At 72.0% G+C, this 56,137-nt stretch carries 51 protein-coding genes (2 of these 51 running past the window's edge); 27 read left to right on the top strand and 24 right to left on the bottom strand.

Annotated features, from left to right (window positions below; all coding sequences use genetic code 11):
* Nucleotides 1–471, top strand: partial view of a hypothetical protein gene (locus AC3ANS_RS05915; RefSeq protein WP_488295240.1) — the 3' portion only. The gene continues 252 nt to the left of window position 1, outside the view; 471 of the gene's 723 nt are visible here — the last part of the coding sequence; the start codon falls outside the window, past its left edge; it ends in the stop codon at nt 469–471.
* 145 nt (nt 472–616) lie between these two features.
* On the opposite strand, the gene AC3ANS_RS05910 is transcribed toward AC3ANS_RS05915, so the two are convergent.
* The 3 genes from AC3ANS_RS05910 to AC3ANS_RS05900 form a co-directional block, all read right to left on the bottom strand.
* Nucleotides 617–1,765 (bottom strand): response regulator transcription factor, encoded by a 1,149-nt coding sequence (locus AC3ANS_RS05910; protein ID WP_488295239.1) that lies wholly within the window; start codon nt 1,763–1,765, stop codon nt 617–619.
* An 86-nt stretch (nt 1,766–1,851) separates the two neighbouring features.
* Nucleotides 1,852–2,856 carry a glycoside hydrolase family 6 protein gene (locus AC3ANS_RS05905; RefSeq protein ID WP_488295238.1) on the bottom strand — a complete coding sequence of 335 codons (1,005 nt, stop codon included), beginning with the start codon at nt 2,854–2,856 and terminating at the stop codon, nt 1,852–1,854.
* Nucleotides 2,857–2,863: 7 nt separating this feature from the next.
* Entirely contained in the window at nt 2,864–4,288 is a 1,425-nt protein-coding gene (locus AC3ANS_RS05900; protein ID WP_488295237.1) for an MFS transporter, read from the bottom strand.
* Between the two features lie 73 nt (nt 4,289–4,361).
* On the opposite strand from AC3ANS_RS05900, the gene AC3ANS_RS05895 reads away from it, so the two are divergent.
* Together AC3ANS_RS05895 and AC3ANS_RS05890 are read left to right on the top strand one after the other, a co-directional pair.
* Nucleotides 4,362–4,955 carry a TetR/AcrR family transcriptional regulator gene (locus tag AC3ANS_RS05895; RefSeq protein WP_488295236.1) on the top strand — a complete coding sequence of 198 codons (594 nt, stop codon included), beginning with the start codon at nt 4,362–4,364 and terminating at the stop codon, nt 4,953–4,955.
* Nucleotides 4,952–5,563 carry a Maf family protein gene (locus tag AC3ANS_RS05890; protein WP_488295235.1) on the top strand — a complete coding sequence of 204 codons (612 nt, stop codon included), beginning with the start codon at nt 4,952–4,954 and terminating at the stop codon, nt 5,561–5,563. Before AC3ANS_RS05895 ends, AC3ANS_RS05890 begins: the two co-directional genes overlap by 4 nt.
* Here the strand turns inward: AC3ANS_RS05890 and AC3ANS_RS05885 are convergent.
* The 3 genes from AC3ANS_RS05885 to AC3ANS_RS05875 form a co-directional block, all read right to left on the bottom strand.
* A complete protein-coding gene (locus AC3ANS_RS05885) occupies nt 5,496–6,095 on the bottom strand; it encodes a GtrA family protein (protein WP_488295234.1) in 600 nt (199 codons plus the stop codon). The genes AC3ANS_RS05890 and AC3ANS_RS05885 overlap by 68 nt on opposite strands.
* A gap of 228 nt (nt 6,096–6,323) precedes the next feature.
* Nucleotides 6,324–7,520: an acyl-CoA dehydrogenase family protein gene (locus tag AC3ANS_RS05880; RefSeq protein ID WP_488295233.1), complete on the bottom strand. Its 1,197-nt coding sequence runs from the start codon at nt 7,518–7,520 to the stop codon at nt 6,324–6,326.
* Nucleotides 7,521–7,572: 52 nt separating this feature from the next.
* A complete protein-coding gene (locus AC3ANS_RS05875; RefSeq protein ID WP_488295232.1) occupies nt 7,573–8,244 on the bottom strand; it encodes an NADPH-dependent F420 reductase in 672 nt (223 codons plus the stop codon).
* Between the two features lie 84 nt (nt 8,245–8,328).
* Between AC3ANS_RS05875 and AC3ANS_RS05870 the strand changes: the two genes are divergently transcribed.
* Entirely contained in the window at nt 8,329–8,544 is a 216-nt protein-coding gene (locus AC3ANS_RS05870; RefSeq protein ID WP_488295231.1) for a hypothetical protein, read from the top strand.
* 9 nt (nt 8,545–8,553) lie between these two features.
* Here AC3ANS_RS05870 and AC3ANS_RS05865 read toward each other — a convergent pair whose 3' ends face one another.
* The 3 genes from AC3ANS_RS05865 to AC3ANS_RS05855 all read right to left on the bottom strand — a co-directional run bounded on the left by AC3ANS_RS05865 (nt 8,554) and on the right by AC3ANS_RS05855 (nt 11,068).
* Nucleotides 8,554–9,912 carry a 4Fe-4S binding protein gene (locus AC3ANS_RS05865; protein ID WP_488295230.1) on the bottom strand — a complete coding sequence of 453 codons (1,359 nt, stop codon included), beginning with the start codon at nt 9,910–9,912 and terminating at the stop codon, nt 8,554–8,556.
* Nucleotides 9,909–10,163, bottom strand: a complete 255-nt coding sequence (locus tag AC3ANS_RS05860; RefSeq protein WP_488295229.1) for a hypothetical protein — start codon at nt 10,161–10,163, stop codon at nt 9,909–9,911. The genes AC3ANS_RS05865 and AC3ANS_RS05860 overlap by 4 nt, the downstream gene beginning before the upstream one ends.
* 302 nt (nt 10,164–10,465) lie before the next feature.
* Nucleotides 10,466–11,068 (bottom strand): TetR/AcrR family transcriptional regulator, encoded by a 603-nt coding sequence (locus tag AC3ANS_RS05855; protein WP_488295228.1) that lies wholly within the window; start codon nt 11,066–11,068, stop codon nt 10,466–10,468.
* Between the two features lie 57 nt (nt 11,069–11,125).
* Between AC3ANS_RS05855 and AC3ANS_RS05850 the strand changes: the two genes are divergently transcribed.
* Nucleotides 11,126–12,328, top strand: a complete 1,203-nt coding sequence (locus AC3ANS_RS05850) for an oxygenase MpaB family protein (RefSeq protein ID WP_488295227.1) — start codon at nt 11,126–11,128, stop codon at nt 12,326–12,328.
* A 73-nt stretch (nt 12,329–12,401) separates the two neighbouring features.
* Entirely contained in the window at nt 12,402–14,174 is a 1,773-nt protein-coding gene (locus AC3ANS_RS05845; protein WP_488295226.1) for an acetyl/propionyl/methylcrotonyl-CoA carboxylase subunit alpha, read from the top strand.
* 204 nt (nt 14,175–14,378) lie between these two features.
* Here the strand turns inward: AC3ANS_RS05845 and AC3ANS_RS05840 are convergent, their stop codons facing one another.
* Entirely contained in the window at nt 14,379–14,729 is a 351-nt protein-coding gene (locus AC3ANS_RS05840) for an ArsR/SmtB family transcription factor (RefSeq protein ID WP_488295225.1), read from the bottom strand.
* A gap of 87 nt (nt 14,730–14,816) precedes the next feature.
* Between AC3ANS_RS05840 and arsM the strand changes: the two genes are divergently transcribed.
* The gene (gene arsM, locus AC3ANS_RS05835) at nt 14,817–15,635 is read left to right on the top strand and encodes an arsenite methyltransferase (RefSeq protein ID WP_488295224.1); all 819 of its coding nucleotides are present in this window, start codon (nt 14,817–14,819) and stop codon (nt 15,633–15,635) included.
* Here the strand turns inward: arsM and AC3ANS_RS05830 are convergent.
* Nucleotides 15,625–16,926, bottom strand: coding sequence for a calcium-binding protein (locus tag AC3ANS_RS05830; protein ID WP_488295223.1), 1,302 nt, complete (start codon nt 16,924–16,926; stop codon nt 15,625–15,627). The genes arsM and AC3ANS_RS05830 overlap by 11 nt on opposite strands.
* 19 nt (nt 16,927–16,945) lie before the next feature.
* Between AC3ANS_RS05830 and AC3ANS_RS05825 the strand changes: the two genes are divergently transcribed.
* The 3 genes from AC3ANS_RS05825 to AC3ANS_RS05815 all read left to right on the top strand — a co-directional run bounded on the left by AC3ANS_RS05825 (nt 16,946) and on the right by AC3ANS_RS05815 (nt 22,390).
* The gene (locus tag AC3ANS_RS05825) at nt 16,946–17,443 is read left to right on the top strand and encodes a PH domain-containing protein (RefSeq protein ID WP_488295222.1); all 498 of its coding nucleotides are present in this window, start codon (nt 16,946–16,948) and stop codon (nt 17,441–17,443) included.
* The gene (locus AC3ANS_RS05820) at nt 17,440–18,933 is read left to right on the top strand and encodes a PH domain-containing protein (RefSeq protein WP_488295221.1); all 1,494 of its coding nucleotides are present in this window, start codon (nt 17,440–17,442) and stop codon (nt 18,931–18,933) included. The genes AC3ANS_RS05825 and AC3ANS_RS05820 overlap by 4 nt, the downstream gene beginning before the upstream one ends.
* Nucleotides 18,934–19,003: 70 nt before the next feature.
* Complete coding sequence (locus AC3ANS_RS05815) at nt 19,004–22,390, top strand: pyruvate carboxylase (protein WP_488295220.1); 3,387 nt, start codon at nt 19,004–19,006, stop codon at nt 22,388–22,390.
* Nucleotides 22,391–22,559: 169 nt separating this feature from the next.
* Here AC3ANS_RS05815 and AC3ANS_RS05810 read toward each other — a convergent pair whose 3' ends face one another.
* Entirely contained in the window at nt 22,560–23,087 is a 528-nt protein-coding gene (locus AC3ANS_RS05810) for a helix-turn-helix domain-containing protein (RefSeq protein ID WP_488295219.1), read from the bottom strand.
* 59 nt (nt 23,088–23,146) lie between these two features.
* Here AC3ANS_RS05810 and AC3ANS_RS05805 point away from each other — a divergent pair, with 59 nt between their 5' ends.
* A complete protein-coding gene (locus AC3ANS_RS05805) occupies nt 23,147–24,325 on the top strand; it encodes a benzoate/H(+) symporter BenE family transporter (protein ID WP_488295218.1) in 1,179 nt (392 codons plus the stop codon).
* Nucleotides 24,326–24,490: 165 nt separating this feature from the next.
* On the opposite strand, the gene AC3ANS_RS05800 is transcribed toward AC3ANS_RS05805, so the two are convergent.
* Entirely contained in the window at nt 24,491–26,062 is a 1,572-nt protein-coding gene (locus tag AC3ANS_RS05800) for an ArnT family glycosyltransferase (RefSeq protein WP_488295217.1), read from the bottom strand.
* Nucleotides 26,059–26,787 carry a polyprenol monophosphomannose synthase gene (locus AC3ANS_RS05795; protein WP_488296435.1) on the bottom strand — a complete coding sequence of 243 codons (729 nt, stop codon included), beginning with the start codon at nt 26,785–26,787 and terminating at the stop codon, nt 26,059–26,061. The genes AC3ANS_RS05800 and AC3ANS_RS05795 overlap by 4 nt, the downstream gene beginning before the upstream one ends.
* Nucleotides 26,788–27,182: 395 nt before the next feature.
* Here AC3ANS_RS05795 and AC3ANS_RS05790 point away from each other — a divergent pair, with 395 nt between their 5' ends.
* Together AC3ANS_RS05790 and AC3ANS_RS05785 are read left to right on the top strand one after the other, a co-directional pair.
* Nucleotides 27,183–28,241 carry a LacI family DNA-binding transcriptional regulator gene (locus AC3ANS_RS05790; RefSeq protein ID WP_488295216.1) on the top strand — a complete coding sequence of 353 codons (1,059 nt, stop codon included), beginning with the start codon at nt 27,183–27,185 and terminating at the stop codon, nt 28,239–28,241.
* A gap of 314 nt (nt 28,242–28,555) precedes the next feature.
* Nucleotides 28,556–30,229: an alpha/beta hydrolase gene (locus tag AC3ANS_RS05785; protein WP_488295215.1), complete on the top strand. Its 1,674-nt coding sequence runs from the start codon at nt 28,556–28,558 to the stop codon at nt 30,227–30,229.
* An 87-nt stretch (nt 30,230–30,316) separates the two neighbouring features.
* On the opposite strand, the gene AC3ANS_RS05780 is transcribed toward AC3ANS_RS05785, so the two are convergent.
* A complete protein-coding gene (locus AC3ANS_RS05780; RefSeq protein WP_488295214.1) occupies nt 30,317–32,146 on the bottom strand; it encodes a helix-turn-helix domain-containing protein in 1,830 nt (609 codons plus the stop codon).
* A 117-nt stretch (nt 32,147–32,263) separates the two neighbouring features.
* Between AC3ANS_RS05780 and AC3ANS_RS05775 the strand changes: the two genes are divergently transcribed.
* From AC3ANS_RS05775 to AC3ANS_RS05745, 7 genes are read left to right on the top strand one after another with little or no spacing between them, the layout of a single operon-like run.
* Nucleotides 32,264–33,343, top strand: coding sequence for a sugar ABC transporter substrate-binding protein (locus tag AC3ANS_RS05775; protein ID WP_488295213.1), 1,080 nt, complete (start codon nt 32,264–32,266; stop codon nt 33,341–33,343).
* Nucleotides 33,340–34,905, top strand: a complete 1,566-nt coding sequence (locus AC3ANS_RS05770; protein ID WP_488295212.1) for a sugar ABC transporter ATP-binding protein — start codon at nt 33,340–33,342, stop codon at nt 34,903–34,905. Before AC3ANS_RS05775 ends, AC3ANS_RS05770 begins: the two co-directional genes overlap by 4 nt.
* Nucleotides 34,902–35,885, top strand: a complete 984-nt coding sequence (locus AC3ANS_RS05765) for an ABC transporter permease (RefSeq protein ID WP_488295211.1) — start codon at nt 34,902–34,904, stop codon at nt 35,883–35,885. Before AC3ANS_RS05770 ends, AC3ANS_RS05765 begins: the two co-directional genes overlap by 4 nt.
* Nucleotides 35,882–36,901 (top strand): ABC transporter permease, encoded by a 1,020-nt coding sequence (locus AC3ANS_RS05760; protein WP_488295210.1) that lies wholly within the window; start codon nt 35,882–35,884, stop codon nt 36,899–36,901. The genes AC3ANS_RS05765 and AC3ANS_RS05760 overlap by 4 nt, the downstream gene beginning before the upstream one ends.
* Entirely contained in the window at nt 36,898–37,746 is an 849-nt protein-coding gene (locus AC3ANS_RS05755; RefSeq protein WP_488295209.1) for an SMP-30/gluconolactonase/LRE family protein, read from the top strand. Before AC3ANS_RS05760 ends, AC3ANS_RS05755 begins: the two co-directional genes overlap by 4 nt.
* Nucleotides 37,743–39,383, top strand: coding sequence for a long-chain fatty acid--CoA ligase (locus AC3ANS_RS05750; RefSeq protein WP_488295208.1), 1,641 nt, complete (start codon nt 37,743–37,745; stop codon nt 39,381–39,383). Before AC3ANS_RS05755 ends, AC3ANS_RS05750 begins: the two co-directional genes overlap by 4 nt.
* Before the next feature lie 17 nt (nt 39,384–39,400).
* Nucleotides 39,401–39,955 (top strand): cupin domain-containing protein, encoded by a 555-nt coding sequence (locus AC3ANS_RS05745; RefSeq protein ID WP_488295207.1) that lies wholly within the window; start codon nt 39,401–39,403, stop codon nt 39,953–39,955.
* A gap of 57 nt (nt 39,956–40,012) precedes the next feature.
* Here AC3ANS_RS05745 and AC3ANS_RS05740 read toward each other — a convergent pair whose 3' ends face one another.
* The 4 genes from AC3ANS_RS05740 to AC3ANS_RS05725 form a co-directional block, all read right to left on the bottom strand.
* The gene (locus AC3ANS_RS05740; RefSeq protein ID WP_488295206.1) at nt 40,013–40,705 is read right to left on the bottom strand and encodes a response regulator transcription factor; all 693 of its coding nucleotides are present in this window, start codon (nt 40,703–40,705) and stop codon (nt 40,013–40,015) included.
* Nucleotides 40,702–41,910, bottom strand: coding sequence for a sensor histidine kinase (locus tag AC3ANS_RS05735; protein ID WP_488295205.1), 1,209 nt, complete (start codon nt 41,908–41,910; stop codon nt 40,702–40,704). The genes AC3ANS_RS05740 and AC3ANS_RS05735 overlap by 4 nt, the downstream gene beginning before the upstream one ends.
* 11 nt (nt 41,911–41,921) lie before the next feature.
* Entirely contained in the window at nt 41,922–44,159 is a 2,238-nt protein-coding gene (locus tag AC3ANS_RS05730) for an MMPL family transporter (RefSeq protein ID WP_488295204.1), read from the bottom strand.
* 156 nt (nt 44,160–44,315) lie between these two features.
* Nucleotides 44,316–44,930, bottom strand: coding sequence for a TetR/AcrR family transcriptional regulator (locus AC3ANS_RS05725; protein ID WP_488295203.1), 615 nt, complete (start codon nt 44,928–44,930; stop codon nt 44,316–44,318).
* Nucleotides 44,931–45,051: 121 nt separating this feature from the next.
* Here AC3ANS_RS05725 and AC3ANS_RS05720 point away from each other — a divergent pair, with 121 nt between their 5' ends.
* The gene (locus AC3ANS_RS05720) at nt 45,052–45,789 is read left to right on the top strand and encodes an SDR family oxidoreductase (RefSeq protein ID WP_488295202.1); all 738 of its coding nucleotides are present in this window, start codon (nt 45,052–45,054) and stop codon (nt 45,787–45,789) included.
* A 10-nt stretch (nt 45,790–45,799) separates the two neighbouring features.
* Here the strand turns inward: AC3ANS_RS05720 and AC3ANS_RS05715 are convergent, their stop codons facing one another.
* The 4 genes from AC3ANS_RS05715 to lpdA form a co-directional block, all read right to left on the bottom strand.
* Nucleotides 45,800–46,996, bottom strand: coding sequence for a SpoIID/LytB domain-containing protein (locus tag AC3ANS_RS05715; RefSeq protein ID WP_488295201.1), 1,197 nt, complete (start codon nt 46,994–46,996; stop codon nt 45,800–45,802).
* Between the two features lie 114 nt (nt 46,997–47,110).
* A complete protein-coding gene (locus AC3ANS_RS05710; RefSeq protein WP_488295200.1) occupies nt 47,111–48,256 on the bottom strand; it encodes a SpoIID/LytB domain-containing protein in 1,146 nt (381 codons plus the stop codon).
* 24 nt (nt 48,257–48,280) lie between these two features.
* On the bottom strand, nt 48,281–49,678 hold the full coding sequence (locus tag AC3ANS_RS05705) for an NAD(P)H-quinone dehydrogenase (protein ID WP_488295199.1): 1,398 nt from the start codon (nt 49,676–49,678) through the stop codon (nt 48,281–48,283).
* A complete protein-coding gene (lpdA, locus tag AC3ANS_RS05700; RefSeq protein WP_488296434.1) occupies nt 49,678–51,075 on the bottom strand; it encodes a dihydrolipoyl dehydrogenase in 1,398 nt (465 codons plus the stop codon). The genes AC3ANS_RS05705 and lpdA overlap by 1 nt, the downstream gene beginning before the upstream one ends.
* 56 nt (nt 51,076–51,131) lie before the next feature.
* On the opposite strand from lpdA, the gene AC3ANS_RS05695 reads away from it, so the two are divergent.
* Nucleotides 51,132–51,584 (top strand): gamma-glutamylcyclotransferase, encoded by a 453-nt coding sequence (locus tag AC3ANS_RS05695; protein ID WP_488295198.1) that lies wholly within the window; start codon nt 51,132–51,134, stop codon nt 51,582–51,584.
* Nucleotides 51,585–51,587: 3 nt separating this feature from the next.
* Here the strand turns inward: AC3ANS_RS05695 and AC3ANS_RS05690 are convergent, their stop codons facing one another.
* Complete coding sequence (locus tag AC3ANS_RS05690) at nt 51,588–51,974, bottom strand: VOC family protein (protein WP_488295197.1); 387 nt, start codon at nt 51,972–51,974, stop codon at nt 51,588–51,590.
* A gap of 56 nt (nt 51,975–52,030) precedes the next feature.
* On the opposite strand from AC3ANS_RS05690, the gene AC3ANS_RS05685 reads away from it, so the two are divergent.
* The 5 genes in view from AC3ANS_RS05685 to AC3ANS_RS05665 are tightly spaced (at most 46 nt apart) and all read left to right on the top strand, a layout consistent with a single transcriptional unit that may run on beyond the window.
* On the top strand, nt 52,031–52,840 hold the full coding sequence (locus tag AC3ANS_RS05685) for a purine-nucleoside phosphorylase (protein WP_488296433.1): 810 nt from the start codon (nt 52,031–52,033) through the stop codon (nt 52,838–52,840).
* A complete protein-coding gene (locus AC3ANS_RS05680; protein WP_488295196.1) occupies nt 52,840–53,463 on the top strand; it encodes a TetR family transcriptional regulator in 624 nt (207 codons plus the stop codon). Before AC3ANS_RS05685 ends, AC3ANS_RS05680 begins: the two co-directional genes overlap by 1 nt.
* 46 nt (nt 53,464–53,509) lie before the next feature.
* The gene (locus AC3ANS_RS05675) at nt 53,510–54,547 is read left to right on the top strand and encodes a quinone oxidoreductase family protein (protein ID WP_488295195.1); all 1,038 of its coding nucleotides are present in this window, start codon (nt 53,510–53,512) and stop codon (nt 54,545–54,547) included.
* The gene (locus AC3ANS_RS05670) at nt 54,544–55,701 is read left to right on the top strand and encodes a sulfotransferase family protein (protein ID WP_488295194.1); all 1,158 of its coding nucleotides are present in this window, start codon (nt 54,544–54,546) and stop codon (nt 55,699–55,701) included. Before AC3ANS_RS05675 ends, AC3ANS_RS05670 begins: the two co-directional genes overlap by 4 nt.
* Before the next feature lie 22 nt (nt 55,702–55,723).
* Nucleotides 55,724–56,137, top strand: the 5' portion of a protein-coding gene (locus AC3ANS_RS05665) for an NAD-dependent epimerase/dehydratase family protein (RefSeq protein WP_488295193.1). It continues 387 nt past the right edge of the window; the window shows 414 of its 801 coding nt (coding positions 1–414); its start codon is at nt 55,724–55,726; its stop codon lies beyond the right edge, outside the window.

Raw genomic sequence — 56,137 nt, 5'->3', positions numbered from 1 at the left:
CGTACCAACGAGTGGTACCCCAAGGGCAACAAGTACTTCTCGTTCACCTTCCAGGCCTACGACCTGGACCGGACCCTGCGCGACAAGTTCGAGACCAAGCGCAAGGTCTACCTCGACCACATCACCGTCACCTCGGAGACCAAGACCAGCGACGGCGGGGCGGTGCAGCACCCCTACGAGCTCGACGCCGTCGCCAAGAACATCACCTTCGACCCCGAGCCGGTCACCACCAAGTACGGGATGATCATCACCTCGCCGAAGGGTGCCTTCGAGCTGCGCAACCAGCGGATCAAGGGCACCTCCTCCGACACCGTCGGCATCAACCTGCTGTTCACCGCCACCGTGTGGGTCCAAGACAGCCCCGGCTCCACGCGGTTCACCAAGAAGGTGATCCGCCAGAAGGTGCCGATCGCGATCTTCAAGAGCGACAAGCCCACCCAGGCCCAGTCCATCCCGGTCGACGCCAACTGACTAGGGCGCCTGAGCCGAGCCTGCGAGGCTCAGGAAGCACGCGCTGGGTCGAGTAGCCGCGCGACCGGCGAAGGAGGTCGCGACCGGCGTATCGAGACCCCAGTCAGCTCAGAGGTCTCGATACGCTCGACCGACGGCCCGGTCCTCAGGCGGACTCGGCGAGCCGGTAGCCGACACCCCGGACGGTCTCGATGTAGCGAGGCGTGGCCGCGTCGTCACCGATCTTGCGACGCAGGTTGGCGATGTGCACCTCGACCGAGCGCTTGTCGGCCTCGTTGACGAAGTACGACGTGACGTACTGCTGTCCGCGCATCGTCAGCACCAGGTCGGCCTTGCTGCGCACCCGGCGCCCCGTGCTCAGGAGCGAGGCGAGCAGGTCGAACTCCGTGCGGGTGAGGTCGACGGCTCCGCCGTTGACCGTGACGACCCGGGTCTCGGCGTTCAACGCGAGGCCGTTGAACCGGACCCAACCGCCCTGCTGGGCGGGCGCACCGTGCGCCTCGGCGACGTGCTGCTGGGGCATCGGAGCCGGCGGCTGCTGGGGGTAGGCCTGCGGCACCGGTGGCTGCACGTACGCCGGCGGGTACTGCTGCGGCGGCTGCTGGTACGTCGGCTCCGGGTACTGCTGCGGCGGATACACCGGCTGCGGGGCCGGCGGGGCGACCGGCTGCTGAGGCGCGGGTGCGGGCTGCTGCGGTGCCGGCTGCTGGACAGGCTGCTGGGGAGCGGGCTGCTGCGGCGCCGGCTGCTGGACCGGCTGCTGCGGTGCGGGCGGCTCCTCGTGGTGCAGCGGCTGCAGGGGCTGGCTGGCGGCGAGGTCGCGGGCCGCGGCGGCCGCCCAGGACTCCTCGTGCGGCTGCTCCTCGACGTGCGGGGGCTCCTCGCCGTCGGCCCAACCGCCAGGCACCTCGAAGCGGGTGCGGGGCCGGCGGAGCATCGAGTCCGCGCGGGCGCGCAGCTCACGGGGGCGGAACGGCTTGACGAGGTAGTCGTCGGCTCCGGCCTCGAAGCCCTGCACGACGTCGATCTCGTCGGCGAGCGCGGTGATCATGATCAGGTAGGTGTTGCTGAACTCGCGCAGCCGCTTGGCCGCCGCGAAGCCGTCCATGCCCGGCATGTTCACGTCGAGCGTGGTGATCAACGGGTTGTGGAGTCGCACCGCCTCGACACCGTCCGGGCCGTTCTCGGTGACCACCGTGCGGAAGCCTGACTGCGTCAGCACTATGTCGATGAGATCGCGAACGTCGGGGTCGTCCTCGATGATGACGGCCACCCATTCGCTGCCCGGCTGCATGGGGCGAATGCTAACAACGGTCGGCGCGTTCCGATCGGCAGACCCGGCGACAGCCACGCGTGGAGTGTCAGATCACGCCTGATCGTTCACCATCCGGACGACACGGACATCGCCAGCGCCCGCGCCGGCCAGAACTGGCCGGCGGGCGGACCGCCGCCACACTCGCCGTCACTCTCCCCCGGCGGCTTGACCCAGACATAGGCGTCGAGGTGCTCCGCGTCCCCGTCCGGCGCCGGCCCGGGGTCGGTGCCGTAGGCACGGTTCGTGGGGTTGCACCAGTTCTCGGTCGATCCGTTCCCGCTGCGGCCGGTGTCGATGATGTAGTGCGCGCCGCCCAGCAACGAGCTGAGCTTCTCGCCGTACGCGCGCTCGTCGTCGTCGGTCTGGTAGTTGGAGACGTTGGTGGCGAAGCCGCGCGCGCGGTCGATGCCCGCCCGCGTCAGCAGTGGCGCGAGCCGGTCGGGCTCGATCCAGTTCGAGTGGCCGCCGTCGATGTACGTCGCCACCCCGGCCGCGGCGAGCCGCGTCACCGCGTCCTTGATCAGCCGCACCCGCTCCTCGCGCCGGTCACACTCGACCGCGGACGCGAGCGCGTCGGGCTCGACCACCGCGACCACCGGCACCGAGACACCGGCCGCGGTGACGGCGTCCGCGATCTCCTGTACCCAGGGGCCGTACTGGTCGGCGGTCAGGCCGCCGCCGGAGAACCCGCCGGTGCAGTCGCGGTCGGGGATCCCGTAGAGCACGAACGTCGGGACCTGGTCGGCCGCCCCGGCCGCCTCGGTGATCTTGGTGACGAACGGCGCCACCGATCCGGGCGGGTACTCCTCAGGCGTCAGCCAGATCCCCTGCGGGGTGTCGGCCAGCCGGGTGAAGACCCGCTCGGCCTCGGCGTCACCCGCGCTCTTCGCCTTGGCGGCGGCCTGCGCCGTGCGGGAGCCGGGGTCGGCGAAGCCCGAGCGCCCGGCGTACGGGTTGGTGGCCTGCGCGTCGGCCGGCCGGTGCGGCTCCCCGCCGCCGTCACTCCCGGAACAGCCCACCAGGCCCAGCAGGGCGACGAGCAGCGGAGCCAGGAGGGAGCGGCGGGGCACCGCGCCATCATGCCTGAGGAGTGGCAGCCTTCCGCCTCCCGGGGGCGAGCAGCGCGGCGAGCGTCGCGACGGCCACCGCAGCGGCTCCGGTCAGCAGCGCGGGGCCGATCGCGCCGTCGTACCCGTGCGGGTCGATGGCGCCGCCGTTGCCGAGGAACACCGCGGTGAGCAGCGCGATGCCGAGGGCGACGCCGAACTCACGGATCGTGGAGTTGGCCGAGCTCGCCATCGCGAAGTCGTCCTCGGGCAGGTCCTCGAGCACGGCGGTCGCCATGGGGGCGAACGTCAGCCCCATGCCGACACCGGCCATCAGCAGCGCGGGGACGAACGACGGGTAGCCCGAACCGGACTCGGTGAGCACCGCGAACCACACCAGCGATCCGGTCTGGAGGACGAGCCCGCTCAGCAGCAGCGCGCGCAGCCCGGTGCGGGGCGCGAGAAGTCCGGCGAGCGGGGCGACCACCATCGGAGCCGCGGTCCAGGGCAGCGTCCGCAGACCGGCCTCGAGCGGGCTGTAGCCCTGCACGACCTGGAGGTACTGCGCGAGCAGGAACACCGTGCCGAACATCCCGATGGTGAAGAACAGCGCGATCACGTTGGCGATCGAGAAGCCGCGGGCCGCGAAGAGCCGCAGCGGGAGCACGGCGTAGGAGCGGCCGCGGGCCCAGGCGACGTACGCCGGGACCAGGAGCGCGGCGGCCACGAGCGGGCCGAGGACGAGCGGGTCCGACCAACCGTCGTCGTTGCCGTGGACGATGCCCCAGATCCCGAGGAACACGGCCCCACCCAGCAGCGCCGCCCCGAACAGGTCCAGCCGCTGCCACGCGCCCCGCGACTCGCGCACCGCCACGAGGAGCAGGGGCGCCGCGACCGCGGCGACCGGCACGTTGAGCCAGAAGATCGCCTGCCAGCTGACCCCCTCGACGACCGCCCCGCCGACGACCGGGCCGAGCGCGACGCCGAGGCCGCTCACACCGCCCCAGATGCCGATCGCCGCCGACCGCATCGCCGGCGGCACGGCGGCCGCCAGCAGCGTCAGCGAGAGCGGCATGATCGCGGCGGCGCCGAGGCCCTGGACCGCCCGTGCCGCGATCAGCGCCTCGGAGGTGGTGCTGAGCGCGGATGCGATCGAGGCGAGGGTGAACACGGTCAGCCCGGCGACCATCATCCGGCGCCGGCCCAGCCGGTCGCCCAGCGTCGCCGCCGGCAGCATGAACGTGGCGAAGGTGAGCGTGTAGGCGTTCATGAACCACGAGAGCTGACCGACGCTGGAGCCGAGGTCGGTCCGGATCACCGGCAGCGCGCTGGTCATCACGAGGTTGTCGAGCGTGGCCATGAACATCGGGAGGGACGCGGCCACGATCGCGAGCCACACCGGCACGCGACGGGACCGAGTTGCGGCGGGTGCGACCGCCACGTCGAGAGCGGACATCCGAGCTCCTAAGTTGTAATTGAATGATTACTAGGGCTCAGACGGTAAGTAATCGACTGATAACATGTCAAGCATGAGTTCACCGAAGGCCACCCGGATGAGCGGCGACGAACGGCGCGAGGCGATCCTCACCGCTGCCACGCGTGCCTTCGCCCGGGGCGGCTACCACGGCACCAGCACCGACGCGGTCGCCCGCGAGGCCGGCGTCTCCCAGCCGTACGTCGTGCGTATGTTCGGGACCAAGCTCGACCTGTTCCTCGAGGTCTTCCAGCGCTCCGCCGACCAGATCAGGTCGGCGTTCGAGAAGGTCCTCGACGCGGGCCCGTTCGACCCCGCGAGCGAGGACGACAAGGCCCGGATGGGCCTCGCCTACGCCGCACTGCTCCACGACCGCCAGTTCTTGCAGGTCCAGATGCACGGGTTCTCCAACGGCGGGGTGCCCGAGATCGCGGCCGCCGCCCGCCGGTGCATGGGCGAGGTGTTCGAGACGATCCAGCGCACGGGGTGGACCGACGACCAGTGCCGCGACTTCGTCGCCTACGGGATGCTGCTCAACGTGATGATCTCGATGGGCGCCCCGGAGCACGTCTCCCCCGGCGACCCGCTCGCGACACTCACCACCTGCTCGTTCGGCGACGACCTCGAGATGCTTCAATCGCCCGGGTGACCACCCTCGTCCTGGCCTCGGCCTCCCCCGCCCGCCTGGCCACCCTGCGCAACGCGGGCCTCGAGCCCACGGTCATCGTCTCGGGCGTCGACGAGTCACAGCTCGACGGCCTGCCGCCGGCGGAGCTGGCGCTGCAGCTGGCCGAGCTGAAGTCAGCCGCCGTCGCCGGGCGCGACGACCTGCCGGCGGGCGCACTCGTGCTGGGCTGCGACTCCGTGCTCGAGCTCGACGGCGCCGCGCTGGGCAAGCCGGCCGATGCCGAGGAGGCCACCGAGCGCTGGCGGGCGATGCGCGGCCGCGCCGGCGTCCTGCTGACCGGCCACTGCCTGACCGACACCGCATCGGGGCGCGTGGCGGCCGCCACGGCCGCGACCACGGTGCGCTTCGCGGAGGTCACCGACGAGGAGATCACGGCGTACGTCGCCACCGGCGAGCCACTGGCCGTAGCCGGGGCCTTCACCGTCGACGGCCTGGGCGGCGCGTTCGTCACCAGCATCGAGGGCGACCACCACAACGTGGTCGGCGTGAGCCTGCCGCTGCTCAGGGAGCTGGTCGCCGAGCTGGGTCACTCCTGGACGGCTCTGTGGAGCGCTCCGGCCGCTCGCTGAGGATGTCGACGCCCTCGGCGTCCACGACCTCCACCGGGAGCTCGCTGAGCTCGAAGACCTGCAACGGGTTGTGCATCAGGTCCGGCAGGTGCACCGGGTTCCTGAAGACCAGCCGGCGGAACAGGTAGAAGCGGGCAACCAGGCCCAGGAACAGGCCGATCACGTTGGCCGAGACGTTGTCCGACCACGGATCGTCCAGGCCGAATGCGTTGCGGCTCAGCCACAGGCAGGCGATCGGGATCGCCATCGTCACGACGTTGATCGCGATGAACGCCGTACGCCCGCCGTCGGCCGACCGTGGCGGGCGGTGCTTGAACACCCAGGTCTTGCTGCCCCGGTAGCTCACGAGCATGCCGACGGTGTTGGCGATGACGTAGCCGAGGTACGGGTGCCCGTCGAGCAGCGCCTTGTGCTCGGTGTTGAACCCGTGCACGAGGAAGTTGAAGATCACGAACGCGACCGCGGTCGCGAGCCCCCCGACCGCGAGGAAGCGGTACGCCTCGGTGAAGAGGCGATGCCACCGGTTCCCCATGGTGACCAGGCTAACCGGTCGATCTGCGCGAAGCGGAAAGGCCGGCACCCGCGCGCCGACCGTAACCCCACCGTCGAACGACCACCCCGAAGAACGATCCCGCGGCCCGCGTGGCGGCGGAGCCGACGCGCGAGACGCGGCCTCGGCCCGCGTGGCGGCGAAGGCGACGCGCGAGACGCGGCCTCGGCCCGCGTGGCGGCGAAGCCGACGCGCGAGACGCGGGCTCGGCTACTCGACCGGCAGGCCCAGCCCCCGGGCGATCAGCATCCGCTGGACCTCCGAGGTCCCCTCCCCGATCTCGAGCACCTTGGCGTCGCGGTAGAACCGCGCCACCGGATACTCCTCCATGAAGCCGTAGCCACCGAAGACCTGCGTGGCGATCCGGGTCGCGGTCACGGCCGACTCGGTGGCGTAGAGCTTCGCGACGGCCGCGGCCTGCTTGAAGTCCTTCATCGAGGCGCCGGCGCCGTCGCGCTGGCTGTCCTTCATCGCGGCGGCGCGGTAGGTGAGCAGCCGGCTCGCGTGCAGCATCACCTCGAGGTCGGCTATCTGGAACGCCACCCCCTGCTTGCGCCCGATCGGGCCGCCGAACGTCTGCCGGTCACCCGCGTACTGCAGGCTCAGGTCGAGGCAGGCCTGGATGCACCCGACCGCGAGGGCCGCGATCGCGACCCGGCCGTCGTCGAGGGTCGCCAGGAACTGCGCATAGCCGCGGCCCCGGTCGCCGAGCAGGTTGGCCTCGGGGACGCGGACGTCCTGGAGGGACAGCGGGTGGGTGTCGGAGGCGTGCCAGCCGAGCTTGTCGTAGGCCTTCTCCGCGACGAATCCGGGAGTGCCGCTCGGCACGATGATCGCGCTGATCTCCGCCGAGCCGTTCTCGCGGGTGCCGGTGCGCGCCGTCACCGTGACCACGCTGGTGAGCTCGGAGCCGGAGTTGGTGATGAACTGCTTGGCGCCGTTGACCACCCACTCCCCGTTCTCGAGGACCGCACGGGTCTTGGTGGCGCCCGCGTCGGAGCCGGCGCCTGGCTCGGTGAGGCCGAAGCCCGCGAGCCGCGCGCCGGAGACCAGGTCGGGCAGCCATTCCTGGCGCTGCTCGTCGCTGCCGTAGGTCAGGATCGGGTTGATGCCGAGCCCGACCGCGGCCTCGAGCGTGATGCCCAGGGACTGGTCGACGCGCCCGACCTCCTCGATCGCGACGCAGAGGCTGGTGAAGTCGCCGTGCTCCCCGGCCCCGCCGTACTCCTCGGGCGCGGTGAGCCCGAACAGGCCGAGCGCACCCATCTTGCGCACGACGTCGACCGGGAAGTGGTGGTCGCGGTCCCACTGCGCCGCGTGCGGCCCGATCTCGGCCTCCGCGAACTCGCGGACGCTGCGGCGGAACTCCTCGTGCTCACGGGACAGCTCGTAGGTCGGCTCGCTCATGGCGGTCACCCTAACCCGATCGGTTAGCGGTTGTTAACCACCTGAGCGGTGATCAGCGGACGACGTGGAAGTTGAAGGCGTTGGTGCCGAGGTGCAGCCGCAGGCCGATCCAGAGCGGCAGCACCATCTCGGCGCCGCGAGCGGTCGACAGGCCCCCGAGGTCGATCACGTCGGTGTGACCCATGGCGAGCAGGAGGCCCGTCACCAGCTGCTTGGCCTCGGTGTCGTCGCCCGACACGAAGACCGACGTGGGCCCGGGGAGCTCGGCGGGCCGCACCATCACGTCGGCGTTCATCGTGTTGAGCGACTTCACGACCCGTGCGGCCGGGAACGCCCGCTGGATCGTCTCGGCCAGGGAGTCGGAGTCCTTGACGAACAGCCGCGGCGGGAAGCCGTGGGAGTGGTCGAGCGGGTTGGCGACGTCGAGCAGCACCTTGCCGGCCAGGTGGTCGGCGCCCGCCAGGGTCAGCACGTCGATGCTCACGTCGCCGCCGGTCGCGTTGACGACGAGCTCGGCGCCGGCGGCCGCCTCGGCGAACGTCTGCAAGGCGACGCGCGGGTGGCGCGAGGACCACTCGACGTACGCCGCGCGCCCCTCGTCGTCGGTGCGTCCGCGCGTGGCCTCCGGGTCGCGGGTGCCGATCGTGACGGTGTGGCCGAGCTCGTCGAACCGGCCGGCGAGCGCGCGACCGACCGAGCCGGTGCCGAGGACTGCGATCAACATGGGGGCTCCTTCGCCGAGCGGCCTGTGCTCGCAACCTACTCCGAGGGAGGCGTGCGATCGGGGCTGCCGGGATACGGGGAGGGCATGAGTCCTGACGAGAGCACCGACAAGAGCGCGACCGACGACGGCCAGGTATCGGAGGTCTCGGCGATGGGTGATGCTCCCGACCCGATCTCGCCCGAGGACGCGACGGCCGGCTACCCGACGAGCGAGAGCGGTGACCCGGACGAGGGCACCGCGGGGCCGGCCGCCCCGCCGCGCCACAACCCGCCCGAGGACAGCAACGAGTCGTCGAGGTAGCCCTCGGCGCTACATCCGGTGGGCCATCGGCAGCGCGAACAGCACCGCGTTGACCAGGGTGAACAGCAACACGATCGACACGAAGGGGGCCGCCACCTCACGGGCGCGCCGGTTCTCACCGTACCGGGCGAGCGCGATCCGGCGGGCCGTGTAGATCGAGACGGCAGCACCGGCGGCCAGCAGCAGGTACTGCAGTACCTGGATCGTGCCGGTGCCGACGATCGCCGGCGAGCCCTCACCCGAGCCGCCGAAGACCCGGCCCACCGTGAACAGCACCGACTTGCCCTCGGCGAGCAGGTGGAACAGGTTGTGTGCGACGTGCGCCGCGACGTCGAGCGGGATGAGGGCGTACCCGAAGCGCGCGAAGTTCTGCCGGACGCTCTCCCGGCTGGCCGGGGCCGCGGCCCAGGAGGCAGCGGCGAGCAGGGCGACCGGCGCTCCGACCGCCACCACGAACGCGAGCGTGAAGATGACCGGGTAGCTCGAGATCCCGGTGTGGACCTCGATCCAGTCCAGCAGGTCCTGCCAGACCCCGAGCATCGTGATGTTCTGGATGAGGACGATGCCCATGATCGCCATCGCGAGGAACGACTCCTCGACCCGGGCCCGGCCGATCAGCCACAGCTCCTTGGCCGGCGGACGCACGGTGAGCTGGATCGCGTCGTTGGGGCAGGACTTCACGCAGCTCAGGCACAGGTTGCAGCTGGCCATGCTGTCCATGGTCCGCGGGAAGCTGAACAGCGGGCACGGCGCGGTGGTCTCGGTGCCGTTGAAGCAGGCCGCCTTGGAGGTGCAGGTCGCGCAGACGTCCGCATCCGCGCGCAGCTGCACCATCCCGGCCCGGGCGTAGTTGCCGGACAGCCCGCCGAGGAAGCACAGGTAGCGGCAGAACGTACGCCGTTGGAAGAACGCCCCGCTGACGACGACGGCCGTGGTCAGCAGGAGCAGCAGCATCCCCGAGCCCCAGGGCGACTCGACGATGCCCCAGACGTGGTCGGCCCACGTGATGGCGATGAAGAACGCGTCGATCAGCCAGATGCCGTAGGCCTTGAGGAACCGCGGCGCGGGCCGGTTGACACCGACCAGCCGCTGCACGAGGTCGGAGAGGGTCGCGAACGGGCAGACCGCGCACCAGAAGCGGCCCAGGAGCAGGAACGTGATCGGCACGAGCGGCCACCACAGCACCCACATCAGCGCCGTGCCGGCGTTGTCGTGCGCGGTCGTCGGCCCGGTGAGCAGCTCGAAGGCCACGAACCCGAACACCGCGGCGACCGGCACCTGGAACACGCCCGGGTACCACCGGCTGCGCACGAACGCCGCGAACAGTCGGTTGTCGAGCAGGTTGCGCTCCTGCACCGGGGTGCTCACCGCACGAGCCGTCCGGCCCGCGCGCCGTGCCGCGGATGGCGCCGGTCATGGCGGCGCAGCAACACCGCGCCGCCGAGCACGCCGGCGTTGACCGCGGCGAAACCGCCGAGGACCGCCGTACGGGTGCCGGAGGAGACGGTGTCGCCGGTGGAGCCGTGCTCCTGGTGGTCGCCGTGCTGGCCGGCGTCGTCCATCTGGTCCATCTCCTCGTCGGTCATGCCCGGCATGTCCATGCCTGGCATGTCGGACATGTCGTGACTTGGGTGGCCGGAGTGGTTGGGGGTGGGCGGCTGTGGGTCCGCGGCCGAGGCCGCACCCGAGCTGCCCCACACCACCGCGAACGCGGCCACGGCCGCCCCGACTGCGCGTCTCATCCGACTGCCTTCCTGTGCGTCATCGGCAGTCTGTGGGCCGCCGACCGGCCACCGGATGCGCCGATCTCCCCGCGGCCGCGGGCCCTTCGTCCCGGCCGCGGCCGGGCCCGTCAGCCCGGGATGAGGACTGGGTCAGCACCGGGTGAAGATTCGGTCAAGATCTCCCGGTGCGAGGGTCCTCAGGGCAGCACGAGCCCGGTGTGCAGGAGGTCCGCGGTCAGGTCGAGAAGCCGCTCCTCGGCGATCCCGGGTGGGGGCTCGAGCGCGATCCGCAGGCAGGTGCTCAGCGCGACGCCGAGGGCCAGGTAGATGCGCGCCTCCGCCTCGGCCGGGGACAGGTGTGGGGCATGGACGGCCACGAACATGCGGGTGAACTGGCCCAGCTGTTGCTCGACCTCGGGCAGCACGTTGCTCTGGGCGCCGAGCGGGACCTCGTTCAGCAGTGCCGAGGTCAGGGCGCGGTGGCGCTGGAGCGCAGCGACCAGCGTGGCGAGCACGTGCCGGATCGCATCCCGGGTCGCGAGCGTGACGGCGCCCGTCATCGCCGCGGTGAGGTCGCGCAGGATGTCGTCGGTGCTGCGCGACCGCAGCTCGCGCACGAGGTCGTCCTTGTCGCCGAAGTAGCGGTAGAGCGAGCCGACGCTGACCCCGGCGGCTGCGGCGACCCGGTTGGTGCTCAGCCCGGCGTACCCACGCTCGGCGAGCACGCGCGTGGCCGCCTCGAGGAGGCGGTCCACCATCGCCCGGGAGCGCTCCTGCACCGGGCTGCGCCGGTCGGCCATCACCGCCCCGCAGAACGCGAGTGGAACATGAGCATTTGCTCACTTTAACGTGACGCCATGGCTGACGTCCTCCCCACGCCCACCCGCTTCGGCGCCGACCCCGACTGGTCCCGCCGCATCGCTCGGCCGCTGCGCCTGGTCACCAGCGGAGACCCGGAGCCGACCCCCGCCGAGCTGGCCCGGCTGCGCGCCGGGCTGCTCCGCCGCGACGAGCCTGCGCACGACCTGGTGCGTGCCGTGCGCGAGGCGCACAGCGTGACCATGCCGCAGTTCCGCCAGGCCCTCGAGCAGGGGATCGACGCCGTGCCGGACGCTCCCGCCGCACTGCGCCGGTTCTTCGACCTCGTCGAGGCCCGGCCGGACTGGGTCGATGAGTCGCTGCTGGACCGCGGCGCCCGGGCGATGCAGAAGCTCGGGTGGGACGGCTTCGACCTGCTCACCTGGGGCTCACTGCTCGGCGGCTACCGCTCGGCCGCGGCCCTCGATCCGCTGGTGCGCTCGGGCCGGCTGCTGGGCGCCGGCGCCGCCCGGCGTACGTCGGAGACGAGCCGGTGGTTCCTCGCCTGCATCGAGGACGGTGGGCTGCGCCGGGAGTCGGAGGGCTGGCGGCTGTCGGTGCACGTGCGGGTGATGCACGCGTTCGTGAACTACCAGCTCGAGCACGATCCCACCTGGGACTGGAAGCTGCGTGGGACGCCGATCAACCAGTACGACCAGGCGAGCACCCTCGCCGTCTTCAGCACCACTCCCCTGCTGCAGGCACGGCTGCTCGGCCTGCGGATCAGCCGCCGCGACTCCGCGGGCGTCATGCACCTGTGGAGCTACATCGGATGGCTGATGGGGGTCGACGACCACTGGCTGCCGCGCACCGAGAAGGCCGGGCGCCGGATCATCTACCACCTCCTCTCCTACGATCCCGGCCCCGACGAGAACAGTCGGCGGCTCGCCCGCGCGCTCGTCGACAGCCAGGCCGACGCCCCCGGGCCGCGGTGGCGCGGCACGCTGGCGCGGGAGGTGGGCCTGAGCTCCGCGACCTTCCTCAACGGCCGACGCGGCATGCACGAGCTCGGCCTGCCGGCCCGACTGCCGTGGTATCCCGCCCTGCGGATCCCGGCCAACGTGTTCTGGACCCACCTGGTCGGGCGGCTGCCGGGCGGCGAGGAGCTCGTCGTACGCCGCGGCCGTCGCGGGCGAGACCGGCGAGTCCGGCTGCAGCACGGCGAGCTCGCCGAGGTCGCGACGGTGACATCGGCCACATGAGACCTCGGGAGTCATCCGGGCCCGCGACGGGTAGCCTGCCCCGCGAGACGACGCCGGAGACCCAGGAGAGCCAGTGCCGGACACCAAGCCGCTGCGACGAGTCCTCATCGCCAACCGCGGAGAGATCGCGGTGCGTGTCATCCGCGCCTGCAAGGACGCCGGCATCGGCTCCGTCGCGGTGTACGCCGAGCCCGACCGGGACGCGCTGTTCGTGCGGCTCGCCGACGAGGCGTACTCGCTGGGCGGGGCGACGCCCGCGGACTCCTACCTCGACATCGCGAAGATCATCGCGGTCGCCGAGCAGTCAGGTGCCGACTCGGTGCACCCCGGCTACGGCTTCCTCGCGGAGAACGCGGAGTTCGCGCAGGCCGTGATCGATGCCGGCCTGACCTGGATCGGCCCGCCCCCGGCGGCGATCGAGGCGCTCGGCGACAAGGCGAAGGCCAAGCACATCGCGGAGCGTGCGAACGCACCGCTGGCACCGGGGACCAAGGACCCGGTCGCCGACGCCGACGAGGTGGTCGAGTTCGCCAAGGCCAACGGCCTGCCCGTCGCGATCAAGGCCGTCTTCGGTGGCGGTGGCCGCGGACTGAAGGTCGCCCGCACGCTCGAGGAGATCCCCGACGCCTACGAGTCCGCGGTCCGCGAGGCGGTCACGGCGTTCGGCCGCGGCGAGTGCCTGGTCGAGAAGTTCCTCGACAAGCCGCGCCACGTCGAGACCCAGTGCCTGGCCGACCAGCACGGGAACGTCGTGGTGGTCTCCACCCGCGACTGCTCCCTGCAGCGGCGCAACCAGAAGCTGGTCGAGGAGGCCCCCGCGCCGTACCTCACCGATGCGCAGCTCACCGAGCTCTACGAGTCCTCCAAGCGAATCCTCAAGGAGGCCGGCTACTACGGCGCCGGCACGTGTGAGTTCCTGGTCGCCCAGGACGGCTCGATCTCGTTCCTCGAGGTCAACACCCGCCTCCAGGTCGAGCACTGCGTGTCCGAGGAGGTCACCGGTCTCGACCTGGTGCGCGAGATGTTCCGGATCGCGGCCGGCGAGGAGCTCGGCTACGACGACCCGGAGATCCGCGGCCACTCGATCGAGTTCCGCATCAACGCCGAGGACGGTGGCCGCAACTTCATGCCCGCACCGGGCACGCTGTCGGCCTGGAGCCCGCCGAGCGGGCCGGGCGTGCGCCTCGACGGCGGGTACGAGAACGGCGAGACCATCCCCGGCTCGTTCGACTCCCTGATCGCCAAGCTCATCGTCACCGGCCGCGATCGCACCCAGGCCCTCGAGCGCTCGCGCCGCGCGCTGGACGAGTTCGTCGTCGAGGGGATGCCGACGGTGATCCCGTTCCACCGCGCGGTCGTCTCCGACCCGGCGTTCGTCGGCGACGGCGAGAAGTTCGACGTCTACACCCAGTGGATCGAGACCGACTTCGACAACCAGATCACGCCGTACGCCGGCGACGTGGCCGAGGGCGCCGAGCCCGACGAGAAGCAGCGCGTCGTGGTCGAGGTCGGCGGCAAGCGCGTCGAGGTGGTCCTGCCCGGCGGTCTCGGCGGCATTGCCGTCGGTGGCGGCGGATCCGCCAAGAAGCCCGCGCGCTCGACCGCCAAGAAGAGCGGCGCCGCGGCGAGCGGCGACGCGGTCACCAGCCCGATGCAGGGCACGATCGTCAAGGTCGTGGTCGAAGAGGGTCAGCAGGTGGCCGAGGGCGACACCGTCGTGGTCATCGAGGCCATGAAGATGGAGCAGCCCCTCAAGGCCCACAAGGCCGGCACCGTCACCGGCCTCGAGGCCGAGGTCGGTCAGACCGTCGGCAACGGCGCGGTCATCTGCGAGCTCAAGGACTGACTCCCCGCCTGCTCAGGGCCGAGTCGGCGCAACTGCACGCTGAGCAGGGCCGAGTCGGCGCAACTGCACGCTGAGCAGGGCCGAGTCGGCGCAACTGCACGAGTCTCGCCGCAGCTGCCCGTGCAGACGCGCCGACTCGACGCCCCAGCGCGTGCAGACGCGCCGACTCGACGCCCCAGCGCGTGCAGACGCGCCGACTCGACCTCAGGGGCGCAGGGCGCTGCTTAGCGCCGTGAGCGCGTCACCGGCGACGCGGTAGTAGGCCCACCGGCCGCGCTGCTCGCGGGTGACCAGGCCGGCGTCGACCAGCTGCTTCATGTGGTGGGAGACCGTCGGCTGGGACAGGCCGACCGGCGCGATGAGGTCGCACACGCACGCCTCCTGGTCCGGGTGCGCGGCGATCATCGACAGCAGCCGCACCCGGGTCGGGTCGCCGAGTGCCTTGAAGATCCGGGCCAGGCGTTCGGCCTCCTCGGGTTCGAGCGCGCCCCGGGTGAGCGGCGCGCAGCAGACACCGTTGACGACCGGGTCGACGACGGGCAGCGAGGTGGCCATGACGCCATGGTGCCACATGCATTGACAGACATCGATAGATCGACCATCATCGATCTATCGATGTCCGTCAATGTGAAGGAGTCCGACATGTCCACCACCGAGGAGCTGCGCGAGCAGGTCCGCGTCCGCTACGCCCAGGCCGCCACCGCCGTCCGCGCCGGCGCCACCAACGTCGAGGTCAACGACAAGCTGCAGACCCAGCTGCCGATCGCGGACGACGCGTGCGGCTCGGACTCCTGCTGCGGGGGGACGACGGGCACCGTCGACGACACCTTCGGCGCCGGCCTGTACGACGCGGCGCAGCAGGGTGACCTCCCGGCCGAGGCCCTCGCCGCGAGCCTGGGCTGCGGCAACCCGACCGCCGTCGCGGCCCTGCGCGCCGGCGAGCGGGTCCTCGACCTCGGCTCCGGCGGCGGGATCGACGTCCTGCTCTCCGCGCGCCGGGTCGGCGAGACCGGGTTCGCCTACGGCGTCGACATGACCGACGAGATGCTGGAGCTGGCCCGGGCCAACGCGGCCAAGGCGGGCGCCACCAACGTGGAGTTCCTCAAGGGCACCATCGAGGACGTCCCGCTCCCCGACGGCTCCGTCGACGTCGTGATCTCCAACTGCGTCATCAACCTGTCCGTCGACAAGCCGAAGGTGCTCGCCGAGATGTACCGCGTGCTGACCCCGGGCGGCCGGATCGGCATCTCCGACGTCGTCGCCGAGGACCACCTCACCGCCGCGGACCGCGCCGAGCGCGGCTCCTACGTCGGCTGCATCGCCGGCGCGCTGTCACGCTCGGAGTACGTCGAGGGCCTCGCCGCGGTCGGGTTCGTCGACACGGAGGTGGAGTTCACCCACGCCGCGGCCGACGGGATGCACTCCGCGATCATCCGGGCGACCAAGCCGGTCACGGGCTGAGGACCTCGCAGCTCCCGGTGACCTCGGCGTTCAGGCAGGTATCGCGGCCCTCGCGGCCGTCGACGGTGTCCTGCCCGTCGCCGGCATCGATCCGGTCGGCCTTCCCGCTGCCGGTGATCTCGTCGTCGCCGCCGAAGGTCTCGGCCCGCAGCGGCCAGTAGTAGCCGCCCGTGAGGACGTCACGCTCGTCGGTCCCGAGGTAGTGCCACCGCAGGTGGTCGTCGAGCGTGACCTCCTCGAGGCCCGCGACGGTGCCGAGCACCCGGCCGTCCCGGCTCACGGTGCCCTCGCCCATCTGGACCACGAACAGCGACCCGGGCTCCGTGCCGCGATCGCGGCCGGGACGGGCGAGGTACGCCGTGTCGTGGCCCTCGCCGCCGTCGAGCACGAACCCGGGCCGGGTGACCGTCGTGAACACGTCGTCGTCGCCCGGCCCGCCGGCCACCTGCGCGGCGACGCGCGCGAAGCTCCCGACCTGGTCGTCGCCCTCGCCGCCGTCGAGCCGGTCGTGGCCGTGCCAGGCGATCAGCCGGTCGTCCCCGGTGCCCCCGTCGACGACGTCCGTGTCCGACTGAGCGGGGCGGTCGAGCCCCTCGGGGTCGAGCTCGTCGTCGCCACCCCGGCCGTCGACGTGGTCGTCACCCCAGCCCGCGACGAGGTCGTCGGGACCCGCGCTGCCCAGCAGCGTGTCGTCGTACGCCGAGCCCTCGACGACCATGCCGAAGCAGGGTGCCGCCTCGCAGTGCCCCGCAGGGACGACCACGATCCGGTCGTGCCCCACACCGGTGGCGGTGCCGATCCCGTCCTCGGCACCCAGGTCGACCCGTACCCCGCGACGTGCGGACGCGTAGCTCACGACGCCGAACGCGGAGTCCTGGGACACCCGGCGCCGGTCTGCGCCGACGTCGAGGAGGTCGTCGCCGGCCCCGCCGTCGAGCACGTCGGGCGCGAGGTAGGTGCCTCCGCGGTCGAGCTCGACCGCGTCGCGCTGGCCGAAGAGCTGGTCGTCGCCCGGGCCGCCCAGGATCCGGTCGGCACCGTCGCCACCGCAGATGACGTCGTCGCCCCCGAGGCCCCGGACGACGTCGTCGCCCGCCCGCGCCACGATCACGTCGGGACCGGAGGTGCCGCGCACCACGTCGTCGCCGGCGGTGCCCACGATCGTCGCGGGCAACCCGTGGCAGGCGGGCGGTGCGAGCGCGGCTCCGGCCGGCCCGGCGTCGGGGATCGCCCCGATCGCGAGCACGAGCGCTGCGAGGATGCCGAGTCCACTCACGAGTCGTGTACGCATGACCGCTAGTTTCGGCTGCATGAGCGTCCCGATCCAGCCCACGCTGCGCGAGCCCAGCCAGCGGGTCAGCCCGCGGGCGCGGCTGATGTGGGGCGTCGCGGCCGGGCTCGAGGCGCTCGTGCTGCTCACGATCCTGGTGGTCGCCGGACCGGTGGCCGGGTGGGCACCGGTGCCGTGGTGGGCCATCGTGCTGGTCGCGATCGCCGGTGCGGCGTACGTCGTCGTGGTGCCGCAGTGGCGCTACACGGTGCACCGGTGGGAGGTGACCGGCACCGCGGTCTACACCCAGACCGGGTGGTGGGCCCGCGAGCGCCGGATCGCGCCGATGTCACGGATCCAGACCGTCGACCATGCCGAGGGCGCGATCGCCCGGCTCTTCGGGCTCGCGACCGTGACGGTCACGACGGCGTCGGCGGCCGGGGCACTCGAGATCGCCGGTCTGGAGCGGCAGCGCGCGCTCGCGCTGGTCGACGAGCTCACGCTGATGGCCGAGACGCTGCCCGGCGACGCGACGTGACCACGGACCTCATGCCCCCGGCTGAGGAGGGGTGGCAGCGGCTCGATCCCCGGATGCTGCTCGTCTACCCCGTCAAGGAGCTGGCCCGGTTCCTGCCGGTGCTGGTGGGCGTGTTCGTCGCCGGTACGGCGTCGGGGGGTGCCGCGGAGTGGTGGCAGCTCGCCGGCGTCTCGGTGCCGGTGGGCCTGGGCGTGCTGCGGTACGTGACGACGGCGTACCGGATCGCGCACGGCCGCGTCGAGCTGCGCCGCGGCCTGCTGAACCGGCACGTGCTCTCCACCCCGGTGGACCGGGTGCGGACCGTGGACATCACCGCTCCCCCGGTGCACCGACTGCTGGGCCTGACCTCGGTGCGGATCGGCACCGGCACCGCCTCCTCCGACGACGACGACCGCCTCGACCTCGACGGCCTGCCGGCGGAGCGGGCCCGCCTGCTGCGCGCCGAGCTGCTGCTGGACCGACCCGTCGGCACCGACGCGCCCGATCTCGTGCCCCCGCCCGTGCTCGAGCTCGACCCGGCCTGGGTGCGCTTCGCACCGTTCACCAGCTCGGGGCTGGTGATCGCGGCCGGCGTGGTCGGCCTGGTGAGCCAGGTCATCAGCACGCTGGGCGGTTTCGACGTCGACACCGAGCGCCTCAGCGACGACGCGGGCGCCTGGTCGCTGTGGGCCGTCGTACCCGTCGTCGTGCTGGCACTGGCCGCGGCCGTGACCCTGCTCTCCATCGGCGGGTACGTCGTGACGAACTGGGGCTTCCGGCTCACGCACACCGGCCCGGTCCGGGGCGGGGCGTGGCACCTGCGCCGGGGGCTGCTCACCACCCGAGAGACCACCCTGGACGACGAGCGCCTGCGTGGCGTGGTGGTCGGCGAGCCGATCGGCCTCCGCCTGGCCGGCGGGGCCCGGGCCTCCGCGATCGTGACCGGTCTCGACCGGGGCCAGACCGGTAGCGCGGTGCTGGTGCCGCCCGCTCCGCGTGCTGTCGTCGGCCGGGTGGCCGGCGAGGTGCTGCGCACCGGTACGCCGTTCTCGGCGCCGCTCACCGGTCACGGGCCGCGGGCCCGCGCCCGGCGCTACAGCCGCGCCCTGGTGCCCGCGGTGGTCCTGGTCGGCGCCGCCGTCGCGGCGGACCTGCTGGCCGACCTCCCGCTGTGGGTGCCCGTGCTGGCGGCGGTGGCCCTGCCGGTCGCCGTCCTCCTCGCCGCCGATCGCGCCACCGCCCTCGGGCACACGCTGGTCGACGGGTTCTTCGTGGTGCGCTCGGGCAGCATCGACCGCCGGCGTGAGGCCCTGGAGCTCGACGGCGTGATCGGCTGGAACCTGCGGTCCACGTGGTTCCAGCGGCGAGCCCGACTGAACTCCCTGACCGCCACCACGGCCGGCGGCCGGCAGGCCGTCACCGCGATCGATGTGCCCGAGGCGGCCGCCGTCGGCGTCGCGCTCGCGGCCGCACCGGACCTGCTCGCACCGTTCGTGGTGACCGGCGAGTAGCCTTCCGGCGCTCTGTCTCGCGGGGCGTGGGCCCGGTCGAGACGCTGGCGCCGACTTATAGGTTGTGCGCATGTTCTCCAAGGTGCTGGTCGCCAACCGCGGCGAGATCGCGATCCGAGCGTTCCGGGCTGCGTACGAGGTCGGTGCACGCACGGTCGCGGTCTTCCCGTTCGAGGACCGGTGGTCCGAGCACCGCCTCAAGGCGGACGAGGCCTACGAGATCGGCGAGCGCGGGCACCCGGTGCGCGCCTACCTCGACCCCGAGGCGATCGTGGCGGTCGCGCTCCGTTCGGGCGCCGACGCGGTCTACCCCGGCTACGGCTTCCTCTCCGAGAACCCTGCCCTGGCCGAGGCCTGTGCGAACGCCGGCATCACGTTCATCGGCCCGACCGCCGAGGTGCTGACGCTCACCGGCAACAAGGCGCGCGCGATCGCCGCGGCCAAGGCCGCCGGCGTACCGACGCTGGCGAGCATCGAGCCGTCCACGGACGCCGACCACCTCGTCGAGTCCGCGTCGGCGCTCCCCTACCCGCTGTTCGTGAAGGCCGTCGCCGGTGGCGGCGGGCGCGGGATGCGGCGCGTCGACCGTCCCGAGGACCTGCGCGAGGCCGTCGAGACGTGCATGCGCGAGGCCGAGGGCGCGTTCGGCGACCCGACGGTGTTCATCGAGCAGGCCGTCGTCGACCCGCGCCACATCGAGGTCCAGATCCTCGCCGACGCCGAGGGCAACGTCATGCACCTCTTCGAGCGCGACTGCTCGGTGCAGCGCCGCCACCAGAAGGTCATCGAGATCGCGCCCGCGCCCAACCTCGACCCCGAGATCCGGGACCGGATGTGTGCCGACGCGGTGCGCTTCGCTCGCGAGATCGGCTACCGCAACGCCGGCACCGTGGAGTTCCTGCTCGACCCGCAGGGCAACTACGTGTTCATCGAGATGAACCCGCGCATCCAGGTCGAGCACACGGTGACCGAGGAGGTCACCGACGTCGACCTCGTCCAGTCCCAGCTGCGGATCGCGGCGGGAGAGACCCTGGCGGACCTCGGGCTCTCCCAGGAATCCGTGACCCTGCGCGGGGCCGCGCTGCAGTGCCGGATCACCACCGAGGACCCGGCCAACAACTTCCGGCCCGACACCGGCGTGATCACGACCTATCGCTCCCCGGGCGGCGGCGGCGTGCGCCTCGACGGCGGCACCGTCTACACCGGCGCCGAGGTCTCCGCGCACTTCGACTCGATGCTCGCCAAGCTGACCTGCCGGGGCCGCACGTTCGACAAGGCCGTCGAGAAGGCCCGCCGCGCGGTCGCGGAGTTCCGCATCCGCGGTGTCTCCACGAACATCCCCTTCCTCCAGGCGGTGCTCGCCGACCCGGACTTCGCCTCGGGGCACGTCACCACCTCCTTCATCGAGACCCACCCGCAGCTCATGCGGGCCCGTGGCACGGGCGATCGCGGCAGCAAGCTGCTCAGCTATCTCGCCGACGTCACCGTCAACCAGCCGTACGGCGCGGCCCCGGTCAGCATCGACCCGGCGACCAAGTTGCCGGAGGTCAACCTCGAGGTGCCCGCGCCCGACGGCAGCCGGCAGCTGCTGCTCGAGGTCGGCCCCGAGGAGTTCGCCCGACGGCTCCGGGCGCAGGACCAGGTCGCGGTCACCGACACGACGTTCCGCGACGCCCACCAGAGCCTGCTGGCCACCCGGGTCCGCACCCGCGACCTGTTGGCGGTGGCCGGCCACGTCGCGCGCACCACGCCGCAGCTGTGGTCGGTCGAGGCCTGGGGCGGCGCGACGTACGACGTCGCCCTGCGCTTCCTGGCCGAGGACCCGTGGGAGCGGCTGGCCGCGCTCCGGCAGGCGGTGCCGAACATCTGCCTGCAGATGCTGCTCCGGGGGCGCAACACCGTCGGCTACACGCCGTACCCCGCCGAGGTGACGCAGGCGTTCGTCGAGGAGGCCGCGGCGACCGGCATCGACGTGTTCCGCATCTTCGACGCGCTCAACGACGTCGAGCAGATGCGGCCCGCGATCGAGGCCGTCCGCTCCACCGGCACGGCCGTCGCCGAGGTGGCGCTCTGCTACACCGGCGACCTCTCGGACCCCGACGAGTCGCTGTACACGCTCGACTACTACCTCCAGCTCGCCGACCGGATCGTCGACGCCGGCGCCCACGTGCTCGCGATCAAGGACATGGCCGGCCTGCTGCGCGTGCCCGCGGCGCGCACGCTGGTGACCGCGCTCCGCGACCGCTTCGACCTGCCCGTGCACCTGCACACCCACGACACCCCCGGCGGCCAGCTCGCGACGCTGCTCGCGGCGATCGACGCGGGTGTCGACGCGGTCGACGCGGCCACCGCCTCGATGGCCGGCACCACCTCGCAGCCGCCGCTGTCGGCACTGGTCTCGGCCACCGACCACGGCCCCCGCGAGACCGGGCTGTCGCTCGCCGCGGTCTGCGCGCTCGAGCCCTACTGGGAGGCGACGCGTCGCGTCTACGCGCCGTTCGAGTCCGGACTGCCGTCGCCCACCGGGCGGGTCTACCGCCACGAGATCCCGGGCGGGCAGCTCTCCAACCTCCGCCAGCAGGCGATCGCGCTCGGCCTCGGCGAGAAGTTCGAGCAGATCGAGGACATGTACGCCGCGGCCAACGACATCCTCGGCAACATCGTCAAGGTCACCCCGTCCTCCAAGGTCGTCGGCGACCTCGCGCTGCACCTCGTCGCGGTGGGTGCCGACCCGCAGGAGTTCGCCGAGGACCCGGGCAAGTTCGACATCCCCGACTCGGTGATCGGCTTCCTCAGCGGCGAGCTCGGCGACCCGCCGGGCGGCTGGCCCGAGCCGTTCCGCACCAAGGCGCTGGCCGGCCGGTCCCACAAGCCGCCGGTCGAGGAGCTCACCGCCGAGCAGGCCGAGGCCCTCGCCGGCTCGAGCGACACGCGCCGCCGTACGCTCAACACGCTGCTGTTCCCCGGCCCGACCAAGGAGTTCACCGAGTCCCGCAACCGGTACGGCGACACCTCGGTGCTGCCGACGCTCGACTACCTCTACGGCCTGCGGCGCGGTGAGGAGCACGAGGTCGAGATCGACGAGGGCAAGACGCTGATCCTCGGGGTGCAGGCGATCACCGACCCCGACGAGCGCGGCTTCCGCACCGTGTTGACCACGATCAACGGTCAGCTCCGGCCGGTGAGCGTGCGCGACCGCAGCGTCGCGGCCGAGGTGGCCGCGGCCGAGAAGGCCGACACGTCCAAGCCGGGCCACGTCGCCGCGCCGTTCCAGGGCGTGGTCACGATCGTCGTCGAGGAGGGCCAGCAGATCGCGGCCGGCGACACCGTGGCCACGATCGAGGCGATGAAGATGGAGGCCTCGATCACCGCACCGGTCGCCGGCACCGTCGAGCGGCTGGCACTGGCGGGCACCCAGGCCGTCGAGGGCGGCGACCTGGTGCTCGTGCTGGCCTGAGGTCATCGACTCCTGGACCGCCGGCCACCCCTGGGCCGGCGGTGTCCCATCCACCTCCCACCAGGCACGCGGCGTGGACCAGACACCGCCCACCCGGATCACCCCTGGGCCAGCGGTGTCCCATCCACCGCCCACCCGGATCACCCCCGAGGCCGGGACCGGGCCGGTCTCACCCGACCGGCGTGACGATCACGTTGACGGCCCGTAGCGGGCCGGCTCCGGTGGCGGTGTACCGGTGCGGTACGTCGGCCGGCCAGGCGGCATGTCTCCCGGCCTCGAGGTCGAGCCGCTGGTCGGCGTACTCGACCCGGCAGCTGCCGGAGAGCACCACCAGCTGCTCGACGGCACCCGCCGCGTGGGCCGGTGAGTCCCGGGTGACGCCGGCGGCGACCCGGAGCAGGTAGACCTCGGAGGTCGAGTGCTCGTCGCGCTCGGTGTGCAGGAGCACGCCCTCGAATCCCTGGTCGGACGCGACCGCCCCCGTGCTGAAGTCGAGCAACGCAGCGAGGGGTACGCCGAGCGGCCCGGCGACGGCGTACAACGTGTCGAGCGTGGGGTTGCGGCGCCCGGACTCCAGCTCGGAGAGCGAGCCCTTGCCGATGCCGGCGGCCTCGGCCAACGCGGTGAGGGTGAGCCCGCGCTCCTGGCGCAACGCCCGGATCCGCGCGCCGGCGGCCGCTCCCGGTTCGCTCGACACCGCCACCTCCGCTACGGTTGCGTTCTATTTACAGAACCCACCGTAGCGGAGTCTGCCCGATGAGCCCCTCGACTCACCATGACAGCACGCCCATCGTCGCCGGGATCGTCACCGCGGTCGTCGGGTCGAGCAGCTCGTTCGTCGTGGTGCTGGCCGGTCTCGCCGCGGTCGGCGCGTCGCCGGCGGAGGCCGCGTCCGGGCTCTTGTCGGTCTTCGTGACCCAGGCGCTGGGCATGATCTGGCTGGCCGTGCGCCACCGCCGGCCGATCACGCTCGCGTGGTCGACACCGGGCGCCGCCCTGCTGGTCTCCACGGGCACGGTCGAGGGCGGCTGGGCCGCCGCAGTGGGAGCGTTCGTGGTGACCGCCGGGCTGATCCTGCTCACCGGCCTGGTCCCCTGGCTCGGCGAGCTGATCTCACACATCCCGACCTCGCTCGCCCGGGCGATGCTCGCCGGGGTGCTGCTGCCGATCTGCCTCGCCCCCGTGACCGGCCTGGCGAACTCGCCGTACCTCGTCGGGCCGGTGGTGCTGGCCTGGTTGCTCATGCACCCGGTCTCGCGGCGCTGGGCCGTGCCGGTGTCACTGCTCGTCGCGCTGGTCGTGGTCGTCGTCGACGCGGGCTCGTCCGTGGCCGCCGCCGACCTGGTCCCGACCCTCGCGTGGACGACGCCCACCTGGACGCTGCCCGCGATGGTGAGCATCGCCGTCCCCCTGTTCATCGTGACGATGGCGTCCCAGAACGTCCCGGGGGTCGCGATCACCGCGAGCTTCGGCTACGAGGTGCCCTGGCGGGAGACGATGACGGTCACCGGGCTGGGGACCCTGGTCGGTGCACCGTTTGGCGGACACGCGATCAACCTGGCCGCGATCACCGCCGCGCTCGCCGCCGGGCCGGCCGCGGGCCCGGACCGGTCCCGCCGCTGGATCGCCTGCGTCAGCGCGTCCTGCACCTACCTGGTGCTCGCGCTGGCCTCCGGCGCACTCGCCGCCCTGGTCTCCGCGGGGCCCGGCGACGTGATCGAGGCCGCCGCCGGGTTGGCGCTCCTCGGCACGCTGGGTGCCGCGCTCTCCGGCGCGCTCGACGACGAGCACGGCCGCGAGGCCGCGGTGGTCTGCTTCCTCGTCGCCGCCTCCGGCATCACGGTGCTCGGCGTCGGCGCGGCGTTCTGGGCACTCGTGGCCGGACTCCTGCTCCGGCCGGTCCTGGGCTGGGCCGGCCGCCGAGGATCGGCCTGACGACGCTGCCACGTCGTCAGGATCGGGATTCCTCGCGGCATTCTCGCGCGCAATCCTGCTGTGCCTGCGTGCATTGCGGAATCAACACGCTCATCGTCGTCGAAGGCGGCCGCGAGAATCACCGACGGGTCGACGTCTCGATTTCCGCAGCTCGACGAAAGAGCGCTATTGCCAGACCGTGAAAGTCGCGTCGCAGTCGAGGTCGACCGCCGGGGTGATGCCTTGCAGGTGGTAGATCGTCACTCCGCAGTCATCCTCGACGACCTCGTAGCGTTGATCGATGACGGCCCGCAGGGAATGGTCCGCGTCGATGTCCCAGGAGTCGATCGAGAGGGGGGCGACGATCCAGGTCGGAGCATCGGGGCCGCCGAGCACTCCTTCGAGCTCGGTGAGATCCGGGTCGAGCGTTCGCATGGGCAGGCTCCAGAGGTACTGGTACGGCGATGCGAGGCCGGACGCGAAGACGACGTCGGCGGATCCGTAGAGGCTGACGATCGTCTCGTCCGGATCGGCGACCTGCCGGATCGCCAGCCCGGCGTTGTAGGGGACGGCACTCACCTCTCCACTCAACCGGCTGTGCGTGAAGTCCCGCAGCGAACTCAGCGACGTCCAGCAGGTCGCCGCGACGAGCCCGACACACACGAGGCGGGGCCATCCGGCGAGAGCTGCTACGAGCCCGAGCGCCAGCGCAGCGTCGAAGACCAGTGGGATGAGGTAGGCGTGCCAGTAGCTGCCCCCGAGCACGATCCCGGCGACGTCGACCGCGAGGAGCGCGAGCAGCGCCGCGACCTCCACCGAGGCTCGGCGTACGAGCCAGGGCACGCACACGAGGTAGGCCGCGATGATCGGAGCGAGCCACGAGGTCGCCGCGAGCACCCAGAGTCCGTGGGCGCGCTGACTGGGCGCGGCGGTGTGCCCGGAGACGAGGACGTGGGAGGCGTCGGCACGGAACCCGATGACCTGGTACCACAGCGAGTCGAGCGAGGCGGGTGTCAGCAAGACCCACGCGACCATGCCGGCCACGGGAACGAGCGCGCCGAGCGCCGCATGCCCTGCGTAGCGGAACGCCTGGCCCGTCCCGATCCGCTCGGCCAGCAGCGAACCGAGCACGACGACCGCGCCGAAAGCGAACCCGCCAAGGAGGCTCTGCTTCATGCACACCGCGAGCATCGCGGTCAGCCCAGCACCGAAGCCGTACAGCCGGACCTGGAGCAGGCCGGCTCCCCGAGCCTGCATCGCCCGCAACGAGCACACCGCGCTGATGGCCACCAGCGCGGTGCCGAAGACCTCGCCCTTGCCCGTCCAGGCACTGAAGCCGGGGTTGGCCAGGAGCGCGACCAGCACCACCGTCGACAGCCGCGCCGCACGGCGACCCGACAGCTCCAGGCCGATCGCGTAGGCGGCCCACACGATGAGGGCGCCGGCGACAGCGGCGAAGACCCGGGCCCCGTAGTCGCCGGCTAGGTCGGCGAACAGCGCGTAGGCGCCCACGAGCACGGGTGATCGATCCACCCAGTAGGTCCCGTAGAGGCTGCCGCCCGTCGGCGCCACGGACCGACCGACCAGGGTGAACCCTGCCTCGTCGGGTGAGAGCGGCCAGATCAGTCCCGGAAAGCGCAGCAGGGTCGACACCGCGATGGCGGTGACCAGGAACCACGGCACGCCGCGCCGGCGGACGGGCGCCGAGACCGGGCTCCGGTCCTGGAGCTTCAGGCCGGCGCCCACGAGCGGGCTCACGCCACCAGGTCCGCGCTCCGGGTCCGTTCGACGACGCGAGATCTGAAGGCCCAGGTGGTGACCCGGCGGAACGACTCGAGCGCGATGCCTGCGCTCATCTTCGACTCGCCGCGAGTCCGGTCGACGAACGTGATCGGGACCTCGCGCACCGGCAGGCCCGCCCGCCAGACCCGCCACGCCATGTCGATCTGGAAGCAGTAGCCGAAGGACTCCACGGACTCGTGGTCGGCCGCCTCGAGGGCCCTCGCCGTGAAGAGCCGATAGCCCCCGGTCGCATCGCGCAACGGGATGCCGAGTGCCAGCCGGGCATACCGATTGCCCCACCTCGAGAGCAGGCGGCGAGACCAGGGCCAGTTGCGGACCTCTCCCCCGGGCACCCAGCGCGATCCCATCGCGAGCTCCGCGCCGTCCTCGATCGCGGCCACGAGGCGCCTCAGCTCCTCGGGCCGATGAGACCCGTCGGCATCCATCTCGCCGACCACGTCGTACCCGCGGGCGAGGGCCGTGGAGAAGCCGTGCACGTACGCCGCTCCCAGACCGGACTTCCCGGGACGATGCAGGACCGACACCCGGCCGTCGCGCTCCGCGATCGCGTCCGCGAGCCGACCGGTCCCGTCCGGCGAGTTGTCGTCGACGATGAAGACATCCACGTCCGGCTCGGCGGCTCGGAGCCGGGACACGAGCGGACCGATGTTCTCGACCTCGTTATAGGTCGGTACGACCATGACAATACGCACTTGGTGACTCCCCCGTGATGCTCACGCCCGAGATGGGACGTGCGACGTAAATCGATCCGAGCAACGACCACAATCAGGGTACAACCGGGAAAAAGTCAGTTGCCGGACGCCGGAATCCTCGCATTTCGGCATGATTCGCCAAACCCTTTGAGGGCGCCAGACAGCGAGGCGTCCGAGGCGACGCGACTCGTCCCGGACGACCGCCCTCGGGCACGCCTCTCGGCTCCGGTCGCGCAACGACCGCACGACACTCACCGGGTCAACGGACAGAGCCACTATCGTTGGCCCGGTCCGGGTCGGCCCGGACGCGCGGACGAGCACCGGCCTCCTCGTGCCGGTGGCTGCCTCGATTCGGAGGACCGGCGAACCCAGGAGGTGCTCCCGTGAGCGCGCACCGAGCCACGATGGCCGACGTCGCCCGACGCGCCGGCGTGTCCCCGAGCACCGTCTCGTTGGTGCTGAGCGGGCGGGGCCGCGAGCTGCGCATCTCCGAGGCTGTCGAGCAGCGAGTCCTCGAGGCTGCGGACGAGCTGAACTACCGCAGGAACATCCTCTCGGTGAGCCTGCGCACCGGCACCACCCGGACCATCGGCTTCGTCTCCGACACGGTCGCGACGTCGCGGCTCGCGGGCGACATGATCAAGGGCGCGCTCGAGGCAGCCCACGACCAGGGCGTGATGCTCTTCATCGGCGAGACCGAGGGCGACGCCGACCTCGAGAGCCAGCTGTTGCAGGCGATGCACGACCGTCAGGTGGACGGCCTGGTCTTCGCCTCGATGTTCACGCGGGCGATCGAGGTCCCGGCGGGGTTGCCGAGCCGACCCGCCGTGCTGCTCAACGCCGTCGCGACCTCCACCACCACGATCCCCTCCGTCCTTCCGGACGAGGTCGAAGCGGGCCGGGCGGTGGCGCGGATCCTGCTCGACGCAGGCCACCACGACGGCATCCACCTCATCGGAGCGGGTCCGCGAGCTCACGACGACCTCTCCGGGGGGCTGGCGGCCACGGAGCGGCTGACCGGCCTGCTCGAGGTGCTCGGGTCCGCCGGGGTCGAGATCGCCAGCGGGGCGATGATCGCCGACTGGCAGCCCGAGGCAGGGTACGACGCCACGTCGGAGCTGCTGGCCCGCGAGCGGCCGCGGGCCCTGGTCTGCCTCAACGACCGGCTGGCGTTCGGCGCTTACCAGGCACTGGCTCACCACGGCCTCACGGTGCCGACCGACGTCTCCGTCGTCTCCTTCGACGACCACCCGGTCGCGACCTGGATGCGTCCTGCGCTGACCACCGTGGCGCTCCCGCACTACGAACTGGGCAGAGCCGCCGTCGACCTCCTCTTCCGAGAGATCGACCGGCATCGCGACGGCGGTGCCCCGGTGGGCGGGATCACTCGGATACCGATGCCCGTTCGGGCCCGGGGCTCCGTCGCCGCGCCCCCGGCCTGAGAGCACTCCTCGCCGCGTCGCACCTCGCGGCGATCTCGGCCCGCGCGACCCTTGACCCACCGTATGGATGTCATTAGTTTACCTAGTGCTAATACGATTTAGCGCCGCCGTTGGCGAAGTCACGCCAGGCGGGCCCGTGCCGATGGCACAACCGCGCTCGCCCGCTGGGCGAGTAGAGGGAGACGGATGAACCGGTCGCGCCCAGAAGGAGCCGGACGGTACGTCGACGCGCGCTCGGCCCCAGGTGCCCGGGAGCCGTCCTTCGTGTGCGGTCCGCCAGAGGCCTCGAAAAGAACACGAAGGAGCATGCCCGAATGAACCAGCCACTGGCAGGACGCAGACTGAGGCGCATCGCGTCGCTGATCGCGTCCTTGTCTCTCGCCGCCGGCGCACTGTTCGCCACGCCGGCCGCGGGTGCTGATGATCCCGCGGTCAAGGAAGGGGCGATCGTCAAGGCCGACTCCGCTTCCCCGACCGGCTACACCGTGACGTTCGTCTACCACAACGAGACCGCCACTCAAGTGCGGCTCGGCGGAGACCTGACCCTGCTCGACCTCAACACCGGCAGCACGAGGTACCAGCCGGAGGCCTGGCAACCCGGCCGGTACCACGCGGGCGGCGTCGAGTTCCTCCGGGACATGACCAAGGACGCGAGCGGCTACTGGTCGGTCTCGATCCCCATGCACGCAGGCGCCCTGAGCTACTGGTACCGCGTCTGGGACCCGACCAAGGGCTGGGAGAACAAGCGCATCTGGGATCCCGCATCGACCGCCCCGCGGCCTCCGGGCGACGCGTCCTTCCGGGTGCGGAACAACGACGTCCTGGGCGCCGCCTACGTGCCCTACTCGGAGAAGCAGAACGACCCCGTCCTCAAGGCCCGCGCCGCCTACGAGCTGCCGGTGGCAGACCCGGCACAGCGGGGCAGCGTCCGCTACATCCCCTACACCAACGTGCTGGGCGGCACCGGCGGCTACCTCGGCGTGTACCTGCCTCCGGGCTACGACCCGCGGCGCACCGAGCCCTACAAGGTCGTCTACCTCGCCCACGGGATCTTCGGTGACGAGACGGACTTCATGGTTCCCGGCAGCGTCCCGAACATCCTGGACAACATGATCGCCAAGGGCGAGATCGAGCCGACCGTCGCGATCACCATGGGGAACCACTTCACGGGCACCGGACTCGGCTTCAGCACCTACAACCAGACCAACGCGGCCACCAACCTGGTGCAGGACATCCTCCCGTTGATCGAGCGGACCTACAACGTGTCGCGCGAGCAGGAAGGCCGGGCGTACGCCGGCTTCTCGTACGGCGGGATGACCGGTGGGGTGGTCATCAAGACCTACCCGAGCGTGTTCGGCTACTACGGTCACTTCTCCGGCAACCCCACCCTGACCGCGGAGGACTTCGACAGCATCGCGGCCGTCAACGGCGAGGACGACCTGTCGGTGTTCCTGGGCAATGGCATGTTCGAGGGGACCCTCGACGCCCAGAACGCCATCGCGGCCAACTACCGCTCGCGGGGCATCCCCGCCGCGACGGCACAGGTGCCCGGTGCCCACGACATGATGACGGGCGGAGAGCTGTTCACGATCTTCGCCCGTGACTACCTGTGGGCCCACAGCGGTTCCGACAACGGTGGCATCACCAGCGCCGGCCAGCTGCGCGACCTCGTGAGTGGCGAGATCCTGTCCGGCACGGCCGAGCTCGTGGGCGGCAGGCTGCAGATGGAGATCGCCTGCCCCGAGATCGCGGCGCCGGAGGCGTGCAAGGTGAGCCTGCAGGGACTCGTCGGGGGCGAGTTCTCGAAGGCGGCCACGGTGCGCCAGGTCGTCTCCCTCGATGCCGGAGAGGCACGCACGGTGGCGATCCGGGTCAAGCAGAAGTACCTGTCCCGCTTCGAGACCGCGAAGCAGGTGTTCGTCAAGACCACCGTCGGCGTCGGCCAGGTGCGGGTGACCGTGCGCGAGCCGATCACCCTCGCGGGTTGATCCGCTAGCTCGGCTCCGGCTCGGAGCACGGCGGCCTCCTCGCTCCGGCGAGGGGGCCGCCGTCTCGTGGGCGGTGACGACCCTCGCTCAGGTCGGCGGCGCCTGCGTCCGCAGGGCGTGCAGGCGCAGGGCGACCTGCAGCTGCAGGGCGGTGTCCGGTGCGCGCCAGTCCTGCCCGAGCACCGTCTCGACCCGGTCGAGACGCTTGAGGAGCGTGTTCATGTGGACGTGGAGGGCCCGGGCGGTGCGCGTCAGGTTGCCGGCGTGCTGGAAGTACGCCGAGAGCGTCTCGACGAGCTGGGTCGATCGCCGCTGGTCGTAGTGCAGCAACGGCTCGATCGTGCCCGCCAGGAACTCGTCGAGGTCATGGGTCCGCTCGGAGTCGAAGAGCAGCACGAACATCGCGTACTGGTCGGCGGTCGCGCCCTGGTCGACGACGCCGAGGGACAGCATCAGGCCACAGCACCTGCTCGCCCGGTCGAACGCACGTCCCCAGCTGTCGTCGTCGACCCGCTCGGCGACGACCCGGACCGGCTCTCCGAGCTCGCGGCGAAGCCGGCCGTGCACGGTCCGTGCCGTGTCCGCGGCGTCCGCGGCACCGACCAGGAGCGTCGCCCGGCCCAGGTGCTCGCCGGCCAGTCCCCCGAGCTCGCTCGCGAGTCCGTGCAGCCTGCGGCCCACCTCGGCCGCGGACCTGGTCGCGGACTCGGCGACCACCAGGACGTCGAGCGCTGAGATGTCGATCCCGCGCGCCAGCGCCCTGGCCCGTTGCGTCGGCCCGACCGGTGGCGCCGACACGAGGAGCTCGGTCAGCAGCTCGCCGCTGACCCGCTCCTCCGCCGCCGCGACCGCGGTCTCCTTGAGCACCAGGAGGCCCATGATCTGGGCGGCGCGCTCGAGCGTGCGGATGTCCACTTGTGTCGGCTCGTGGGTGCGGGTCAGCAGCAACGCTCCCAGGTGGGTGTCGCCCGCCTGGACGGTGGCCGCGCTGTGCCAGAGCCCGGTGCTGTCGGTCGTCGTCGCCCAGCGGCCCGACTGACGCGCCTGCTCGACGGCGTCGGGAGAGGGCCGTCGCGACGGTTGCTCCGGCTCGCCGCCCGGGCTGCTGGTCGCGATCACCGACCCGGTGCGGTCGAACACGGTGACCGCGCCCATCAGGTGCTCGACCAGCAGCCGGGCGATCTCCTGCGCCCCGCCGCCCGTGAGGACCACGTGGGTCAGCGACTCGTGGACCGACTGGGCGCGCTCCATCGCCGCGACCTGCCGCTCGATGGTCTCGTACGCCGTCTGCAGCTGCTTGAGGGCAGAGCGGCTCTCGTCGTACAGACGCGCGTTGTTGAGCGCCACGGCCGCGTGGTCGGCGAACGCGCTGAGCAGCGCGACCTCGTCGTGCTCGAACGGCCGCTCCGTGCGGTCGGCCGCGAACAGCACGCCGACCACCTCCTCGCCGACGAGCAGGGGGACACCGAGCAGCGCCACCATGCCCTCGGGCAGCACGAGGTCGTCGAAGGTCTCGTCGTGCGGGACGTCCTTGGTCTCGAGGTAGTTGCTCACCCACGCGGGCGCACCGGTGGCGATCACGCGGCCGCCCACCCCGGTGCCGGACGGCACGCGCGCGGCACCGAAGGCCGGCGAGATCGTGCCCTCCGAGGCCTTCAGCATCAGCTCGCCGTTCGCCCCGAGCAGGGACAGGTAGGTGAAGTCCGTCCCGATCAGCTCGTGGGCCTGCCGCACGATCGAGTCGAGCACCGCATCGATCTCACCGAGCGCCGTCAGGGAGCGGGCGGTCGCGTACAGCGAGCTCAGCTCGCGCTCCCGCCGGATGCGGTACGACGCGAGGTCGGGGCTGGCGGTGCGGTAGGGGTCGAGCTCGGTCATCGCGGCGCCGATCACGGAGAGGGTAGGAATGATGTCCACGAGTATGGCCGAAACAGTGGAGAGATCTTCTCTCTGCGCTGTGGCCCCCGACACCTAGGTTTCCGGAGGTGAGCATGTGGCACGCGCCACATGGACCCCTCGTCCCAGGAGCTGTCGATGTCAACGTCCCACCTCTCCACCTCGCGCGGAACCTCGGCTCTCCGTCGCTCACCCGGGCGCCGGCGCGCCTCCCTGATCCTCCGGATGGCCGCCGCAACGGTCGGCCTCGCTCTGGCAGCCACCGCCTGCGGGAGCGACGCGTCCTCGGACGGCGGCTCCCCCAGCAGCGGCGGCGGCGGCCTCGACGGCAAGACGGTCGACTTCGTCGGGTACGGCAACGACAACCCCTGGGGCGCCCACTTCAACACGGTCTTCACCGACAAGCTCGAGGGCCAGGGCGTCAAGGTCGTCGACCTCACCACGATGGACCCGGGCACGGCGGTGACGAACTTCAACCAGGCGATCTCCAACAAGCCCGACCTGATCGTGGCCGCCCTCCTCGACACGTCCTCGATGGTCGTGCCGATCGAGAAGGCCAAGCAGGCCGGCATCCCGGTCCTGATCTTCGACGGGCGCCCCGACCCCTCCGTCGACGGCGACGTGATGCAGGTGCTCTCCGACAACGAGGCACTCGGCCTCGCCGCCGCCCAGAACCTGGTCGAGGGTCTCCAGGCGCAGGGCAAGGACTCCGGAAGCGTCATCGTGATCACCGGCACCAAGTCCGGGTTCGCCTCGCAGGACCGGATGAAGTCCTTCGACACGGCGATGGCGGAGCACCCCGAGTACAAGGTGCTCGACGTCCAGGACGGCAACTGGGACCCCGCGCTGACCGGGAAGATCGCGACCCAGCTCTTCGCCAAGTACGGCTGCTCCGGCGTGGACGGCGCGTACGGGATGGCCGACTACCAAGCGCTCGCCATCATCGCCTCGGCCAAGCAGGCCGGTTGCGCGGTGGGCGGCAAGGACGGCCTCGTGGTCACCAGCAGCAACTGCTTCAAGGCCGGCATCGACGCCATCAAGGCCGGCACCCTCTACGGCACCGCCACCGAGGACCCGGGGACGATCGCGGAGCAGACCGCGGACTACGTGGCCCGGTTCTTCAAGGGTGAGGAGCCGCCGCAGAAGGAGACGGTCAAGGAGGAGCGGGTCACCGCGAAGAACGTCGACCAGTTCGCAGCGCAGTGCAGCAACGCATGATCGCGACGGGTCCGGACACGCGGACGGGCGACCAGCTCGTCCGCGTGGACGGGCTCGTCAAGAGCTACGGCAGCACCCGCGCGGTGCGCGGCGCGTCCTTCAGCATCGCGCCCGGCGAGATCCACGCCCTCTGCGGTCACAACGGCGCCGGCAAGAGCACGGTCGTCAAGATGCTGTCCGGGCAGGAGGCACCCGACGCCGGAGCGATCCGCATCGGCGACCGGACCGCCGACCTGCGGACCCGGCAGGTCGCCCAGCGCCACGGGATCGCGCTGGTCGACCAGGAGCTGAGCGTCGTACCCGCACTGACCGTGGCCGAGAACCTGATGCTCGGAGACGTGCGGACGCCGTGGCTCAACCGCCGCCGCGGCTCCGCCGCCCGCTTCCGCGCACTGCTCGACGACGTGGGTCTCGACCACGTCGGCCTCCAGCAGCCGCTCTCCGACCTCGGCATCGGCGAGCGGCAGCTGGTCGAGATCGCGCGGGCGCTGGGCCAGGAGGCGCAGCTGGTGATCCTCGACGAGCCGACCGCCACCCTCAGCGACGTGGAGAGCCGGCACGTGTACGCCTCGGTCCGCAAGGTCGCCGCGGCCGGCCGCGCCGTGCTGTTCGTGTCCCACCGTCTCGGTGAGGTCCTCGACCTGTGCGACAACGTCACCGTGATGCGCGACGGCGAGGTCGTGGCCACCACGCCCGCCGCCGAGCTGACCATCGACACGCTCATCGAGCAGATGCTCGGCGAGGCGCCCCACCGCTCCGCCAGGGACACCGGCAGCGGCGCAGCCGGGCCCGTGGTGCTGTCCGTGCGGGGGCTGTCGGTGGCCGACCGCGTCCACGACTTCTCGATGTCGCTGCAGGCAGGCCGGGTCCACGCCCTCGCCGGGCAGCTCGGATCAGGTACGTCGGAGGTGCTCCGCGCGATCGCCGGCCTGGTCCCGGCAGCCACCTCGAGGCTCGAGGTCGACGGTGTCGCGGTCCGTCCCGGGCACCCGATGTCCGCGGTCCGGGCCGGCATCGCGTTCGTCTCCAACGACCGCAAGGCCGAGGGCCTGTTCCTGGACAAGCCGGTCAGCTGGAACCTGATGGCGACCCGGATGCCCGCGGTGACGCGCTGGGGCGTGCTCAGCGGCAGGCTCTGGACGACCACGCTGGCTCGCCTGGTCGAGCTCTGCGGCCTCGACGCCGACCGGGCCGGCCACGACGTCGGCTCGCTGAGCGGCGGCAACCAGCAGAAGGTCTTCGTCGGCCGGTGCCTCGCACGCGACGACGTGCGGGTGCTCCTGCTCGACGAGCCCACCCGGGGCGTCGACGTCGGCGGCCGGGCGGCGATCCACGCCCTGCTGCGCGACGCGGCGGACAGCGGGATGGCTGTGCTCTTCAGCTCCACGGAGCTCGAGGAGCTGCTGGACCTGGCCGACGAGGTGGTCACCATGCACAAGGGCGTCGTGGTGGAGCGGCATCGCGGCCGGCTGTCGGGGGCGACGCTCCTGCGGGAGATGACCCACGGCGCACCGGACCCGGCACCCGAGGCCCGGTCGGCGTACCAGGGAGCATCGTCGTGAGCGCCGTGACCGCCCCGACCCGGACGGCCGGCCCCCACCGGGCCCGGCCCCCGGCCGGCCCCGACCGGGCCATCGCCGCCCTCGTGGTCCTCGCCGTGCTCGCCGTCGTCGTGGTCGGTCTCTCGACGCACCGCTTCGCGACGCTGGCGAACGCGAAGGCCATCATCACCTCGGCCAGCCTCGTCGGCATCGCGGCCCTCGGGCTGACGCTGATCATGATCGGCGGCGCCGCGGTCTCCCTCGCGATCTCCCAGACCGTCGCGGCGACCGGCATGGTCTTCCTCTCCGCGCAGTCCCTCGGCCTGGCCCCGGCTCTCGTGCTCGCGATCGCCGCCGGAGCCCTGATCACCGGCGCCCAAGGGGTGGTGGTGGGGTACGCCGCCGCCAACCCCGTGGTGCTGACGATCGCGGCGAGCTTCGCCATCGCCGGCGTGGCCACCGGGGTCACCGACGGCGTGTCGGTCTCGCCGTCGGGAACGGCGTACGACCACCTGAACGCGACACCCGGCGGCCTCGCCCTGAGCGTCTACGTCCTGGTGGTGCTGACCCTCGCGGTCGAGTGGGTCCTGCGGCGCACCGGGTTCGGCCGGTCGCTCTACCTGGTCGGCGAGAACCGCACCGCGGCCCGCGCCGCGGGCATGCCCGTGGGCCGCACCACGACCGCGGCCTGGATCGGTGCCGGGGCGCTGTTCGCCACGACCGCGGCCTTCACCGCCGCGTTCAACACCTCCGCGAACGTGAACCTCGGCGGGACCCTCACCTTCGACGCCATCGCGGCGGTCCTCGCCGGGGGCACCCCGATCTCGGGTGGACGCGGCTCCGCGCTGCGCACGCTCGCGGGCGCGCTGCTGATCGCGGCCGTCTCGGACATCCTGCTGCTCCGCGGCTACTCGACCGGCGTCCAGGTGCTGGTGAAGGGGCTCATCGTGCTGGCCGTCGTCGTCCTGGTCCACCTGCGCTCCCGACGGAGGCACCCATGAGAGCCCGCCAGCTCGCACGTCCCGAGGCCCTGCTGCCGCTCACCGCGGCGGGCGTGACCGTCGTCGCGTTCCTGCTCGTGCCGACCTACACCGACACGACGCTGCAGTCCTTCGACGTCTACAACGCGCTGCAGATCTTCGCTCGGCTCGGCCTGATCGCCCTGGCGCTGGGCCTGACGATGATCGCCGGCGAGTTCGACCTGTCGGTGGTCGGGACCTACGCGCTCGGCGGGATGCTCACCGTCCAGGCCGGCCAGGGGCACGCGGCGTACGGCCTGCTCGCCGCCGTCGGCGCGGGCGCCGCGATCGGATTGGCGCAGGGCTGGCTCATCGCAGGCCTGAAGCTCCCCTCCATGCCCGTCACCCTCGCGACCTACATCGCGCTGCTCGGGCTGACCAGCGCCCTGTCCGGAGGGCTGACCAAGACGTACTCGAACGTCGAGGTCACGCTCTGGGTCGACCAGACGGTGCTGACGTACTTCTCTCCGCGGAGCCTGATCACCCTCGGCCTGTTCGTGCTCGCGGCCATCGTGCTGGCAGGCACGCGGTGGGGGCGCGAGCTCCGGGCGGTCGGCGCCGACCGCCGCGCGAGCCGGGTCGCCGGGGTCCGGGTCAACCGGCTCATCGTCGGCACGTTCGTCGCCTCCGGTGCGCTGGCCGCGCTCGGCGGGTCCCTGCTCAGCTTCAGCCTCGGCTCCGCCAACCCCGACCCGGGCGTCCAGCCGCTGATCCTCGCGGCGGCGGCCGCGCTGCTGGGCGGGGTCTCGCTCGCCGGTGGTCGCGGCACCCCGCTCGGCCTGCTCGGGGGCATGATCGCGGTGGCGCTGCTCGCGGAGATCGCGACGGTGGCCGCGCTCCCGACGTACGTCGCCCAGCTGTTCTACGCGCACCTGCTCGCCATCATCGTCGTCGTCGACGCCCCCGACCTGCACAACGCCATCGTCCGACTCCGCACCGGCCTCCGCTCGAGGAGCGTCGGACACCCAGCGGCCCACGCGAGCCAGGAGGCATCGTGACCCACCCCTCCCTGATCTTCTCCGACCTCCGGTTCCCGGAGGGAGCTCGGTGGCACGAGGACCGGCTCTGGTTCTCCGACATGCACACCGGTCAGGTCTTCAGGTCCAACCCTCCGGCCCGGACGCTCGAAGAGGTGGCGGTGGTCGACGACCAGCCGTCCGGCCTGGGCTGGCTGCCGGACGGCTCGCTGCTGATCAGCTGCATGCTCGGGCGCACGGTACGTCGGGTCGGACCGGACGGCACGGCGGTCGAGTTCGCCGACCTCGCCCCGCTGACGGACGCGCCCATCAACGACCTCGTCACCCGGGCGGACGGCACGACGTACCTCGGCGGGTTCGGGTACGACCTCTACGCCGACGCGCCGCAGCGTCCGGGCCCGATCTTCCGGATCGACCCGGACGGCACCCCGCGACTCGTCGAGGAGGACATGGTCTTCCCCAACGGATCCGTCGTGCTGCCCGGCACCTCGACCCTCGTCGTCGCGGAGACGTGGGCGGCCCGGCTGACGGCGTTCGACATCGACGACCGGGGCGACCTGGTGGGCAAGCGGGTCTGGGCAGAGCTGCCCGAGGGCTCCACGCCGGACGGGATCTGCGCGGATGCAGCCGGTGGCGTGTGGGTGTCGTCCATCTCCACGTCCCGGTTCTACCGCGTGGAGGCCGGCGGCCGGATCACCCAGACGATCGACGTGGACGGCCGCTGCGCCACCGACTGCGTGCTGGGCGGACCAGGCGGCACCACGCTGTTCCTGCTCACCTCCAACAGCTGGCAGCCCTCCGAGACCACCGGCCGGCAGGGCCGGATCGAGGCCGTCGAGGTCGCGGTGCCGGGGCCGCAGCAGTGAGAGGAACACGCCCCCTGCGCGGCCTGATGCAGGACCGGCCGCTGACCATTCCCACCCTCCTGTCGCGCGCCGAGACGAGCTTCGGCCACAAGCGGATCGTCACCAACGGCACCGAGGAGACCAGCAGCACCTGGGCCGAGGTGGCCCCCCGGGTGCGGCGGCTCGCCCACGCGCTCGACGACCTGGGCGTCCCTGCGGGTGCGTGCGTCGGCACGTTCGCGTGGAACAGCCAGCGCCACGTCGAGCTCTACGTGGCGATCCCGAGCTCGGGGCGCGTCCTGCACACCGTGAACCACCGGCTGTACCGCGAGCAGATCACGTTCATCGTCAACGACGCCGCCGACGACGTGCTGTTCGTCGACCGCACGATCCTGCCCGTGGTGTGGCCGCTGATCGAGGCCTGCCCGACGGTGCGCCACGTGATCGTGATGGACGACGGTGGCGAGATGCCGTTGCCGGCCGACCCTCGCGTCCTCGACTACGAGCAGCTCCTGGCGGGGCAGGCCGACCGGCCGCTCACCACGGTGGTGGAGGACGAGGACTCCGCCGCGGCGCTCTGCTACACCTCCGGCACGACCGGTCATCCCAAGGGCGTCCTCTACAGCCACCGGTCCGTGGTCCTGCACAGCCTGCTCCTCCTCGCCGCCGACGTGTTCGCACTGAGCGAGCACGACGTGGTGGCACCGATCGTGCCGATGTTCCACGTCAACGCGTGGGGTCTGCCGTACGCCGCGATGCAGTGCGGGGCGGACCTCGTGCTCCCGGGCCCGGCGACCTCGCCCGAGCAGCTCGTCGCGCTGCTCGCGCGCCACCGCGTGACGTTCAGCGCCGCGGTCGCGACGGTGTGGCGGGACCTGCTGCCCGCGGTCGACGGCCACGACCTCAGCAGCCTGAGGCAGGTCGTCTGCGGTGGAGGCGCCGTCGACGACGCACTCTCGCGCCGGTACGAGACGACGGTGGGCATCCCGCTGACCAACGCCTGGGGCATGACCGAGACGAGCCCGGTGGTCACGAGCGCGCGGATCGCGACGGTCCACCGGGGCGTGACGGGCGACGCCCGCCGGCACCTGCTCGGCACGCCCGGACCCGCCGTACCCCTCACCGAGATCCGCGTCGTGTCCGACGACGGGGTCGAGCAGCCCCGGGACGGGCGATCGCCCGGTGAGCTCCAGGTCGCCGGAGCGACGATCGCGAGCGCGTACTTCGGCGCCGACCGCGGAGCCGACTCGTTCACCGCCGACGGGTGGCTGCGCACCGGGGACGTCGCGACCATCGACCAGTGGGGCTACCTGCGGATCGTCGACCGCACCAAGGACCTCGTGAAGTCCGGCGGCGAGTGGATCTCCTCGGTCGAGCTGGAGAACACGATCATGTCCGATCCCCGGGTCAAGGAGGCCGCGGTGGTCGGCATCGCCGACCCGCGGTGGGGCGAGCGTCCCGTCGCCTGCGTGGTGCCCTCGCCCGGCGTCGTGCTGACCGCCGACGACGTCCGGGAGTTCCTTCGCGACCGGGTGGCGTCATGGTGGATCCCGGAGCGGGTGGAGCTGATGAGCGAGATCCCGAAGACCGCCACCGGCAAGTGGTCGAAGCAGAGCCTGCGCCAGCGACTCGTCGACCAACCGTCAGAGCCCAGATGAGCCCGAGAGGACCAGCCATGCCCATCGAACCCCGCCTGATCGTGACCGGCCACAGCCCCGAGGGGGACGCCGTCTTCGTCGAGGACCGCGTCCCCGACGCGGTGCGTGTGCCGGTGCTGCCGGGGTCGGACTTCTACCTGTTGTGGGGTACGCCGGACGGGGGCGCCGTCGTCGGCGAGCAGCACGCGGCCCCGGTGCTGCGACCGTACTTCCCGGGGGTCGGGGGAAGCCGGGCCCTCTTCCTGCGATGGGCGCCGCACTCGGAGACACCCGAGCCGGTCGGGGCCTCGCCGATGACCGCCGAGGAGGTCGCCCAGGAGACCGATGAGAAGCTGCCGGGCCTGGTCGCGGTGTTCGAGGACGGTGGGGACGGCATGCACACGACCGACACCGTCGACTACGCCATCTGCCTCGAGGGCGAGCTGTGCCTGACGCTCGACAACGACGCCGAGGTCACGCTGACACCCGGCACCTGCGTTGTGCAGCTCGGGACCCGGCACGCCTGGCACAACCGCAGCGACCGGCCGGCCCTGATGTGCTACGTCCAGATCGGAGCGGTCCGGGCCGGCTGAGCGGCCGGCCCGGACCTCGACCACGTGCCCCGCTCGAGGTCCGGGCGCGGCGCGGGGTCATCGTTCACGCTCCGCCCCACCGTCAGGCGCGGCGCGCACCAGGCCGGTCTGGTAGGCGATGACGACGAGCTGCGCGCGGTCGCGCGCGTGCAGCTTGGTCATCGCCCGCTGGACGTGAGCGCGCACGGTGAACGGGCTGAGGAACATCCGTTCGGCGATCTCCTGGTTGGAGAGGCCCATGGCGACCAGGCCGACCATCTCGCGCTCGCGGGGCGTGAGCGCGTCGAGCTCGTCCGGGCGGTGCGACGGGGTGTCCTCGGGCGCCGCCAGGAAGCGAGCGACCAGCGACCGGGTCGCGGCGGGTGAGAGCAGGGTGTCACCGGCAGCGATCGTGCGGACGGCGTCGAGGAGGTCGTCGGCGCCGATGCCCTTGCTGATGAAGCCGCCGGCGCCCGCGCGCAGCGCCTGGGCGACGTACTCGTCGGTCTCGTAGGTGGTGAGGATCAGGATCCGCGTCTCCGCCAGATCGGGGTCGGCCCCGATCTCCCGCGTCGCCGTGAGGCCGTCGACCTCGGGCATCCGGATGTCCATCACGACGACGTCCGGGCGCAGCTCCCGGGTGAGACGCACCGCCTCACCGCCGTCAGCGGCCTCACCGACCACGGTGATGTCGTCGGCGGTCTCGAGGAGCGTCCGGAAGGCCTGGCGCAGCAGGGCCTGGTCGTCGGCGAGCAGCACGCGCACGATCACGCGACCACCCCTGCCGCGTCCGTGACCGGTGGGAACGGCAGGTGCGCCGTGACGAGGAAGCCGCCGTCCACGCCCGGGCCCGCGACCAGGTCTCCCCCGACGGCCGCGGCGCGTTCGCGCATCCCGATCAGCCCGTGGCCGCCGGCGCCGGCGGACCTGGCCCCCGGCGTACGGACGACGGCGCCGTCATCGGCGACGGTCAGCGTCAACCGGTCCCGCCCCCACGCGAGGCAGAGCGCGGCGTGATCGGTGCTGGCGTGCTTGGTCACGTTGGTCAGCGCCTCCTGGATGATGCGGTAGGCCGTGAGGTCCACGGCCGGGGGCAGCCGACGAGGCGCACCCTCCTGGCGCAGCATCACCTCCAGGCCCGCGCGCCGGAACGACTCCAGCAGCGTGAGGAGTCGGGACAGCTCCGGGGCGGGCTCACCGGGCGGGTCGGCGTCGTCCGGCTGACGCAGCAACCCCACGGTCGCCCGCAGGTCGTCGAGCGCACCCCTCGTGGTCGCGACCAGCTCGTCCAGGCTCTCGCGCGCCCGGGCCGGGCGGTCGTCGAGCAGACGGGCGGCGACCATCGCCTGCGCGTTGGCGAGCGTGATCTGGTGCGCCACGAGGTCGTGCAGCTCCCGCGCGATGCGCACCCGCTCCTCGGCCACCCGTCGCCGGGCCTCGCTGTCACGGCTCTCCTCGGCCCGCTGCGCACGCTCCTCCACGGCCGCCAGGTAGGCCCGCCGGTTCTGCGTGGAGCGTCCCAGGACGCCCGCGACCAGTGGGAACGCCGCAACCACCCCGAGCCTCGTCCCGTCCTGCCAGGACAGGTCGCCGAACAGGGCGGTCGAGACGACGAGCAGCCCCGCCGACCCGAGCAGGACGGTCGACCCCGTGCGGCCCTCGACCCGCAGGGCCAGCGCGTACGCCGCGACCACGGCCGGCGCCACGATCAGCGGGGTGAGCAGGAGGCCCAGCGGCGCGACCAACATGCCGCACGCCGTCGTGGCCGCCACCGCGACCAGCGGCGCCCGGTGGCGCATCGGGAGCACCGCGCACGAGACCACGGCGATCGCGTAGGCGGACGCCGGAGGCCACGACAGCGTGTCGTCGAGCCGCATCGCGCCACCGCAGAGGCAGAGCACGAACGCTGTGGCCAGGACCGCGCCCTCCCGCCACCGCATGTCACGCGGTCGCGGGAGGGCGTCAGCTCTGCTCATGTTGACCGCGGCTAGCAGACCGGCTGTCGCTGGGCCGCGACGTCCTCGTCGGTCGCGGCGACAGGGACGCGCCTGCGCAGCGCCTCGCCCTCGACGTCGACGTTCGGCAACACACGCTGCAGGATACGAGGCATCCACCAAGCCCGGTCGCCGAGAAGCGCCATCACCGCGGGCGCGAGGGCCATCCGGACCACGAACGCGTCGAACACGACCGCGGAGGCGAGTCCGACCCCCATCGTCTGGATGGTCGACATCTGTATCCCGATGAAGCCCGCGAACACGCTGGTCATGATGATCGCCGCGGCGGCCACGACCCGCCCGCTGTACCGGAACCCGCTGACGATCGCCTCCTCCGGTGTCGCGCCCTGGACGTGGGCCTCGCGCATCCGGGTGAAGAGGAAGACCTCGTAGTCCATGGCGAGGCCGAACACGATGCCGATGACGAGGATCGGCATCAGCGACATGACCGGACCGGTCTGCTCGATCCCGATCAGGTCGGCACCCCAGCCCCACTGGAAGACGACGACGAGGACTCCGAAGGCGGCACCCACCGAGAGCAGGAAGCCGAGCGCCGCCTTGATCGGGACGAGGATCGAGCGGAAGACCACCATCAGCAGGAGCACCGCCAGCCCGATCACCAAGGTCAGGTACGGCAGGAGTGCGTCCGACATCGCCTCGGAGATGTCGATGTTGAGTGCGGTGGTGCCGGTCACCGAGATGTCGGCCCCGGTCTCGGCCTCGACCCGCGCCGCCGCGCCCCGGATGTCCCCCACGAGGTCCTTGGTCGCCGCGGTGTTCGGCGCGGTCTGCGGGACCGCGGTGATGATCGCGGTGTCGCCCGCCTCGTTCACGATGGGCTCCCCGACCGAGGCGATGCCGTCGGTGTCGCGGAGCGTCGCGACGACCACGTCCGTGGCGGCCACGTGGTCCGCCGCTCCCGCCATGTCCACGACCACGGTCAGGGGACCGTTGAAGCCGGGGCCGAACCCCTCGGACAGCAGGTCGTAGGCACGGCGCTGGGTGGTCTCCACCGACTTCGACTCGTCGCCGGGCAGCCCCAGCTCCAGACCGAGGGCCGGCAGGGCGACCGCACCGAGACCGAGCCCGGCGACCACGAGCACCGCGACCGGCCGGCGCAGCACGAACCGCGCCCAGCGCGTGCCGAGACCGGTCCGTTCGGCCACAGCGGGGACGGGGTGCGGGGCGTCCAGTCCCGCCCGGGCGGCCCTGCGGGCCGAGCGGGGCAGCACCCGTTGGCCGAGGAATCCGAGCAGGGCGGGCACCAGGGTCAGCGCCACGAGGACCGCGACGGCCACCGCGCCGGCGCCACCCAGGCCCATCTTGGTGAGCTCGGGGATCCCGACCACCCCCAAGCCGGCCAGGGCGATCACCACGGTGGTGCCCGCGAAGACCACCGCCGATCCGGCGGTGCCGACCGCCCGACCCGCGGCGTCCTCGGGATCGCCGACCTGCATGAGCTCGTCACGGAACCGGGTGGTGATGAACAGCGCGTAGTCGATGCCGACCGCGAGGCCCAGCATCAGGGCCAGGATCGCGACCGTGGACGTGAGACCCAGGGGGTCGGCGAGCGCGGACACCACGCCGAAGGTGATGGCCACACCCAGGAACGCGGTGACGAGCGGCAGGCCGGCCGCCACCAGCGACCCGAGGGTGAGGACCAGCACCACCGCGGCGACGGCCACGCCGACCATCTCCGTCGTACCTCCCAGCGACTCCTCGGCGTCGAGGGCAGATCCCCCGATCTCGACGGTCAGCCCGGTGTCCCGGGCATCGTCGGCTGCGTGCTCGAGGGCACTCTTGGCGGACTCGGAGAGGTCGGCGGCCGCGACGTCGTAAGTGATCGTCGCGTAGGCGATCGTGCCGTCCTCGCTGACCGCACCGTCCTCGAACGGGTCGCCGACCGACGCCACCTGGCCGCTGTCAGTGAGCTGGTCCAGGGCCTGCTCGACGGCCGCCCGGTTGCCGCCGGCCGTCACCTGCTGTCCCTCCGGGGCCTGGAACACCAGCCGCGCGTCAGCACCCTGGGCGTTGGCCTGCGGGAACCGCTGATCGAGCAGGTCGAAGGCCTGCTGCGACTCGGTGCCGGGCATCGCGAGGTCCTCGTCCTGCGCCGAGGGCGCGAGCGCCGCGGCGAGGACGGCGAGCACTGCCGCGCTCAGCCACAGGCCGAGCACGACCCGACGACGCCGGAAGGCCCATCGTCCGATCCGATAGAGAACTGTTGCCATGGTCGGTCACTCCAGACGCGCCGGGTACAAGGAAGTGCGCGAGGTCCCGCGCATCTCCCACCCTGGTCGCCGGGGCCGTGGTGGGGCATCGTGCTGGGCGATCGTCTGTGGCTGGTCCACCCGGACCAGTCACCCGCCGACGCTGGTGCGGCTGCACTAGTCGTGAGGCCCGAGACCTGCGTTCGCGGTCGCGGTGGCGACGAGGCGTACGGCGGCCGCGGCCGCGTCGGCGATCTCGGCGGGAGTGCCGAGCCGCCGCGCCGCGAGGGCTACGTCGCGCAGCTGGGCGTATCCGTGCGCGATGGCGAACACCTGCTCCAGCAGCACGATCGCGGCCTCCGGGTCGCCGGCGACCTCCCGCGCGGGCGGGAGCAGGCGGTCCATCACCCGGCGCCCCGCCTCGGCCAGCTCGGCGTCCTCGAGGGCGCGCAGCTCCGGGAGGAAGATCAGGTCGAGTCCCGCGCCGCGAGCGAGATGGAACTCGGTGTAGGCGGCCGCAGTGGCGGCGAGGAGCTCGACCGGGCCGCCGGCGACGGGGTGCACGGCCACCAGCCGCTGGTCGAGGGCGCGCGCGGTCTCGACGGCGGCCGCGAGGAGGAGTGCCTGCCGGCTCGGGAAGTGTCGGTACGGCGCCGCCGCGGTGACCCCGGCACGCCGGGCGGCGTCGGCCATCGAGATCGACGAGACGCCGCCCGCGGCCACGGCCTCGAGCGCGGCCTGCACGAGCGCCTCGCGGAGGTGCCCGTGGTGGTAGGCGTCCTGCGGACTCATGCGCCTCCGGCGATCGGTGAGAGATGTGACGACACCCTAACTTTGATTCGATGTGATGGGGCGCTTACATTCAATGTGAGAGGTCACTTACATCGAGCGGCCGCGACGACACGGAGACGAGATGACCGGCATCGACGGCAAGGTGGTGGCCATCACCGGCGCCAGCAGCGGCATCGGCAGAGCAGCCGCGCACCTACTCGCGGCGCGGGGCGCACAGCTGGTCCTCGGCGCCCGCGGGAGCGAGCGGCTCGAGGGCCTCGCCCGGGAGATCCGCGATCGCGGCGGCTCGGCCGTCTGGCGGGCCACCGACGTGAGGTGTCGCGAGGACCTGGCCGCACTCGTGGAGACGGCCCGGGCGGAGTTCGGCCGGCTGGACGTGCTGATCAGCAACGCCGGGGTGATGCCGGTCTCGCCCCTCGACGAGCTGCGGGTCGAGGACTGGGACCTCATGGTCGACGTCCACGTCAAGGGTCTGCTCCATGGCATCGCGGCCGCGCTGCCCCTCTTCCGTGAGCAGGGCAGCGGTCACTTCGTGACGACGGCGTCGACGGCCGGCCTCAAGATCGTGCCCACGATGGCGGTCTACGCCGGCACGAAGTTCGCGGTTCGCGCCATCTGCGAGGGCTTGCGACAGGAGGCCGGACCGGACCTGAGGGTCACGCTGGTGACGCCGGGGTTGACCGCCACCGAGCACACGCTCGGCATGGACGACGACGAGGCTCGCGCCCGGTTCGGTGCGACGATCGCCGAGCTGGCGCTGCCGGCCGAGGCCGTCGCGGGCGCGATGGCCTACGCGATCGAGCAGCCCGCGACGGTCGACGTGGGCGAGATCGTCATCCGTCCGACGGCCCAGGCGTGAGGGCGAGCGCTCAGCGTGCGGCGACCTTGAACGTCACCCAGGTCGACCTCAGGCCGAGCACGGCGCGGAACGTGTCCCCGGAGACGACGACCCGGCCCCGCGACCCGCGCAGCGCGATCGCGCGCACCCGGCCACCCCAGTCGCCGTTGCCGTCGCGGCCGGTGACCGTGATCCGGGTCAGGTTGCCGATCGCCGGCCAGGCCTGCTCGAGGCGGGTGTCGTCGACCGTGGTGGTCCAGGTGTGCACGGGGTTGCCCGACCACCCGTCGTACGGGTCCTTGCGGGCGGCCAGGTAGGGCACCGACCCGGCCGAGGTCCAGCCGCCGCTGCTGGAGCCGAACTGGGTGAAGGCCGGCTCTCCGGCACTGGTGAGGACCACGCCCGCGGTGGCGTCGACCGCACGGTTGGAGTCGGGGTACTCCGCGTCGACGCCGCCGTAGACCTGGCACGAGGAGGTGTCGCAGATCTGGTACGCCGAGGAGAGCGGGTGCTTGCGCTCGTACGACGCGTAGGTGCGGGCGGCCACGGCCTGGGCGCGGACGGCCTCGGTGCTCCACGATGCCGGGATCTCCAGCGGCACCACACCCTTGAGGTAGTCCTCCAGAGGAAGAGTGTTGACCGTGACCCGATCACCGGAGGAGGTCACGCCCACCCGGAGCCGACCTCGGTAGGAGCGCTCGCCGCTCGGCGTCACGAGCGTGATCGGCTCACCGCCCGCGAAGAACTGGCCCTGCCCCTTGAGATCTCGCCAGGGGTGCCAGCCGCGCGTGCGGTAGGACACCCTGTTGACGCCGTCGGCGCCAAGCGCGACCCGCCACTGGGACGCGCCGTTCTCGGGAAGCTTGATGCGGCCCTTGACCGCGGTGTCGCGCACGGTCAGGTCGGAGCGGGCGAGGACGACCAGGTCGTCGGTGGTGTCCGCGGTGAGCAGCACGCTCACCCGGCCCGTGCTCGTGCCCCACTCGGTGCCGGGGTAGTAGAACTCGGCGATCTGGCGGTAGGTCAGCCCCTGGCGGGCGGCACCCTCGGCGCCGTACTGCGACATCCCGTGGCCGTGCCCGTAGCCGTGCCCCTTGATCGTGATGGTCGCCCGCGACGGGACCTTCCAGACGTCCGAGTCGGCCCCGGCGGCTGCCCCGGCCGGTCCCACGAGCCCCAGCGAGGTCGCCGCGAGGGCGAGCGCGAGCAGGCTCGAGACGGCGCGCATGAGTGACCTCTGTGACGACTGTGACGGGTGGGAAACCCCATCGCATCATGCGCCACAGAGCACCGCAACGGGATCGGGCGAACTACAGATTTGTAGTTCCGGCAGATCTGTAGTTCAGGAGACGGTGAACATCGTGGAGCGCAGCCCCAGGAACCGGGCGAACGCACTGCCCGTCGTCACCTGGGTCCGCAGCGTGCCCGTGACCGTCACCTCGGTGACGTGCCCCTCGTGGACACCGTCGCCGTCACGCCCGGTCACCTCCACCGACACCAGGTCACCCAGGCCTGTCCAGTGCCGCGTGATCTCCTCGCCGGTGAACGTCCGGGTGCGCGGATCGTCGGGCATCCCGTGGTCGAACTCGTCCCACTCGGCGACCAGGTAGGGGAAGTCGCCGGCCGTCGAGTAGCCGCCGTTGCTGGCCGAGAACTGGGTGAACGCCGGCTCGCCGTCGTAGGTGAGGACCTCGCCGGCCGTGGCGGCCACGGCGGCGTCGGACCCGGTGTACTCCCCCGACGCGCCCTTGTAGACCTGGCAGGCCGCGGTGTCGCAGAGGTCGTAGTCGCGCCCGGCCGAGACGTTGCCGCGCTCGAAGACGGCGTACGTGCGCGCGGCCACCGCCTGGGCCTCGACCGCCGCGTGGGGCCACGACGCCGGGACCTCGCTCGCGACGACGCCGCGCAAGTAGGTCTCGAGGTCCACCTCGTTCACCACCCCGGACGGGGTCAGCCGCAGGGTGCCTCGATAGCTCCCGGCACCGGCCAGCGCCATCGGCTGCGAGGACTGCAGCTGGATCGCACCGCTCCGCGTGCGCCAGGTGTGCCAGGCGCCGGTGCGGTAGGACAGCTCCGAGCGGGCTCCGACCGGCTTGACCCGCCACTGCTTGACGAGCTTGCCGTCGCGCCGGGTGGGCAGCATCCACGTCTTGCCCTGCCCGAGGGCCTTGAGCCCCGAGCGCGACCGCACCGTCAGGGCGCCGGCGGGGGCGTCGGTGAGCCGCACCCGGATCGTGCCGCCCGCCGAACCCCAGGCGGTGCCGGGGTAGTAGTGCTCCGCGATCTGCCGATAGTCCTGGCCCGCGTTGGCGCGGTTGCGTGCGCCGTACTGCGAGAGGCCCTTGCCGTGGCCGTTGCCGGTGGTCGCGATCGTGACGCTGGCCGGCTCGCGGTGGACCGGCTCGCGGTGGTTCGGTTCGGAGTGCGCCGGTGACGCGGTCGCGGACAGCGTGGCAGCGGTGAGCAGGACGGCGAGCCGTCGGATCATGTTCTCCCCCGAGAGTGTGTGGGACTAGACGCGGTGCAGTCGGCGGGCCGCCTCGGCGATCGAGCCGGACATCGACGGGTACACCGTAAACGCTTGGGCCAGCTGGTCGGCGGTCAGCGACTCGGCCACCGCGATCGCGACCGGGTGGATCAGCTCGCTGGCCCGGGGCCCGACGACCACTCCCCCGACGATGGTGCGGGTGCCGGGACGGCACAGCAGCTTGACGAAGCCGTCGCGGACGCCCTGCATCTTCGCCCGAGGGTTGCCCGACAGCGGCAGCATCACGACCTCGGCCTGGATCTCGCCCGCCTCGACCGCCTGTTGCGACCAGCCCACGGTGGCGATCTCGGGGGCGGTGAACACGTTGGAGGAGACGCTCTTGAGGTCGAGCGGCTGCACCGCGTCGCCGAGGAAGTGCCACATCGCGATCCGGCCCTGCATCGCGGCGACGCTGGCCAGCATGAGTACGCCGGTGCAGTCGCCGGCGGCGTAGACGCCGCGCGCCGACGTACGAGACACGCGGTCGACGTTGACGAAGCCGCCGTCCTTGAGGTTGACGCCGGCCTCCTCGAGGCCGAGGCCCGCGGTGTTGGGCACCGAGCCGAGCGCGAGGATGCAGTGCGAGCCCTCGACCGTGCGCCCGTCGGTCAGCGTGACGGTGACCCGGTCGCCGTCACGGGTCACCGACTCCATCCGCGAGCGGGAAAGCACGGTCATGCCGCGCCGGGTGAGAACGTCCTCGAGGACCTTGGCGGCGTCGGCGTCCTCGCCCGGCAGCACCCGGTCGCGCGAGGAGACCAGCGTGACCGGGATGCCGAGGTTGAGGTAGGCGCTGGCGAACTCGGCGCCGGTGACACCCGAGCCCACGACGATCAGCTCGGTCGGCACCTCGGTGAGGTCGTAGACCTGCTCCCAGGTGAGGATCCGCTCGCCGTCCGGCTGCGCCGTGGGCAGCGTGCGGGGCGCGGCGCCGGTGGCGAGGAGGATCGCGTCAGCAGGCAGCTCCTGCTCGGTGCCGTCGGCCAGCCGGGCGAGCACCCGGTCGGGTCCGGCCAGGCTGCCCCGCCCGCGCAGGACCGTGACGCCGTCGCGCGCCAGCCGCCGGCCGATGTCGGCGGACTGGTCGGTGGCCAGCTGCTTGACCCGGGCGTTGACCTTCGCGAGGTCGACCTGGATCGAGGTCGCCGCGTCACCCTCGGAGTCGTGGAAGTTCACGCCGAGCTCCGCCGCGTCGGCCAGGTCGCTCATCACCTCCGCGGTCGCGATCAGCGTCTTGCTCGGCACGCAGTCGGTGAGCACCGCCGAGCCGCCGACCCCGTCGGTGTCGACGATCGTGACCTCGGCACCGAGCTGGGCGGCGACGTGGGCGGCCTCGTAGCCGCCGGGGCCGCCGCCGATGATGACGACGCGCTGGCTGGCCATCACAGATTGATCATGTGGCCGGCGATGCCCTCGATGGCCTCCTTCATCGCCTCCGACAGCGTCGGGTGCGCGAAGATGTTGCGGGCCACCTCGTCCGCGGTGAGGTCCCACTGCTGGGCCAGCGTCAACGCCGGCAGCAGCTCGGTGACCTCCGGGCCGATCATGTGGGCGCCGATGATCTCGTTGTAGGTCGCGTCGGCGACGATCTTGACGAACCCGACGCCCTCGGCCATCCCACGCGCCTTGCCGTTGGCGCTGAACGGGAACATCGACGTCTTGACGTCGTACCCCTTCTCCTTCGCCTGCGCCTCGGAGTAGCCGAACGACGCGATCTGCGGCTGGCAGAAGGTCGCCCGCGGGATCATGTCGAAGTTGATCTCCTGGGTCTCCGCGCCCGCGATCGTCTCGGCAGCGACGACACCCATCGCCTCGGCGGTGTGGGCGAGCATGAGCTTGCCGGTGACGTCGCCGATCGCGTAGACGTTCTCGATGTTGGTGCGGCCGCGCGCGTCGACCTCGATGGCGCCGCGCTCGGACAGCTTCACGCCGGCGTTCTCGAGGCCATAGCCCTCGACCCGCGGGGCGAACCCGAATGCCGCGAGCATCTTGTCGGCCTCGAGCACCTGGCTGTCACCGCCGCCGGCGGGGCTGACCGTGACGCGGACCCCGGAGCCGGTGTCCTCGACCTGGTCGACCTTGGTCGAGAGCAGCACCTTCACGCCCAGCTTCTTGTACTGCTTGAGCAGCTCCTTGGAGACGTCGGCGTCCTCGGTGGGGACCATCCGGTCGAGGAACTCCACGATCGTGACGTCGACGCCGAAGTTGGTCATCACGTAGGCGAACTCGACGCCGATCGCGCCGGACCCGCCGATGATGATCGAGCGCGGCAGCTGGTCGGTGAGGATCTGCTCCTCGTACGTCACGACGTTCTGGCTCACGCTCATGCCGGGCAGCATCCGGACCTTGGCGCCGGTCGCGATGATCAGGTTGTCGCAGGTGTGGGTCTGCTTCTGACCGTCCTTGTCGACCTCGACCTCGGTCGGCGACTTGATCGTGCCCCAGCCGTCGAGCTCGGTGATCTTGTTCTTCTTCATCAGGTAGTGGACGCCCTTGGCGCTGGCCTCCGCGACGCCGCGGCTGCGCTTGTGCGTCGCGCCGAAGTCCATGGTGGCGTCGCCACTGATCCCGAAGGTGTCCTTCTCCTTCGTGATGATGTGGGCGATCTCGGCGTTGCGCAGCAGCGCCTTGGAGGGGATGCACCCGACGTTGAGGCACACGCCTCCCCAGTACTTCTCCTCGATCACGGCGACGGACTGACCGAGCTGAGCGGCGCGGATAGCGGCGACGTACCCACCGGGGCCGGCACCGAGGACGAGGACGTTGAAGTGGGTCACGATCGCCAGCCTACTGAGGTGAGCGAGGTCACCCCCAGGCGCTCCACTACTCTGCAGCCGTGACGCTTTACGCCGCCTACGGGACCAACCTCGATCCCGTACGGATGAGCGAGCGGTGTCCGCACTCGCCGCTCTCCACCACAGGATGGCTCCAGGGCTGGCGCCTGACGTTCGGTGGCGAGGAGCACGGCTGGGACGGCGCACTCTCCACGATCGTGGAGGACCCGATCGAGCAGGTCTTCGTCGCCGTCTACGACATCACCCGCGAGGACGAGGCAGCGCTGGACGGGTGGGAGGCCGCCGACCTCGGGCTCTATCGCAAGACCCGGGTGCGCGTCGCCACGATGACCGGGGAGCTCGTCGTGTGGACCTACGTGCTCGACGCCTACGAGGGCGGTCTGCCCTCCGCGTCCTACCTCGGGGTGCTGGCCGACGCAGCCGAGGCCGCCGACGCCCCCGCCGACTACGTCGCCGCCCTCCGCAACCGCCCCTGCCGCTCGATCGGCCAGTAAGGCCTACGCCTCCGAGACGGTGTGGCAGACGGCCTCGACGTTGTTGCCGTCGGGGTCGCGGACGAACGCACCGAAGTAGTGGTCGTGGTACTCCGGCCAGAGGCGGGGCTCGTGGAGGACCTCGGCGCCCTGGGCGACCGCGGCGTCGAAGAACGCGCGGACCTGGTCGGCCGAGGTGGCCGTGAACGCGATGTGGACCTCGCGGTTGGGGCCCGACGCCGGGCCCGACTCGGGCTGGGCGCCGATCCAGAAGTCCGGCTTGCCCGTGCCGTAGCCGATGGCGACGTCGAAGTCCATGACACGGGTGTGGCCGAGGACGCCGAGCACGGCGTCGTAGAAGGCGGCCGACCGGGCGAGGTCGGAGCAGTTGATGCCGAAGTGGTCGATCATGCTCGAATCGTGCACCCTGCCGCCCCCGCACTAGAGTCCGACCCGTGACGCAGCCTGTGACGCAGCCTCAGACCAGCACGCCGTACGACCACGCGAACGAGGCCGCCGCACGGCTCGCCGAGCTGACGGGAGTGGAGCGCCACGACGTCGCGCTCGTCCTCGGCTCGGGGTGGCTGCCGGCAGTGGACGCTCTCGGCGAGGCGACCGCGGAGATCGCCACCACCGACCTGCCCGGGTTCTCGGCTGCGGCCGTCGCCGGCCACTCCGGCAAGATCCGCTCGGTGCGTGCCGGCGACAAGCAGCTGCTGGTGTTCCTCAGCCGCACCCACTACTACGAGGGCAAGGGCGTCGCCGCGGTCGTGCACGGCGTGCGTACGGCGGCCGCCGCAGGCTGCCGCGCGATCGTGCTGACCAACGGGTGCGGTGGGCTCAAGCCGACCTGGACGCCCGGCACACCGGTGCTGATCAGCGACCACATCAATCTGACCGGCCGCTCCCCGATCGAGGGCGCCCACTTCGTGGACCTCACCGACCTCTACAGCTCCCGGCTGCGCGCCATGTGCCGCGACGTGGACCCGAGCCTCGACGAGGGCGTCTACGTGCAGTTCCCCGGCCCGCACTACGAGACCCCGGCCGAGGTGCGGATGGCCGGCATCATCGGCGGCCAGCTGGTCGGGATGAGCACCACGCTCGAGGCGATCGCGGCCCGCGAGGCCGGCATGGAGGTGCTCGGCATCAGCCTGGTCACCAACCTGGCCGCCGGCATCAGCGACCAGCCGTTGAACCACGAGGAGGTCCTCGAGGCGGGCCGTGCCGCGGCCTCGCGGATGGGCGACCTGCTGGGACGGATCGTCCCCCGGATCTGATGGACACCCGTCGGGCTCTGGTCGAGGCCGCCACGACCGCGTTCGCCGAGCACGGCGTCTTCACCGCCTCGCTCGTCGACATCACCCGGCGAGCCGGGCAACGCAACCGCGGCGCCGTGCACTACCACTTCGGCACCCGCGAGGGCCTGCTGGTGGCGGTGCTCGAGCAGCACACGGCGTTCCTCGCCGAGCGCGAGGGCGAGCTGCTCACGCGCGCCCGCAGCACCCCGGACGACGACCTCGCGGCCGTGCTCGAGGCGATCGTGCGGCCGGCCGTCGAGCTCGCCGAGACGGGGCCCTCGGGCCGCGACTACCTCGTGATCGTCGGCGAGCTCGTCGAGGAGTACGACCGTCTGGATCCCGCCGTGGGCGAGACGCTCCGCCGCACCGGCGGGTACGCCGTCTACGACCTGCTCGCGTCCCGGATGCCCGCCGTGGACGAGGCCCTGCACAACGAGCGGCTCGCCCTCGTCACCGGGTTCATCCTGCGCGCGGTCGCTGACCGCGCCCGAGCCCAGCAGGCCTCCGCACCCGGTCGCGCCCAGCTCCCCACGGGCCGGTTCGTGGACAACCTGGTCGCGATGGCGGCTCGGATGGCGACGACCCCACCCCTTGACGATTAAAACGCCCTCTTAGTACGGTCGCCGCCATCCGAGTGATGGAGGCCACATGAGGGCTGTCCGCGTGGTCCGCCACGGCGAGCCGCACGAGGCGATCGAGGTGCAGGCGGACATCCCGGTGCCCGACCCCGGCCCCGGCGAGGTCCGCGTCTCGGTCGCCGCCGCCTCGGTCAACTTCGGCGACCTGGCCCGCTGCCGCGGCGGCGTGGCGGCGGTGATGGCGCAGCCGCCGTTCACGCTCGGCATGGACGTCGCCGGCCGCGTCGAGGCCACCGGCCCCGGCGCCGAGGAGTGGCTGGGCCGGCGGGTCGTCGGCATCACCCCGCAGTCGCTCGGCGGCCTGGCCGAGCACGCACTGGCTGCCACCGTCTTCGATGCTCCCCCGGCGCTCGACGACGCCGAGGCCGCGGCGTTCACGCTCCCCTTCCACGTCGGCTACCTCGCTCTCCACGAGCGCGCGGCGCTCCAGGCCGGCGAGACGGTGCTGGTTCGCGGCGGCGCGAGCGCGGTCGGTACGGCGGCGATCCAGCTCGCCCGGGCGGCCGGGGCCCGCGTGATCGCAACGGCCGGCGGACCCGACAAGGCCCGGCTGTGCGCCGACCTCGGCGCCGAGGTGGTCGTCGACCACACCGGGGAGGACGTCTTCGACGCGGTCATGGACGCCACCGGCGACCGGGGCGCCGAGGTGATCTTCGACCCGATCGGCGGCGAGCAGACCGAGACCATCTGGACCTGCGGGGCGCTCGGCGGCCGCTACCTCGCCGTCGGGTTCAACGACGACCCGCAGTCGGGCCTCACCGGTCGCCCGCTGCGCAAGCTCTCGATGGCGAACCTCTCGGTGCTGGGTGTGCTGCTCGCCTACCTCGACGTGCCGCGCGACTTCCGTCGCTTCGGCATCAACCCGTTCCCACCCGAGACCGGCCGACGCGTGCACGCCGCGCTGCTCGACCTGGTCGCGGCCGGGACGATCCGGCCGGTGATCGGGCGCCGGATCGGCCTCGAGGACGTCGCCGACGCCCTCGAGGACCACGCCGCCCGTCGTACGACGGGACGCACCGTCGTCGAGATCAGCCAGGAGACCCCATGAACCCCGACGAGCTGATGGCCCAGGCGGCCGAGCAGACCGGCCTCGACGACTTCGGCGACGCCGCCTTCCGCGAGGGACTCGACCGCTACTGCGCGGCGCTGGTCGAGGAGGCGCAGCTCAACGACCTCGGCGCGATGGCACTGCCGGCCTCGCTCGTCGGCGCACTGGCCAACCGGCTGAAGGTCATCCACTGGGCACGACAGCACCCTGAGGTGGGCGAGGAGCGCATCGAGGCGCCGGTCGTGGTGATCGGCATGTTCCGCGCCGGTACGACGTTCCTGTCCAACCTGCTCGACACCGACCCGGCCAACCGCGCGCTGCTCGCCTGGGAGTCGCTCGACTCGGTCCCGCCCCCGGCGCCGGCCGAGCGCCGCAGCGGACCGCGGGTCGACGCCGCCCAGGGCGGCGTCGACATGCTCGAGGCGCTCAACCCGGCGATCAGCGCCATCCACCACGAGGGCGCCGCCGACCCCACCGAGTGCATCGCGGTGATGGGCCAGGCCTTCCAGAGCATCTCGTGGGAGGCGATCGCCAACGTGCCGTCGTACGGCGCCTGGTGGCGAGGCGTCGACAACACGCCGGCGTACGACTACCACCGGCTGGTGCTGCAGACCCTCCAGAGCGGCGGGGTCCGCGGACGGTGGACCCTCAAGAGTCCTCACCACGCGATGGCGCTCGATGCGCTCGTGGCCACCTATCCCGACGCCCGGCTCGTGCTGCTGCACCGCGACCCGGTCGAGCTCGCCGGCTCCGTCTGCAGCCTGATCGACACGATGTCGAGCACGTTCAGCGACGCCGACCACCGCGCCTACATCGGCGAGCACTGGACCGAGACCCTCGAGGAGACGATCCGGCGCGTCGACGACTTCCGGGCGCGGCGGCCGGAGCACCAGATCCACGAGGTGCACTACGCGAGCCTGGCACGCGACCCGGGCGGCACCGTGCGCGGCATCTACGAGGCCCTCGGGATCGAGCCGGGCCCGGGCGGCTTCGACGCGGTGGACGCCTACGCGACCGCCCGGGTGCGCAACGAGTTCGGCGGACACGTCTACGACGTGGCGCGCTTCGGCCTCTCTGAGCCCGAGCTCCGAGAGCGCTTCAGCGCGTACGTGGAGCGCACCGGCGTCGAGCCCGAGCACGCCCCGGCCGGGTAGCGACCCGGCTACCCTTCGCGGCGTGAAGGTTCTCGTCACCGGCGCAGCCGGCAGCATCGGACGTGTCGTCACCGTCGGCCTCGCCGACCGCGGTCATGTCGTCGTCGGGCTCGACCGGATGCCGCAGCCCGACGGGGACGACGGCGCCTGGTACACCCTCGATGCGACCGACCCCGACGCCGTCGCGGCGGTGTTCGAGGCGGAGACCCTCGACGCGGTCGTCCACCTCGCCGGCCATCCCGGCGAGGCGAGCCTGCCGGACTCGCTGGCCTCCCACGTGGTCACGACCGGGGCGCTCCTGGACGCGATGGTCGAGCACGACGTACGCCGCTTCGTCTACGCCTCCTCCAACCACGCGGTCGGCCGGACGCCGCGCACCGATCTGCTCACCACCGACGCCCGTCCGCGCCCCGACACGTTCTACGGCGTGGGCAAG

Source organism: Nocardia sp. 149-1B, assembly GCF_057747975.1.
Note: the sequence above shows the minus strand (reverse complement) of the source record. Positions and strands in the feature narration are given on the sequence as shown.

What these genes read in the sequence shown, in the direction of transcription:
- AC3ANS_RS05910 (WP_488295239.1), bottom strand. Translation starts at nt 1,765, where the DNA reads ATGCAGCCGGGCAGCGAATGGGTGGCCGTCATCATCGAGGACGACCCC.
- AC3ANS_RS05900 (WP_488295237.1), bottom strand. Translation starts at nt 4,288, where the DNA reads ATGTCCGCTCTCGACGTGGCGGTCGCACCCGCCGCAACTCGGTCCCGT.
- AC3ANS_RS05895 (WP_488295236.1), top strand. Translation starts at nt 4,362, where the DNA reads ATGAGTTCACCGAAGGCCACCCGGATGAGCGGCGACGAACGGCGCGAG.
- AC3ANS_RS05885 (WP_488295234.1), bottom strand. Translation starts at nt 6,095, where the DNA reads ATGGGGAACCGGTGGCATCGCCTCTTCACCGAGGCGTACCGCTTCCTC.
- AC3ANS_RS05880 (WP_488295233.1), bottom strand. Translation starts at nt 7,520, where the DNA reads ATGAGCGAGCCGACCTACGAGCTGTCCCGTGAGCACGAGGAGTTCCGC.
- AC3ANS_RS05875 (WP_488295232.1), bottom strand. Translation starts at nt 8,244, where the DNA reads ATGTTGATCGCAGTCCTCGGCACCGGCTCGGTCGGTCGCGCGCTCGCC.
- AC3ANS_RS05870 (WP_488295231.1), top strand. Translation starts at nt 8,329, where the DNA reads ATGAGTCCTGACGAGAGCACCGACAAGAGCGCGACCGACGACGGCCAG.
- AC3ANS_RS05860 (WP_488295229.1), bottom strand. Translation starts at nt 10,163, where the DNA reads ATGTCCGACATGCCAGGCATGGACATGCCGGGCATGACCGACGAGGAG.
- AC3ANS_RS05855 (WP_488295228.1), bottom strand. Translation starts at nt 11,068, where the DNA reads ATGGCCGACCGGCGCAGCCCGGTGCAGGAGCGCTCCCGGGCGATGGTG.
- AC3ANS_RS05850 (WP_488295227.1), top strand. Translation starts at nt 11,126, where the DNA reads ATGGCTGACGTCCTCCCCACGCCCACCCGCTTCGGCGCCGACCCCGAC.
- AC3ANS_RS05840 (WP_488295225.1), bottom strand. Translation starts at nt 14,729, where the DNA reads ATGGCCACCTCGCTGCCCGTCGTCGACCCGGTCGTCAACGGTGTCTGC.
- arsM (WP_488295224.1), top strand. Translation starts at nt 14,817, where the DNA reads ATGTCCACCACCGAGGAGCTGCGCGAGCAGGTCCGCGTCCGCTACGCC.
- AC3ANS_RS05830 (WP_488295223.1), bottom strand. Translation starts at nt 16,926, where the DNA reads ATGCGTACACGACTCGTGAGTGGACTCGGCATCCTCGCAGCGCTCGTG.
- AC3ANS_RS05825 (WP_488295222.1), top strand. Translation starts at nt 16,946, where the DNA reads ATGAGCGTCCCGATCCAGCCCACGCTGCGCGAGCCCAGCCAGCGGGTC.
- AC3ANS_RS05815 (WP_488295220.1), top strand. Translation starts at nt 19,004, where the DNA reads ATGTTCTCCAAGGTGCTGGTCGCCAACCGCGGCGAGATCGCGATCCGA.
- AC3ANS_RS05805 (WP_488295218.1), top strand. Translation starts at nt 23,147, where the DNA reads ATGAGCCCCTCGACTCACCATGACAGCACGCCCATCGTCGCCGGGATC.
- AC3ANS_RS05795 (WP_488296435.1), bottom strand. Translation starts at nt 26,787, where the DNA reads ATGGTCGTACCGACCTATAACGAGGTCGAGAACATCGGTCCGCTCGTG.
- AC3ANS_RS05785 (WP_488295215.1), top strand. Translation starts at nt 28,556, where the DNA reads ATGAACCAGCCACTGGCAGGACGCAGACTGAGGCGCATCGCGTCGCTG.
- AC3ANS_RS05775 (WP_488295213.1), top strand. Translation starts at nt 32,264, where the DNA reads ATGTCAACGTCCCACCTCTCCACCTCGCGCGGAACCTCGGCTCTCCGT.
- AC3ANS_RS05770 (WP_488295212.1), top strand. Translation starts at nt 33,340, where the DNA reads ATGATCGCGACGGGTCCGGACACGCGGACGGGCGACCAGCTCGTCCGC.
- AC3ANS_RS05760 (WP_488295210.1), top strand. Translation starts at nt 35,882, where the DNA reads ATGAGAGCCCGCCAGCTCGCACGTCCCGAGGCCCTGCTGCCGCTCACC.
- AC3ANS_RS05745 (WP_488295207.1), top strand. Translation starts at nt 39,401, where the DNA reads ATGCCCATCGAACCCCGCCTGATCGTGACCGGCCACAGCCCCGAGGGG.
- AC3ANS_RS05735 (WP_488295205.1), bottom strand. Translation starts at nt 41,910, where the DNA reads ATGAGCAGAGCTGACGCCCTCCCGCGACCGCGTGACATGCGGTGGCGG.
- AC3ANS_RS05730 (WP_488295204.1), bottom strand. Translation starts at nt 44,159, where the DNA reads ATGGCAACAGTTCTCTATCGGATCGGACGATGGGCCTTCCGGCGTCGT.
- AC3ANS_RS05725 (WP_488295203.1), bottom strand. Translation starts at nt 44,930, where the DNA reads ATGAGTCCGCAGGACGCCTACCACCACGGGCACCTCCGCGAGGCGCTC.
- AC3ANS_RS05720 (WP_488295202.1), top strand. Translation starts at nt 45,052, where the DNA reads ATGACCGGCATCGACGGCAAGGTGGTGGCCATCACCGGCGCCAGCAGC.
- AC3ANS_RS05715 (WP_488295201.1), bottom strand. Translation starts at nt 46,996, where the DNA reads ATGCGCGCCGTCTCGAGCCTGCTCGCGCTCGCCCTCGCGGCGACCTCG.
- AC3ANS_RS05710 (WP_488295200.1), bottom strand. Translation starts at nt 48,256, where the DNA reads ATGATCCGACGGCTCGCCGTCCTGCTCACCGCTGCCACGCTGTCCGCG.
- AC3ANS_RS05705 (WP_488295199.1), bottom strand. Translation starts at nt 49,678, where the DNA reads ATGGCCAGCCAGCGCGTCGTCATCATCGGCGGCGGCCCCGGCGGCTAC.
- AC3ANS_RS05690 (WP_488295197.1), bottom strand. Translation starts at nt 51,974, where the DNA reads ATGATCGACCACTTCGGCATCAACTGCTCCGACCTCGCCCGGTCGGCC.
- AC3ANS_RS05680 (WP_488295196.1), top strand. Translation starts at nt 52,840, where the DNA reads ATGGACACCCGTCGGGCTCTGGTCGAGGCCGCCACGACCGCGTTCGCC.
- AC3ANS_RS05675 (WP_488295195.1), top strand. Translation starts at nt 53,510, where the DNA reads ATGAGGGCTGTCCGCGTGGTCCGCCACGGCGAGCCGCACGAGGCGATC.
- AC3ANS_RS05670 (WP_488295194.1), top strand. Translation starts at nt 54,544, where the DNA reads ATGAACCCCGACGAGCTGATGGCCCAGGCGGCCGAGCAGACCGGCCTC.